Origin of the sequence: Arthrobacter glacialis (assembly GCF_002909415.1) — a bacterium.
GTDB lineage: Bacteria > Actinomycetota > Actinomycetes > Actinomycetales > Micrococcaceae > Specibacter > Specibacter glacialis.
Genome location: NZ_PPXB01000001.1, coordinates 229,709 through 287,379, shown reverse-complemented (window position 1 = coordinate 287,379; position 57,671 = coordinate 229,709). Strand labels below are relative to the sequence as shown.

50 protein-coding genes and 1 riboswitch (2 of these 51 running past the window's edge) are annotated in these 57,671 nt (G+C 63.0%); of the genes, 27 read left to right on the top strand and 23 right to left on the bottom strand.

From position 1 onward, the window contains the following. On the top strand, positions 1 to 952 hold the 3' portion of the coding sequence (locus CVS28_RS01235; RefSeq protein WP_103480364.1) for an acyl-CoA thioesterase. 14 nt of this gene lie to the left of the window's left edge; 952 of the gene's 966 nt are visible here — the last part of the coding sequence; its start codon lies beyond the left edge, outside the window; its stop codon occupies positions 950 to 952. A gap of 120 nt (positions 953 to 1,072) precedes the next feature. Here the strand turns inward: CVS28_RS01235 and CVS28_RS01230 are convergent, their stop codons facing one another. From CVS28_RS01230 to CVS28_RS01220, 3 genes are all read right to left on the bottom strand, one after another. Then, positions 1,073 to 1,309 (bottom strand): hypothetical protein, encoded by a 237-nt coding sequence (locus CVS28_RS01230; RefSeq protein ID WP_103480363.1) that lies wholly within the window; start codon positions 1,307 to 1,309, stop codon positions 1,073 to 1,075. 196 nt (positions 1,310 to 1,505) lie between these two features. Next, the gene (locus tag CVS28_RS01225) at positions 1,506 to 1,979 is read right to left on the bottom strand and encodes a hypothetical protein (RefSeq protein ID WP_103480362.1); all 474 of its coding nucleotides are present in this window, start codon (positions 1,977 to 1,979) and stop codon (positions 1,506 to 1,508) included. Then, positions 1,960 to 3,906, bottom strand: a complete 1,947-nt coding sequence (locus CVS28_RS01220; protein ID WP_103480361.1) for a primary-amine oxidase — start codon at positions 3,904 to 3,906, stop codon at positions 1,960 to 1,962. The genes CVS28_RS01225 and CVS28_RS01220 overlap by 20 nt, the downstream gene beginning before the upstream one ends. Positions 3,907 to 4,051: 145 nt before the next feature. Here CVS28_RS01220 and CVS28_RS01215 point away from each other — a divergent pair, with 145 nt between their 5' ends. The 12 genes from CVS28_RS01215 to CVS28_RS01160 all read left to right on the top strand — a co-directional run bounded on the left by CVS28_RS01215 (position 4,052) and on the right by CVS28_RS01160 (position 18,546). After that, positions 4,052 to 4,663, top strand: a complete 612-nt coding sequence (locus tag CVS28_RS01215; protein ID WP_103480360.1) for a TetR/AcrR family transcriptional regulator — start codon at positions 4,052 to 4,054, stop codon at positions 4,661 to 4,663. 98 nt (positions 4,664 to 4,761) lie between these two features. Next, positions 4,762 to 5,727 (top strand): AraC-like ligand-binding domain-containing protein, encoded by a 966-nt coding sequence (locus CVS28_RS01210; protein ID WP_103480359.1) that lies wholly within the window; start codon positions 4,762 to 4,764, stop codon positions 5,725 to 5,727. 164 nt (positions 5,728 to 5,891) lie between these two features. Then, complete coding sequence (locus tag CVS28_RS01205) at positions 5,892 to 7,301, top strand: aldehyde dehydrogenase family protein (RefSeq protein WP_103480358.1); 1,410 nt, start codon at positions 5,892 to 5,894, stop codon at positions 7,299 to 7,301. A 191-nt stretch (positions 7,302 to 7,492) separates the two neighbouring features. After that, the gene (locus CVS28_RS01200; protein ID WP_103480357.1) at positions 7,493 to 8,995 is read left to right on the top strand and encodes an APC family permease; all 1,503 of its coding nucleotides are present in this window, start codon (positions 7,493 to 7,495) and stop codon (positions 8,993 to 8,995) included. Between the two features lie 183 nt (positions 8,996 to 9,178). Then, positions 9,179 to 9,907, top strand: a complete 729-nt coding sequence (locus CVS28_RS01195) for an IclR family transcriptional regulator (RefSeq protein WP_103463935.1) — start codon at positions 9,179 to 9,181, stop codon at positions 9,905 to 9,907. Between the two features lie 589 nt (positions 9,908 to 10,496). Next, positions 10,497 to 11,969: a fumarylacetoacetate hydrolase family protein gene (locus CVS28_RS01190; RefSeq protein ID WP_103480356.1), complete on the top strand. Its 1,473-nt coding sequence runs from the start codon at positions 10,497 to 10,499 to the stop codon at positions 11,967 to 11,969. Continuing rightward, positions 11,966 to 12,670 carry a GntR family transcriptional regulator gene (locus tag CVS28_RS01185; protein WP_103480475.1) on the top strand — a complete coding sequence of 235 codons (705 nt, stop codon included), beginning with the start codon at positions 11,966 to 11,968 and terminating at the stop codon, positions 12,668 to 12,670. Before CVS28_RS01190 ends, CVS28_RS01185 begins: the two co-directional genes overlap by 4 nt. A gap of 58 nt (positions 12,671 to 12,728) precedes the next feature. Next, entirely contained in the window at positions 12,729 to 14,222 is a 1,494-nt protein-coding gene (gene hpaE / locus CVS28_RS01180; RefSeq protein WP_103463933.1) for a 5-carboxymethyl-2-hydroxymuconate semialdehyde dehydrogenase, read from the top strand. Positions 14,223 to 14,270: 48 nt separating this feature from the next. Next, positions 14,271 to 15,368, top strand: coding sequence for a 3,4-dihydroxyphenylacetate 2,3-dioxygenase (gene hpaD, locus CVS28_RS01175; protein ID WP_103463932.1), 1,098 nt, complete (start codon positions 14,271 to 14,273; stop codon positions 15,366 to 15,368). 56 nt (positions 15,369 to 15,424) lie between these two features. After that, entirely contained in the window at positions 15,425 to 16,210 is a 786-nt protein-coding gene (hpaH, locus tag CVS28_RS01170) for a 2-oxo-hept-4-ene-1,7-dioate hydratase (RefSeq protein WP_103463931.1), read from the top strand. Next, entirely contained in the window at positions 16,195 to 17,004 is an 810-nt protein-coding gene (locus CVS28_RS01165; RefSeq protein WP_207797141.1) for an HpcH/HpaI aldolase family protein, read from the top strand. The genes hpaH and CVS28_RS01165 overlap by 16 nt, the downstream gene beginning before the upstream one ends. Positions 17,005 to 17,064: 60 nt before the next feature. Further along, positions 17,065 to 18,546 carry an NAD-dependent succinate-semialdehyde dehydrogenase gene (locus CVS28_RS01160; protein ID WP_103480354.1) on the top strand — a complete coding sequence of 494 codons (1,482 nt, stop codon included), beginning with the start codon at positions 17,065 to 17,067 and terminating at the stop codon, positions 18,544 to 18,546. A 166-nt stretch (positions 18,547 to 18,712) separates the two neighbouring features. Here the strand turns inward: CVS28_RS01160 and CVS28_RS01155 are convergent, their stop codons facing one another. Next, on the bottom strand, positions 18,713 to 18,973 hold the full coding sequence (locus tag CVS28_RS01155; protein WP_279325053.1) for an SDR family NAD(P)-dependent oxidoreductase: 261 nt from the start codon (positions 18,971 to 18,973) through the stop codon (positions 18,713 to 18,715). A gap of 82 nt (positions 18,974 to 19,055) precedes the next feature. Then, positions 19,056 to 20,948, bottom strand: coding sequence for an FAD-binding monooxygenase (locus CVS28_RS01150; RefSeq protein WP_103463928.1), 1,893 nt, complete (start codon positions 20,946 to 20,948; stop codon positions 19,056 to 19,058). Positions 20,949 to 21,112: 164 nt separating this feature from the next. Here CVS28_RS01150 and CVS28_RS19565 point away from each other — a divergent pair, with 164 nt between their 5' ends. Further along, positions 21,113 to 21,253, top strand: a complete 141-nt coding sequence (locus tag CVS28_RS19565; RefSeq protein WP_165788022.1) for a hypothetical protein — start codon at positions 21,113 to 21,115, stop codon at positions 21,251 to 21,253. 87 nt (positions 21,254 to 21,340) lie between these two features. Then, positions 21,341 to 24,112, top strand: coding sequence for an AAA domain-containing protein (locus CVS28_RS01145; protein ID WP_103480353.1), 2,772 nt, complete (start codon positions 21,341 to 21,343; stop codon positions 24,110 to 24,112). 40 nt (positions 24,113 to 24,152) lie between these two features. Here the strand turns inward: CVS28_RS01145 and CVS28_RS01140 are convergent, their stop codons facing one another. From CVS28_RS01140 to CVS28_RS01115, 6 genes are all read right to left on the bottom strand, one after another. Further along, entirely contained in the window at positions 24,153 to 25,232 is a 1,080-nt protein-coding gene (locus CVS28_RS01140; protein ID WP_103480352.1) for a phosphotransferase family protein, read from the bottom strand. Continuing rightward, positions 25,232 to 26,491: an acyl-CoA dehydrogenase family protein gene (locus tag CVS28_RS01135; RefSeq protein ID WP_243399619.1), complete on the bottom strand. Its 1,260-nt coding sequence runs from the start codon at positions 26,489 to 26,491 to the stop codon at positions 25,232 to 25,234. The genes CVS28_RS01140 and CVS28_RS01135 overlap by 1 nt, the downstream gene beginning before the upstream one ends. 59 nt (positions 26,492 to 26,550) lie before the next feature. Then, complete coding sequence (locus CVS28_RS01130) at positions 26,551 to 27,330, bottom strand: SDR family oxidoreductase (protein WP_103480473.1); 780 nt, start codon at positions 27,328 to 27,330, stop codon at positions 26,551 to 26,553. A gap of 129 nt (positions 27,331 to 27,459) precedes the next feature. After that, a complete protein-coding gene (locus tag CVS28_RS01125) occupies positions 27,460 to 27,978 on the bottom strand; it encodes a GIY-YIG nuclease family protein (protein ID WP_103463924.1) in 519 nt (172 codons plus the stop codon). A 203-nt stretch (positions 27,979 to 28,181) separates the two neighbouring features. Then, entirely contained in the window at positions 28,182 to 29,030 is an 849-nt protein-coding gene (locus CVS28_RS01120) for a DMP19 family protein (protein ID WP_103480351.1), read from the bottom strand. Between the two features lie 117 nt (positions 29,031 to 29,147). Then, positions 29,148 to 30,644 carry a helix-turn-helix transcriptional regulator gene (locus CVS28_RS01115; protein ID WP_103480350.1) on the bottom strand — a complete coding sequence of 499 codons (1,497 nt, stop codon included), beginning with the start codon at positions 30,642 to 30,644 and terminating at the stop codon, positions 29,148 to 29,150. 148 nt (positions 30,645 to 30,792) lie between these two features. Between CVS28_RS01115 and aceA the strand changes: the two genes are divergently transcribed. From aceA to CVS28_RS01095, 4 genes are all read left to right on the top strand, one after another. Next, entirely contained in the window at positions 30,793 to 32,115 is a 1,323-nt protein-coding gene (gene aceA / locus CVS28_RS01110) for an isocitrate lyase (protein ID WP_103463921.1), read from the top strand. A gap of 88 nt (positions 32,116 to 32,203) precedes the next feature. After that, entirely contained in the window at positions 32,204 to 33,868 is a 1,665-nt protein-coding gene (gene aceB, locus CVS28_RS01105) for a malate synthase A (RefSeq protein WP_103480349.1), read from the top strand. Positions 33,869 to 34,050: 182 nt separating this feature from the next. Continuing rightward, positions 34,051 to 34,752: a DsbA family oxidoreductase gene (locus CVS28_RS01100; protein ID WP_103480348.1), complete on the top strand. Its 702-nt coding sequence runs from the start codon at positions 34,051 to 34,053 to the stop codon at positions 34,750 to 34,752. Positions 34,753 to 34,890: 138 nt separating this feature from the next. Then, a complete protein-coding gene (locus tag CVS28_RS01095) occupies positions 34,891 to 35,985 on the top strand; it encodes a S1C family serine protease (protein WP_103480347.1) in 1,095 nt (364 codons plus the stop codon). Positions 35,986 to 36,318: 333 nt separating this feature from the next. Here CVS28_RS01095 and CVS28_RS01090 read toward each other — a convergent pair whose 3' ends face one another. Further along, on the bottom strand, positions 36,319 to 37,563 hold the full coding sequence (locus tag CVS28_RS01090; RefSeq protein ID WP_103480346.1) for an ROK family transcriptional regulator: 1,245 nt from the start codon (positions 37,561 to 37,563) through the stop codon (positions 36,319 to 36,321). 143 nt (positions 37,564 to 37,706) lie between these two features. Here CVS28_RS01090 and CVS28_RS01085 point away from each other — a divergent pair, with 143 nt between their 5' ends. The 5 genes from CVS28_RS01085 to CVS28_RS01065 all read left to right on the top strand — a co-directional run bounded on the left by CVS28_RS01085 (position 37,707) and on the right by CVS28_RS01065 (position 42,268). Beyond that, positions 37,707 to 38,441 (top strand): sugar phosphate isomerase/epimerase family protein, encoded by a 735-nt coding sequence (locus CVS28_RS01085; RefSeq protein ID WP_103480345.1) that lies wholly within the window; start codon positions 37,707 to 37,709, stop codon positions 38,439 to 38,441. 5 nt (positions 38,442 to 38,446) lie between these two features. Beyond that, positions 38,447 to 39,553 (top strand): Gfo/Idh/MocA family protein, encoded by a 1,107-nt coding sequence (locus CVS28_RS01080; protein ID WP_103480344.1) that lies wholly within the window; start codon positions 38,447 to 38,449, stop codon positions 39,551 to 39,553. Positions 39,554 to 39,564: 11 nt separating this feature from the next. Next, complete coding sequence (locus CVS28_RS01075) at positions 39,565 to 40,740, top strand: Gfo/Idh/MocA family protein (RefSeq protein WP_103480343.1); 1,176 nt, start codon at positions 39,565 to 39,567, stop codon at positions 40,738 to 40,740. Between the two features lie 4 nt (positions 40,741 to 40,744). Next, positions 40,745 to 41,746, top strand: a complete 1,002-nt coding sequence (locus CVS28_RS01070; RefSeq protein ID WP_103463913.1) for a sugar phosphate isomerase/epimerase family protein — start codon at positions 40,745 to 40,747, stop codon at positions 41,744 to 41,746. Between the two features lie 138 nt (positions 41,747 to 41,884). Then, positions 41,885 to 42,268, top strand: a complete 384-nt coding sequence (locus tag CVS28_RS01065) for an RNA-binding S4 domain-containing protein (RefSeq protein ID WP_207767418.1) — start codon at positions 41,885 to 41,887, stop codon at positions 42,266 to 42,268. Positions 42,269 to 42,282: 14 nt separating this feature from the next. Here the strand turns inward: CVS28_RS01065 and CVS28_RS01060 are convergent, their stop codons facing one another. From CVS28_RS01060 to CVS28_RS01045, 5 genes are all read right to left on the bottom strand, one after another. Continuing rightward, positions 42,283 to 43,329 (bottom strand): LLM class flavin-dependent oxidoreductase, encoded by a 1,047-nt coding sequence (locus tag CVS28_RS01060; RefSeq protein WP_103463912.1) that lies wholly within the window; start codon positions 43,327 to 43,329, stop codon positions 42,283 to 42,285. A 72-nt stretch (positions 43,330 to 43,401) separates the two neighbouring features. Then, positions 43,402 to 43,545 (bottom strand): hypothetical protein, encoded by a 144-nt coding sequence (locus CVS28_RS19560; RefSeq protein WP_165788021.1) that lies wholly within the window; start codon positions 43,543 to 43,545, stop codon positions 43,402 to 43,404. Positions 43,546 to 43,657: 112 nt separating this feature from the next. Beyond that, a complete protein-coding gene (locus CVS28_RS01055; RefSeq protein WP_103463911.1) occupies positions 43,658 to 45,403 on the bottom strand; it encodes an ABC transporter ATP-binding protein in 1,746 nt (581 codons plus the stop codon). Then, the gene (locus CVS28_RS01050) at positions 45,403 to 47,211 is read right to left on the bottom strand and encodes an ABC transporter ATP-binding protein (protein WP_103480342.1); all 1,809 of its coding nucleotides are present in this window, start codon (positions 47,209 to 47,211) and stop codon (positions 45,403 to 45,405) included. The genes CVS28_RS01055 and CVS28_RS01050 overlap by 1 nt, the downstream gene beginning before the upstream one ends. 390 nt (positions 47,212 to 47,601) lie before the next feature. Further along, entirely contained in the window at positions 47,602 to 48,609 is a 1,008-nt protein-coding gene (locus tag CVS28_RS01045; protein WP_103463909.1) for a 1-aminocyclopropane-1-carboxylate deaminase, read from the bottom strand. Between the two features lie 208 nt (positions 48,610 to 48,817). Between CVS28_RS01045 and CVS28_RS01040 the strand changes: the two genes are divergently transcribed. After that, the gene (locus CVS28_RS01040) at positions 48,818 to 49,471 is read left to right on the top strand and encodes a GntR family transcriptional regulator (protein ID WP_103463908.1); all 654 of its coding nucleotides are present in this window, start codon (positions 48,818 to 48,820) and stop codon (positions 49,469 to 49,471) included. A gap of 195 nt (positions 49,472 to 49,666) precedes the next feature. Here the strand turns inward: CVS28_RS01040 and CVS28_RS01035 are convergent, their stop codons facing one another. The 5 genes from CVS28_RS01035 to CVS28_RS01015 all read right to left on the bottom strand — a co-directional run bounded on the left by CVS28_RS01035 (position 49,667) and on the right by CVS28_RS01015 (position 54,785). Next, positions 49,667 to 50,812, bottom strand: coding sequence for a Gfo/Idh/MocA family protein (locus tag CVS28_RS01035; RefSeq protein ID WP_103480341.1), 1,146 nt, complete (start codon positions 50,810 to 50,812; stop codon positions 49,667 to 49,669). Next, a complete protein-coding gene (locus tag CVS28_RS01030) occupies positions 50,809 to 51,597 on the bottom strand; it encodes a ThuA domain-containing protein (RefSeq protein WP_103480340.1) in 789 nt (262 codons plus the stop codon). Before CVS28_RS01030 ends, CVS28_RS01035 begins: the two co-directional genes overlap by 4 nt. 60 nt (positions 51,598 to 51,657) lie before the next feature. Then, positions 51,658 to 52,518, bottom strand: coding sequence for a carbohydrate ABC transporter permease (locus tag CVS28_RS01025; protein WP_103480339.1), 861 nt, complete (start codon positions 52,516 to 52,518; stop codon positions 51,658 to 51,660). Positions 52,519 to 52,527: 9 nt separating this feature from the next. Continuing rightward, positions 52,528 to 53,496, bottom strand: coding sequence for a carbohydrate ABC transporter permease (locus CVS28_RS01020; protein WP_103463904.1), 969 nt, complete (start codon positions 53,494 to 53,496; stop codon positions 52,528 to 52,530). A gap of 65 nt (positions 53,497 to 53,561) precedes the next feature. After that, complete coding sequence (locus CVS28_RS01015) at positions 53,562 to 54,785, bottom strand: sugar ABC transporter substrate-binding protein (protein ID WP_243399617.1); 1,224 nt, start codon at positions 54,783 to 54,785, stop codon at positions 53,562 to 53,564. A gap of 363 nt (positions 54,786 to 55,148) precedes the next feature. Here CVS28_RS01015 and CVS28_RS01010 point away from each other — a divergent pair, with 363 nt between their 5' ends. Further along, positions 55,149 to 56,165 (top strand): LacI family DNA-binding transcriptional regulator, encoded by a 1,017-nt coding sequence (locus CVS28_RS01010; protein WP_243399643.1) that lies wholly within the window; start codon positions 55,149 to 55,151, stop codon positions 56,163 to 56,165. 27 nt (positions 56,166 to 56,192) lie between these two features. Here CVS28_RS01010 and CVS28_RS01005 read toward each other — a convergent pair whose 3' ends face one another. Next, positions 56,193 to 56,702 carry a MarR family winged helix-turn-helix transcriptional regulator gene (locus CVS28_RS01005; RefSeq protein ID WP_243399616.1) on the bottom strand — a complete coding sequence of 170 codons (510 nt, stop codon included), beginning with the start codon at positions 56,700 to 56,702 and terminating at the stop codon, positions 56,193 to 56,195. 93 nt (positions 56,703 to 56,795) lie between these two features. Between CVS28_RS01005 and CVS28_RS01000 the strand changes: the two genes are divergently transcribed. Further along, a complete protein-coding gene (locus CVS28_RS01000; protein ID WP_103480338.1) occupies positions 56,796 to 57,470 on the top strand; it encodes an NADPH-dependent F420 reductase in 675 nt (224 codons plus the stop codon). 183 nt (positions 57,471 to 57,653) lie between these two features. Beyond that, a riboswitch (SAM riboswitch) is annotated at positions 57,654 to 57,671 on the bottom strand; it runs 106 nt beyond the window's last position.

The window sequence follows — 57,671 nt, the reverse complement described above, 5'->3', positions numbered from 1 at the left end:
CGCCAATTCCGTGACCCTTCGTTTCCTTGCGGCCCCCACTGACGTCGGCCACAGCGGCTCTGTGGATGCCGGCACTGTGCTGGAGTGGGTGGACAAGGCGGCCTACGCCGCTGCGGTGGGCTGGGCTAAGTCCTATTGCGTGACAGCCTATGTGGGCAACATCCACTTTGCGGACCCTGTCAACAGTGGAGACATGGTGGAGGTGGAGGCAACCATTGTCTACACCGGACGGTCCTCGATGCATATTCGCACTGTGGTGTCCTCGGGCGACCCCAGGGGCGGAATCCCCACGATGCGCAGTCAGTGCATCGTGATATTCGTGGCCGTGGGCGCGGACGGCAAACCAACCGCTGTGACACCCTTTGAGCCCGCCACGCAGGAGGAGATTGAACACCGCGACAACGCCCTGGCCCGGATCAAAGTCCGGGAAGAGGTCGTGGCGGCCATGAAGGACCAGGAATACACCGATGCGGGGACGGCCGAGCGTGTGGTCCTGAGATTCATGGCCGCCCCCACGGACGTGAACTGGGGCGGCAAGGTCCACGGCGGGATCGTGATGAAGTGGATCGATGAAGCGGCCTATGTGTGCGCATCACGCTACTGCGGGACTGACACTGTGGCGGTATTCTCCGGCGGCGTTCGGTTCTACCGGCCGCTGCTGATCGGCCACTTGGTGGAAGTCGAGGCCCGGCTGGTCTACACGGGAACGAAGGGCATGCACATCGCAGTCCACGTCAGGTCAGGCGATCCCAAAGGACATGAGATGAACCTGACCACCTACTGCCTGACCGTGATGGTGACACGGGACGACGCCGGCAACTCAGTGCCGGTTCCGCACTGGGTTCCCCTGTCAGATGAAGACAAGCACCTGCACTCCCATGCCCGGGATCTGCTCGAAATCCGCGGCCGTGCGCCGGGAAACAGGCTCCCAAACCACCTCCTGCCGGAATGACGTCCGACTACCGGGGTCTGACTCTCGCGCGCATCAAGAGCGGCGGCCTTCGTGCATTCTTCACAGAAAACCTGGTAGAGCCGTAATTCACGACCACCCCATACTGGGGGCTTGATCGGGTCATCGAACCGAATTCGGATTCCCGTCGCGTTGTAGGAGGCATTCGCGATCTCTGGTGCCAGACCGGGCAGCCATGACCGCGAAGGTGGTGACGGCCCGGCCCGGAAAACTCAGCTTCATGATCCACCCAAAAGGGATTACGGCCAGGTTGCTTTCGGCGGCGCTGACCACACTGTAGTGCTGCGGCAGAAACTGGAGCACGACGTCGATGCCGATGTAGACGGCGACACCGGCCATGGCTGCGGTGGCAAACCGCCGTCGGGCATTGTCAGGGGACTGCGGCCTTATGGCTCCAACTATGCACACCGAAGTGCTTTCCCGCGTGCGGCTCCGATCCTTCCCACTTCACAACTATTTACAATGCCGTTGACTCAGTATTCTCCTGGAGCTGATTGAGCAGCACGCAGTTGGCTTGGCCCGGCGTAGGAACCAGCTATTGCGCGGTGCATGTTCGCGAGCGCCGCATCACCAACGCCGCCAGCATTGCCACGGCCAGTTCAAGGGCTACGATGCCCAACATCGCGGAAGGCTGCGGATGCGAGCCAGCCGTCCGGGTGACCATCGACCCCACACCGGCGTGGTGGGGCCCCGCCATGGAACCCGGCCCCAAGAGAAATCCAGTGTGCACGGCCACCATGACCAGGGACATCACGAAAAGACCCTGCACTGCCCGCTCGTGGCCGCGGCGCCACATGGCCACGGCGCACGGAAGGCAGACGGCGGCCATGAGCAGCATCAACGCACTTTCCCACAGCATGGCGCGGTGCACCCACGCCATCAACACATGTGCCCCGACGGATGCCACTGCGACGGCCGCGCACAGGCGGACCGGCAGCCCGGCCCGCCCGTCTCTAATGGTTCTGGCACTGCTGGCCCTGTTTACCGTGTCAGCAGTGGCAGTTGTCATCGCCGCCAGCTCCACCACAATGGCTGGCACCGGCCGGGCTGCTGGCCGGCACGTCAAGGACCGGGCTGCGGTCAAAGAAGCCCTCCGGGCGTAGTTTGAAGCCCACAGTGTCGACAGGCATGATGGGCCAGTCCTCCACGCGAGGGAAATGCGTCAGCCCAAAGGTGTGCCAGAGGACAATGTCCTGGCCGTCGAGATCACGGTCCCCCGCAATGAATGACGGCAGCCCCGCCCCGCCTGAATGCTGGTTGACGAAGTCACCCGTCGGGTAGCGCTCCTCCTGCGCAAATTGCGTCACCCACAAGTCTTTCGTGGCAAATGTGGCACGCTGGGCCACCGAGGATTCCGGGTCAGCCAACAGCATGGGCTGGCCCTGGGGATGAAGCTTGTAGGCCACCGGCTCCCCCAGCCGATTCAGTGAGGTTGGGTTGGAAACAACCCAGGTCCGGCCGGCGCGCATGTCCGCCTCGCGGACCGCCTGGGACTCCGTGGCCAGAACGGTGCGCTTGCGGGTGAATGCGTTGCCGCGCTCGTTCCCGACGCCCATCGGCACGCGAACCACGTCTTCCTCTTCCACCCTATTGACCAGCCCGTCCACGGCCATGTCAAGGCGCGCCCCGAACAGGTGCTGGTGGTACGGCGCGCCGAGCCCCGGCGCCAATTCGGAGGCATAAGGGTACCCCTTGCCGGGGTAGGCGCTGGTGAAGACGATGCCGGTGGCCTTGGCCTCGAACTCGATGGTGCCATCCAGGTAGAGGTACCAGTAAAAGCCGTAGTCGTAGTTGCCAATGGTCGTGAAGAAGGAGATCACCATGCGGCGGTTGCGCCGAGTGTAGTCAATCCCGGTCCACAGATCCGAATGCTTGGAGAGGATGGACCAGTCTTCCTCATGCATGCAGATGCCGTTGCGGATCTCGCGGGGGTTGCCGAAGGCGTCGCTGATGACGGGGCTTAGGTAGGTGATCTCGCCGAGGCAGTCGCAGCCAAGCTCCAGGGAGTTGGCGTATTGGCCCACCTGGTATTCGCCGGTATCGAAGTAGTTTTGCCAGGACCGCACGGGAGAGGGGTCGCCATAGGGCACCACCATCTCGGCGATGGATGCGCGGTTGATGATGGAACGTTTCCGCCCGCCGTCATTGAACGCCAGGTTGTGCAGGACCACTCCTTCACGGGCGTCGAACCCAACGTCAAGGCTCCACTTCTCCCACTCGATGTGGTTACCGCCTGTGAGTACAAAACTGGGGCCATCAGGTTGCGTGATGCTGATCGGCTTTTGTGTTTCCCGCAGGGGACCAGTCAGCCCGGGGTCCGCGTAGTTGCCATGTTCGGCGGGGACGGGGACCGCACCAAAGTCCAGCACCGCATCAACGGTCTTGTTGGTCACATCAACGTAGGCAACCAGGCCGTCCACCGGGTGCGCCCAGGCGCTGTCTTCCGGGAAGTCCTGAACAAAGGCAAGCCCGCGCAGAATGCGTCGTCCCTTTTCTTCGGGGTAGTCAAAAACACCCGCGGACAGGGGTGCCACGCGCACCTTGGCAACGTCCAACTTTCGAACCGCAAGGGCCTTTAGCCATTCGGGGTGCGTGGCAAGAATTTCCTCCACCGCAGCGAACTCTTCTTCCAGAACGGGCAGCTCCCCCGTGACCGCCGTGTCCAGCTCGACGGCGGACTCCACGGTGCCGCTGGTCACCGAAACCACAGCATCCTTGGGCACACCGCCGGAAACGTCGTGCAGAAAAACGCGGTATCGGCGGTTCACTGACGAGTCGTCCTGCTGCCCCCGAGGTGGATCCAAGAGACCCAGATAAGCGATGCGCGCTGACTCCCCCAGTAGCCCGGCGGTCTGAAGGATTTCTCGCACGGAGGTAATTTCAGCGGCCGAGGCCAGCGCGAGTGGCGCGACGTCGACGTCGTTGGTGACTGTCATGACTGCTCTTTTCGTGGGTGGGCGGCCGGAAACCGGTCGTTCACGTTTTTTTATTCTATGGTTGTAGAGAATACACACACGTAAGATGCATCACAAGGGATCAAGCCATATCGCCCGGTCCGCACCGCCCGTCTGGAGAAATGAATTGCCGAAAATTGTCGACCATGACCAGCGGCGGCTCGAGCTGGTCGACGCCACCTGGCGCATCATTGCCCAGCACGGGATCGAGGGCGCCACCATGCGTGAGATCGCTGCGGAGGCAGGCTTTGCCAATGGTGCACTGAAGCCCTACTTCCCCACGAAGGACAGCCTCATCACCTTCGCGTTCGGGCACGTCTTCAATCGGACCAACCAGCGCATTGCGGAGCGGACCGCCGGAAAAGTGGGCATAGAGGCGCTGCACGGCTTCTGCCAGGAGGTGCTGCCGCTGGACGAGGACCGCATCAACGAGGCCCGGATTGTCATCCCCTTCTGGCAGAAAGCCCTCACTGATGCCACCAAGACCGAACTGCATGAATCATCCATGCACCAGTGGCGCGCCGGACTGCAAGTGCACCTGCGCCAGGCGCGAAGCAGGGGCGAAGTCACAGTACCAATCAAGGACGAGGACATCATCAACCAGCTGATGTGCATACTCTTGGGCGCCCAGATCATTGCCGCCATGTCACCCGGGGAACATTTGCCAGCCCAGTTGAACGCCCAGCTGGACGCGTACCTGCTGCTCCTGGACCCCGCCCACGCAATTGAGAGCCGGTAGTGGTAATTTTTATTCGCCGACTGTTGAAAATAAGTGACAGGGACCACATGAGTCACTAGAGTGGTGGAAAAGTGTTGCCCAACACAAGGGAATTTCGAATGAACTCCACACTTGAAACCGCCGACGGCGTGCAAACCGCCGTGGCCCATTCCTTTGCCGCATGGCACGACCTCATTTCCAAGTCGTTTGTGCCGCTGCACGTCCGCTCCAGCGACCCGGACCACTTTCACGGAAGGCTGCGCTCCCGGCTCCTCGACGAACTGTCCATCATTGAGGTGACGGCCACCGGTCACAGCGTGCACCGCACCCCGTCGCTCATTGCCAGTTCGGACCGTCTCTATTTCAAACTCAACCTGCAGCTGGCTGGCACCGGGATTCTGGTCCAGGACAACCGCGAAGCCGTCCTGCAACCTGGCGACCTTGCCGTGTATGACACCAGCCGCCCTTATACGCTGGCCTTCGAATCCGATTGCCGCACTCTGGTGTTGATGTTTCCCCACGATGCCCTCGACCTGCCGGCCGGTTCAGTGGGTCACCTGACAGCAACACGGATGGCCGCCGACAAGGGACTTGGACGGATGATCAGCCCCTTCATGACACAACTGGCAGACAACCTAGAAGTACTTTCCGGACCCAGCGGGCACCGCCTGGCCCACAACACCGTGGACCTTCTGAGCACACTGTTTGCGGCGGAACTGGACCAGGCAGAGCGCGGCCCCGGGCGCCCGCATGAGGAACTTCTGGGCAGGATCCGCCGTTTCATCGAGGCCAATCTGGCCGATCCGGACCTGTCCCCGGCAAGCGTCGCCTCCGCCCACTTCATCTCCACCCGGCACCTGCACAATGTTTTCCAGGAGGCAGGAACCACTGTGGCCCACTGGATCCGCACACGCCGGCTCGAGAATTGCCGGCGCGAGCTGCGCGCCCCCCTCCTGGCCCACCGCCCGGTCAGCACCATAGCCGCCCGTTGGGGATTCGTGGACGCGGCGCATTTTAGCCGCGTCTTCCGCGACGCCTTTGGCGAACCTCCCAGTACATATCGCCTGTCCAACAGTCGCGCCTGAAGGCAAAAACCGCTCGTTCCGCTGATCGGGCCTGCAGGTGTTCGCCTGGGGGCAACAGGTCTTCACGGATCGACAAGACCGGTGCCCGGATGGTCGGCAAGACTTGAATTATCACTGCAGCGCCCCCACCGGCGTTGCACTTACTGACCCGAACTGGAGCATCCATGGAAACGTACACTGACCTTCTCACGGCGATTACACCGGTCTCCGGCGAGACCAGGACCATGTTGGACCCCGCCACGGGCGAAATCGTCGGCGAGGCACCGGTCCATACGGTCGAGGATTTGGAACGTGCCATCGCTTCGGCAACTGCGGCCCAGCCGGCGTGGGCCGCTCTTGGCCATGAGGCACGCAGTGCCGTACTGCTCAAGGCGGCCGACGCCGTCGACCGCTCTGCCGAAGAACTCGCCCGCCTGCTCTCCCGCGAGCAGGGAAAGCCGCTGAACGGCCCGAACGCCCGCTTCGAGGTCGGCGCCTGCGCGGCCTGGCTGCGTGCCACCGCGGCAACCGAGCTGGCCGCCGAGACCGTGGTCGACGACGGGTCGACCCACGCCCAAATCCATTACCGGCCCATCGGTGTGGTCGGTGCCATCGGGCCCTGGAACTGGCCCATGATGATCACCATCTGGCAGATCGCTCCGGCCTTGCGCATGGGCAATGCCGTGGTCGTCAAACCCTCCGAGTACACCCCGCTAAGCGTACTGGCGCTGGTCCACGTGCTAAACCAGGAACTCCCCGAGGGCCTGCTTTCAGCCGTCAGCGGCGGCAGGGATGTTGGCGCCCGACTGGCCGAACACCCCGCGATCGGCAAGATCATGTTCACCGGTTCCACGGCAACGGGCAAGGCGATCATCAAGTCCTCGGCTGGCACGGTCAAGCGCCTGACCCTTGAGCTTGGTGGCAACGACGCCGGAATCGTCCTCCCGGACGCCGATCCCAAGGCCATCGCCGAGAACCTGTTCTGGGGTGCGTTCATCAACACCGGCCAGACCTGCGCGGCCCTGAAGCGCCTTTATGTCCACGAGGACATCTACGACGCCGTCTGCGAAGAACTCACGGCCGTGGCCGCCGCCATGCCCATGGGCGTGGGCCTGGACGAAAACAACATGCTCGGCCCACTGCAGAACAAGGCGCAATTGGACATCGTTGCCCGCCTCGTGGAGGCCGCCAAGGACTCGGGCGCACGTGTGCTGCTGGGCGGAAACCCGGAAACAGGACAGCCGGGCTACTTCTACCCCACCACGCTCGTGGCCGACATCGAGAACAACAATCCACTGGTTGCCGAGGAACAGTTCGGCCCGGCCCTGCCCATCATCCGGTACAGCTCCGTCGACGAGGCAGTGGCGATGGCCAACGGGCTCGACGTCGGACTCGGCGCCTCCGTTTGGTCCGCCGACCTTGACGCGGCCCGCAGTGTCGCGGCCCGCATCCAGGCCGGCACCGTCTGGATCAACTCGCACGGTGGCGTGGACCCCCGCATCCCCTTTGGCGGGGCAAAGCAGTCCGGCTACGGACTCGAATTCGGCGTCGAAGGCCTTAAAGCCCTAGGCGTGCCGCAGGTTATCAACGGCTAACAGCGCCATCTCAGCACGTCGGCGGGGGCCTTCACCATTTTGGTGGCGGCCCCCGCCTTGTCAGGCCCCGGTCCTTGTGGGCTCCGCGGAAGTCCTGCACGGTTAGTCAACGGCGGTGCCGCGAACAACAAGCCAGCATGTGTGATAGGTGACACACTCAAGACATCTTTATTCTCCCAATGGAGGTTTTAATGTCACAGGAAAAGACACTCCCGTCCACCGGCACCAACGCCGGCCACGGGACCGGCAAAGGACTCAGCAAGCGCACGCTCGGCGTGCCCGCCCTTGTCTGCATGATCATCGCAGCATCCGCGCCGTTGACGGTGGTGGCCGGAGGCATTCCCAGCAACTTCGCCGTCACCGGAAACGTCGGAATACCTCTTTCCTTCATCGTCCTCGGCGTTTGCCTGGCCCTGTTCGCCGTTGGCTACGCAGCCATGAGTGCCCATATCCGCAACGCCGGCGCCTTCTACGCCTACATTGCACAGGGCCTGGGCCGGGCCACCGGGGTCGGAGCCGCCTGGGTTGCGCTGATCTCCTACAACGCGATGCAGATCGGAATCTACGGCCTGTTCGGCTTTGCCGCGGCGTCCTTCGTCAATGCAAAGCTTGGACTCAACGTCCCGTGGTGGGCGGCGGCGCTCGTTGGCTTCGCCATTGTTGGCTGGCTGGGGATCAACAAGGTTGACCTGTCCGCCAAGATCATCGGCGTCCTCGTGGGGCTGGAATTTGTTGCCGTCATCGTTTTCGACGTGATCGCCCTCGCCGTGAGCCCGGAGGGTGTCAGCGGCGCCGGATTGGCGCCGTCGGACTTGTTCACCACCGGCGTCGGCGCAGCCTTGGCCTTTAGCATGGCGGCCTTCATGGGCTTTGAATCGGCCGCAATCTACAGCGAAGAGGCGAAGGATCCCGCCCGGTCCATCGCCCGGGCCACGTTCATTGCGGTTGGCATCATTTCCCTCTTCTACGCATTCTCCGCCTGGGCCATGACCATCGGCACAGGCCCCAGCCAGATCATTGGAGAATCACAAAAGTATGGTCCCGACTTGCTGTTCGCCTTCCTCTCCGGTCACGGCGCCGTGTTTGTCTCCGACATTGCCCAGGTCTTGTTCATTACGAGCCTGCTGGCCGCCCTGATCGCCTTCCATAATGCGGTGGCCCGGTATGTGTTCTCGCTGGGGCGCGAAAGCGTTCTGCCACGCAGATTTGCCCGCGTCAACGCACGGCACGCCCCGGTGGCCGGGTCGCTGACTCAGTCAGTACTGGCCCTGGTCATGCTGGCCGTGTTTGCCGTCGCCGGGATTGGATCCCCGCTCGGCGAGCTGTACCCCGTGCTCACCTTCTTCACGTGGCTGACGAACACCGCAGCCTTCGGCCTGGTGCTGCTCCTGGTCCTGATTTCGGTGGCCGTCATTGGCTACTTCCGCAAGCACGCGGCCGGGTACTCCCTGTGGACCCGGGTGATCGCGCCGACACTGTCGGCACTGACACTCGGTGCAGTGTTCGTGCTGATCGTGGTCAATTTCAATGTCCTGATCGGCTCCGATGGCAACTCGGCGCTCTCGTGGATCCTGCCGGCACTGGTGGTTGTGCCCGGCATTGCGGGGCTGTTCTGGGGCCTGAAGCTCAAGAGGGACCGCCCGGACATCTACCGTGGCATCGGCTACGGCGGGGCACCGGACACCTCCGCCTGAGATTTCGCTTAATGATGCGGAGGGGCTGCACGGTATCTGCCGTACGGCCCCTACGCAATTGCCCGCGCCCCACCTGTATGCCAGAGAATAAGTTCTATAATTCGATTGACGTTCCTAATACAGAACAATCAACGCCATGGCCGCAAGGGCAACCACTCTCCGGCGACTAAGAAGGATGACGACGTGAATTTAGATGCAGTAGACGGCCGCGAGGCGAAGGCCCCTGCCCATTCGCAAACCCTGTCACGCGGCATCCGCGCCCTGGAAATTCTGGCCGAGTCCCAATCCCCCATGACCATCGCCGAACTGTCCGATGCGCTGGGCGTGCATCGCTCCATTGCCTACCGGATACTGCGCACCCTCGAAGATCACTCACTGCTAATCAGGGACGACGCCGGCCGTGTCCAGGCCGGCCCGGGATTGGCAGCCCTGGCCCGCGGCGTCGCACGCGATCTGCAAACAGCGGCCCTTCCCGAGCTGACTGAGCTTGCCAACGAATTGTCCATGACGGCGTTCATTGCCGTCTGGGATCACCGCGATTCGGTGACCCTTCTGACAGTGGAGCCCCGCCATTCAGGGGCAACCCTGGCCCAGCGACCGGGCACGCGTCATTCCTTCAGCTCCGGCGCGCCCGGAATTGCCATCCAGTCCGCCATGAGTGAGGACGCGTGGGCGCGGCTGGCACCGGGCCTGCCCTACCGCCCCGAAGCGCGTGCCGCCCGGACCGCCGGTTTCGCCACGAGCCACGACGAAGTCCTTCCCGGAGTTTCTGCGATTGCCGCGCCCATCCACGTCCCCGGAGGCATGCCGGCAGCCATCTGTGTAGTCTTTCTGGGGTCCGGTGGCGATCCGAGCACCATCGGTGCGCGCCTCGTGGGCAGCGCGCGTGCTGTCGAGGCCCAACTCCAGTAAGTGGCCTGCACACCGAGCATGCACCGGGTATGACTGAGGGCCACCGGCCAACACACAGCGCCACATCAGACTCCGCGGAGCTGCCTCCAAGCGACCCTGCAGACATCCAAATGGGGCTGGATGTGGGGTTACTTTTAGGGCGTGGCGCATCATCTCAAGTTGCTCGCGGAATCATTCCAGTGTGGCTTGCCGCGGCCGCTGCCCGGGCCTTCATCTGCGCATGATGCGCAGCGCCAGCACCCCGGCGTGCGCATGACCCAAGTCCACTTCGGCTATGCGCCAACGGGGGTGCTGGCACTGCGCCACTGTCATTCCTGCGCAAGTGAAGAGGCCTGCAATGCGTATAGGCAAAGCCACCAGGGACATGCGCAAGTGAAGCCGCTGCCAACGCGCATGGGCAAAGCCGCCTGGGGCATGCGCAAGAGATTTCGCTAGCAATTCTCAACTGAGGCACCCGCCCCATTTCGCGAGCACTTTACATGAGCCTCGTCGTAGGGTTGACGTGACCGAGGTAACATGACTACGATGATTGTATACGATTTCGTATCTTATTCTCAGGGCCAGCAACCCACCATCCCAGGAGTGTTCCGTGGAACAAGTCACCGCAGCCACCGTCAAGCAGGCCGGCAAGGTCATCGCCGTCCATCTGGCGTACCAGTCGCGTGCCGACCAGCGCGGCCGCACCCCGGCCAAGCCTTCCTACTTCCTGAAGGCCTCATCGTCGTTGAGCCTGAGCGGCTCGGAGATCGAACGTCCTGCCGGCTGCGAGTTGCTCGCCTATGAGGGCGAGATCGCCCTTGTCATTGGCACTGCGGCACGCCGTGTCAGCCTCGACGACGCCTGGTCACATGTTGGGCATGTCACGGCAAGCAACGATCTTGGTGTGTATGACCTCAAATACGCGGACAAGGGTTCCAATGTACGGTCCAAGTCCGGCGACGGCTTCACCCCGTTCGGCCCGGCTCTCATCCCGGCGGACGCTGTTGACCCGGCGGACCTGCGCGTGCGGACCTGGCTCAACGGGAACCTGGTCCAGTCCGACACCACCGCCGGATTGATCTTCCCCTTCAGCCAGATCGTGGCCGACCTGTCTCAGCTCATGACGCTGGAACCAGGGGACGTGATCTTGACCGGGACTCCTGCCGGCTCCTCGGTTGCCGGCCCCGGAGATGTCATCGAGGTCGAAGTCGACGCCCCGGCCGCGGGGCTGAGCACAGGACGGCTACGCACCGCCGTCGTCCAGGGCACCGAAGAGCTGGCGGACTTCGGCAACAAACCCAAGACCACCGACGGCGACCGGGAGGAGGCCTGGGGCTCCGCCGAAGCCGCTGGTCTGGCACCAAAGGGCCTCAGCGCGGAGCTCAAGCGCAAGCTGACCAGCGTTGGCACGGCAACGCTCAGCGCCCAGTTGCGCCAGCGCGGCATGAACAACGTCAGCATCGACGGGCTCAAGTCCACCCGCCCGGAACTGCGGATCGCCGGCACCGCCCGCACCCTGCGCTACGTGCCCAACCGCGAGGACCTGTTCAAGGCCCATGGCGGCGGTTACAACGCCCAGAAACGCATCATCAACACGCTCAATGAGGGCGATGTGTTGGTCATGGAGGCCCGCGGCGAGCCCGGAACGGGAACTGTCGGGGACATCCTGGCCCTGCGCGCCCAGATCAAGGGCGCCGCGGCCATCGTGACCGACGGCGGTGTGCGCGACGTTGCCGCTGTGGCGGCATTGGACATGCCCACCTTTTTCACTGGCGCGCATCCGGCCGTTTTGGGCCGCAAGCACATTCCGTGGGACACGGACCTGACCATCTCCTGCGGTGGCGCCACCGTCCAGCCCGGGGACATCATCGTCGGCGACTCCGACGGGGTCCTCGTGATCCCGCCGTCGTTGGCAGAAGAGGTTGCAGACGCCGCCATCATCCAGGAACACGAGGAAACTTACATCGCTGAAATGGTCACCCAAGGCCACAGCGTCGAGGGCCTGTACCCGATGAATGCGGCGTGGAAGGCGAAGTTCGCCGAGTGGGCCGCCACGCATCCCAACCCGGCGGCGCAGCCGTGACCGAGCGGAACGCGGGCTCACCCTCGATCAGTAAGTCAGAGCAGGCGTACACCGCCATCAAAGCCAAAATTCTCGGCGGCGAGTTCACCCCGGGCTACCGGCTGGTGCTGGCCGCGCTGGCCGCAGATCTGGGCTGCAGCGTGGTACCGGTGCGCGAGGCCATCCGCCGGCTCGAGGCGGAAAATTTCGTGACATTTGAACGCAATGTCGGCGCCACGGTGGCCGGGATCGACCCGACGGAGTACCTGTATACGATGCAGACGCTGAGCATTGTGGAAGGCGCAGCCACAGCGTTGTCCGCCCCGTTGATTACGGCATCGGACATTACGCGCGCACGGGCCATCAACGCACAGATGCGCGAGTGTCTGAATAATTTTGACCCGGTCCGCTTCACGGCACTAAATCAGCAATTCCATAGCGTGTTGTTTGAGAACTGCCCGAACCCGCACATCCTGGACCTCGTCCACCGCGGTTGGAACCGGCTCCAGGCTCTGCGCTCATCCACGTTCAGTTATGTCCCGGGACGGGCCAGTGAATCCGTGGCCGAGCATGAAGGGCTGCTGCAAATACTCGAGAGCGGCGCCCCCGTCGAAGACATCGAACGGGCCGCCCGCGCCCACCGCGCATCCACTCTGGACGCCTATCTGGCCCGCAGCACTCCCGAACAACAGGCCCAAGGACCACTGGCCCTCTCCTACTAATGCAATCATCAACAACCCATCGCTGATCTCGGCAACGACGCAGAAAAGAGCATTCATCATGGCTGAGCACTACCTTCCGGACAACCTGCCCACCCACATCCAGCACTACATCGACGGCAAATTTGTCGATTCCGTTGGCGGGGAGACCTTTGACGTGCTGGACCCCGTCTCCAACGGCAACTACGCCACGGCCGCCGCCGGGCAAAAGGCTGACATCGACCTGGCCGTGGCCGCCGCCACCGAGGCCTTCAACAACGGCCCGTGGCCGCGGATGAAGCCACGTGAGCGCGCCCGCATCCTGAACAAGATCGCCGATGCCGTTGAGGCCCAGGAAGCGCGCCTGGCCGAACTGGAAACGTTCGACTCCGGCCTGCCAATCACCCAGGCTCGCGGCCAGGCTCTCCGAGCCGCGGAAAACTTCCGCTTCTTCGCAGACCTGATCGTTGCCCAGTTCGACGACGCCATGAAGGTCCCCGGCGCCCAGATCAACTACGTCAACCGCAAGCCGATCGGCGTTGCCGGACTCATTACGCCCTGGAACACGCCGTTCATGCTCGAGTCCTGGAAGCTCGCCCCGGCGCTGGCCTCCGGTTGCACAGTGGTGCTCAAGCCCGCCGAGTTCACCCCGCTGTCCGCCTCCTTGTGGGCCACCATCTTTGAAGAAGCTGGCCTGCCGCAGGGCGTCTTCAACCTGGTCAACGGACTTGGCGAAGAGGCCGGCGATTCGCTCGTCAAACACCCCGGCGTGCCGCTGATCTCCTTCACGGGTGAAACCACCACGGGTCAGACCATCTTCCGCAACGCCGCGACCGGACTTAAGGGCCTGTCCATGGAACTCGGCGGCAAGAGCCCCTGCGTGGTCTTCGCCGACGCCGATCTCGACGCCGCGATTGACTCCGCATTGTTCGGCGTCTTCTCCCTCAACGGCGAACGCTGCACTGCCGGGTCCCGCATCTTGGTGGAGCAGTCCATTTACGACGAATTCTGTGAAAAGTTCGCCGCACGGGCCAAGAACATTGTGGTGGGCGACCCCCACGACCCCAAGACCGAGGTGGGTGCGCTGGTTCACCCGGAGCACTACAACAAGGTCATGTCCTACGTGGAAATTGGCAAGACCGAGGGCCGCCTGCTTGCCGGCGGTGGCCGTCCCGAAGGCCTGGAGACCGGCAACTACGTCTCCCCCACCGTCTTCGCGGATGTCTTGCCCGAGGCTCGAATCTTCCAAGAGGAAATCTTCGGTCCCGTAGTCGCCATCACCCCGTTTGAGAACGACGACGAGGCGCTGGCTTTGGCGAACGGCGTCAAGTACGGCCTGGCTGCTTACATCTGGACGCAGAACCTCACCCGCGCCCACAACTTTTCCCAGAACGTCGAAGCCGGCATGGTGTGGTTGAACAGCCACAACGTCCGGGATCTGCGGACCCCGTTCGGCGGCGTCAAGGCTTCCGGCCTGGGACATGAGGGCGGCTTCCGCTCCATCGACTTCTACACGGACCAGCAGGCTGTGCACATCACCCTCGGCACGGTCCACACCCCCAAATTCGGCGCCTAACCCGCACCCCCACCCAGTTTTTCCGGTTTTTCCGCAAAGGAGCGAATCATGTCCAACGTCATCCCCAAGCCCTCCGTCCCGGCTCCCGATATCCTGCGCTGCGCGTACATGGAAATCGTGGTCACCGATCTGGCCAAGTCCCGTGCGTTCTACGTCGACCTTCTCGGCCTGCACGTGTCCTACGAGGACGACAAGCAGATCTACCTGCGCTCCTTCGAGGAGTTCATCCACCACAACCTGGTACTGACCCTCGGCCCGATCGCAGCGGTGGCAGCATTCTCCTACCGTGTGCGCTCCAACGCTGACGTCGACGCCGCCGAGGCCTATTACAAGGAACTGGGCTGCCGCACCGAGCGCCGCACCGAAGGCTTCGTGCGCGGCATCGGCGACTCTGTCCGCGTCGAGGATCCGCTGGGCTTCCCGTACGAGTTCTTCTTCGAGTCCACGCACGTCGAACGCCTGCACCAGCGCTACGACATCTATTCGGCCGGCGAGCTGGTCCGCCTGGACCACTTCAACCAGGTCACCCCCGATGTCCCGCGCGGCCGCAAGTACCTCGAGGACCTGGGCTTCCGCGTCACCGAGGACATCCAGGACGACCAGGGCGTCACCTACGCAGCCTGGATGCACCGCAAGGGCACCGTGCACGACACCGCCCTGACCGGCGGCGACGGCCCGCGCATGCACCACGTTGCCTTCTCCACCCACGAGAAGCACAACATCATCCAGATCTGCGACAAGATGGGCGCGCTGCGCATGTCCGACCGCATCGAGCGCGGCCCGGGACGCCATGGCGTCTCCAACGCGTTCTACCTCTACATCCTGGACCCGGATGACCACCGCATCGAGATCTACACCCAGGATTACTACACCGGTGACCCGGACAACCCGGTCATCACCTGGGACGTGCACGACAACCAGCGCCGCGACTGGTGGGGCAACCCGGTTGTACCGTCCTGGTACACCGAGGCCTCCCTGGTCCTTGACCTTGACGGCAAGCCGCAGGACGTCGTCAAGCGCACCCACTCCTCGGAGATGGAGGTGACCGTAGGTGCCGACGGCTTCTCCTACACCCGCGGGCCGGGCGACGCGATGACCGGCGATCCGGGCGAGGAAATCGGCTTCAAGATGGGCCACCAGCTCTAGATCCAAGGTCCTTCGCCGGTACTAGGATCTAAGCCTTTGATAATAGGAGACACACCATGCTTGATGACGCAACGATTGCCCGCATCGCCGATGAACTGGTCGATGCGGGCCGCACCCGGACGCCGATGCCGCGGCTGACGGCCCGTTACCCGGACATGACGGTGGAGGACTCCTACCGGGTCCAGAGTTTGTGGCGACAGCGATGTGAAGCATCCGGCCGGGTGCTGGGCGGTCACAAAATTGGCCTGACGTCCAAGGCCATGCAGTACGCCACGGGCATCACGGAGCCGGACTTCGGCATCATCTTCAAGGACATGATCCTGGAAAATGGGGCCACAATCGCATGGAAGCAGTATTCCCATCCACGCATCGAGGTGGAGCTGGCGTTCCTGCTCAAGGATGACATCAGTGGCCCGGACGCTACCATCTTCGATGTCCTCCGGGCCACCGAATATGTGGTTCCGGCACTGGAGATCCTCGATTCGCGGATCGAAATGGAGGGCCGGACCATCGTGGACACCATCAGCGACAATGCTGCCATGGGTGCCATGGTGGTAGGCGGAAATCCGGTAAAGCCGGACGCCCTGGACCTGCGCTGGATCTCGGCCATCCTGTATAAGAACCAAACAGTCGAGGAGACCGGGGTGGCGGCCGGGGTACTGAACCACCCGGCGTCGGGCGTGTCCTGGTTGGCCAACAAGATCGCCCCCCATGGGGAATCCCTCAAGGCCGGGGAACTCATTCTCGCCGGCTCCTTCACCCGCCCCATGTGGGTCCATGCAGGCGACACGGTGTTTGCCGACTACGGGCAGTTGGGGACCATCACATGCCAGTTCGAATAAATTCCGACCCGTCATTCAGGGACGCATTGGTCTCGGCCGACCGTCCCCTATCGGGCATGTGGGTGTGCTCGGGCAGCCCGCTAGTGGCCGAAATTTGTGCCGGCGCCGGTTTGGACTGGCTCCTGATCGACGCCGAACACAGCCCCAACGGTCTCGAGGGGATCCTCGCTCAGCTCCAAGCCGTACGCGGTTACCCCGTCACGGCCGTGGTGCGTCCGCCCGTTAACGACGCCGTGATCATCAAGCAATACCTTGATCTCGGCGCGCAGTCCCTCCTCATCCCCATGGTGCACACCGCCGACGAGGCTGCGGCTGCGGTATCATCTACCCGATACCCGCCTCTTGGCGTCCGCGGCGTGGGCTCGGCCCTGGCCCGTTCGGCCCGCTGGAACCGCATCCCGGACTACCTGGCCCACGCGTCCGAAACCATCACGGTGGTCGTCCAGATCGAGTCGGCGCAGGCCGTTGACAACGTGGCGGAGATTCTAGCCGTTGACGGGATCGACGCCGTCTTCATCGGCCCCTCGGACCTCGCCGCGTCCATGGGCGTGCTGGGACAGCAGGAACACCCTGACGTGGTGGCCGCCGTCGAACATTGCATCAACGCCGCCAAAGCCGCCGGCAAACCCGTGGGTGTCAACGCCTTTGCCGAGGCCACGGCGCGCCGCTACCTGGCGGCCGGTGTGGACTTCATCCTTGTAGGCGCGGATGTGGCACTGCTTGCGCGCGGCGGCGAAGCCCTTGCTGCCAAATATGTGCAGGCCCCCGGCACCGGCCCCACATCAAGCTACTGACCCGTCGATGGTTGAGCCCGTCGAAACCACCCTCTTTTCGATTTTTCAAGGAGCAAACGCATGACCATTACAGCTAGCCGAGAAGCGGAGCTGCTTGCTTCGGTCCCCACCGGGCTGCTTATCAACGGCCAATGGCGCGACGCCGCCGGCGGCAAGACCCTGGATGTCCACGATCCAGCCACCGGCCGCGTCCTGGCTTCCATCGCCGACGGCGGCAGCGAGGACGCCATCGCCGCCCTCGATGCTGCGTCCGCAGCCCAGGCCAGTTGGGCCCGGACAGCACCGCGCGTTCGGGGCGAGATCCTACGCAAGGCCTTCGAACTCGTCACCGCGCGGACCGAGGACTTCGCACTGCTCATGACGCTGGAAATGGGCAAGCCGCTGGCCGAGGCCCGCGGCGAGGTGGCCTACGGTGCCGAGTTCCTGCGCTGGTATTCAGAGGAAGCCGTGCGCGACTATGGCCGCTACCTCACCAGCCCCGAGGGCAAAAACAAGATTTTGGTCCAGCACAAGCCCGTGGGCCCGTGCCTGTTGATCACGCCGTGGAACTTCCCGCTGGCCATGGCCACGCGCAAGGTGGGCCCGGCCGTTGCGGCAGGCTGCACCATGGTGCTCAAATCTGCGAAACTGACACCGCTGACTGCCCAGCTGTTTGCGCAAGTCATGCAGGAGGCCGGGCTGCCCGACGGCGTACTGAACGTGGTCTCCGGCTCCAGCGCCGCGGCCATCTCGGGTCCGCTACTGAAGGATTCACGCCTCCGCAAAATTTCCTTCACCGGATCTACCGCCGTGGGCAAGAGCCTCATGGCCGACGCGACCGAAAACGTCTTGCGGACCTCCATGGAACTGGGCGGCAACGCCCCCTTCCTCGTTTTCGAGGACGCCGACCTGGAAAAGGCCGTTGACGGTGCCATGGCCGCCAAGATGCGCAACATGGGCGAAGCCTGCACGGCCGCCAATCGTTTCCTGGTCCACGCTTCAGTGGCCGCCGAATTCACGTCCAAGCTGGCCGCCCGCATCGGGGCCCTGACGGTGGGTCGAGGCACGGAGGGCGGCACCGACGTCGGCCCGATGATCGAGGAAAAGGCGCGCGCCGGCATCCATGCACTGGTCACCGCCGCCGTCGCCGAAGGTGCCACAATCTTGGCCGGTGGCGACGTCGTCGAGGGCGAAGGTTACTTCTACCAGCCCACCGTCCTGGGTAATGTGCCCAACGACGCCGCGATCCTGCAGCAGGAAATCTTTGGCCCGGTGGCCCCCGTGACCACATTCACCGACGAAGCTGATGCCATCAGGATCGCCAACTCCACCGAATACGGCTTGGCCGCCTACCTGTACACGCGGGACTTCTCCCGCCTGCTGCGGGTGAGCGAACAACTGGAATTCGGCATGGTGGGCTTCAATGCCGGCGTCATCTCCAACGCGGCCGCACCGTTTGGCGGGGTCAAGCACTCGGGCTTAGGCCGTGAAGGCGGCTCTGAAGGCATTGCTGAATACACCACTACCCAGTACATCGGCATCGCGGATCCGTACCAGGACTAGAACGCACGCCCCTTAAAGGCTGTGCCGTGCGGCCCCCGGCTTGACAGCCAGGGGCCGCACTGTTGTGGCGCGCACTTCGCGGTCCGCAAGCACTCGCTGGACGGACCCGGGATTCAAGGTCGTCGACCTGGGTTAGCCCGGGCACTTAGTACTTGTGGGACTGGCCTTACTCGATGGCTGAGTTGCGGGTCAGGCCCACCACTCCGTGCCTGGCGGCGGCGTGGCCGGACTGGCTGCCCACCCCGCGGATGCCGCCGACAGAGGCGGTGTTCACGACGGCGCCGGACCCCTGCACACGCATGACCTTCAGGACGTGCTTGAGCCCGTAAAAGACGCCGGTGAGATTGATGCCGACTACTTTGCCGAATGCGTCCGGGGCATACTTGAGGATTTCCTGTGCCGTTTCCTGCAGGCCGGTGGCGTTCAGATCGACCGGGGTGCGTCCGGAACGGCAGGTGGGCCCCGCAGCGAATTGCCGCGGGGCCCACCCTATTTTTTGCTGGGCGCTGCTAGACGCGTGCGCCCGAGTGGATCTGGGCGAAGAACTGACCCAGTTCGGCCGTGGCCGTGAGCGGCAGGACGTTCGCCACGTACTGGTCCGGGCGGACCACGACGACCACGCCGTCGCGGGAGAGCCCGCGCTCATCGAAGATGTCGGCGCCGGGGACCGTCCCGTAGACCTTCTCGTATTCGGTCAGCTTGAACGGTCCAACCTCCGGCTTGAACACTGCCGGAACAGCGTTGATGTCGATGTCCTCATGTCTTTGCTGGTAGATAACCTTCACATCGAACCAGGCATCGGCGTCGAGTCCGTTGGGTGTTGCCGCGAGGGGTGACTGCGGCGAAGTGGAGAGCCATTCGGCGAAGTCCGCGACAGGCGAGGCAGCGCCGGCCGGAGAAGGGTCGGCGAAGACGTAGATGCGCCACCGGCCGTCAGCCGTGGCATGGTGGCCCAGGTGCATCGGATTCGTGTCGCAGACCCGGGCGGCAAGTGCCGACTTGAAGCGCTTGCCCAACGGGAACCCGGTGGCCAGCTCCTGGTGCGTGGCAACGCCCGTGATCAGCGAGGGGGTGTACTCGGTCATGAAGCCGGCAGGGAATTCGGCGGTGCGCACGTAGAAGTCCTCCAGGGCTGACGGGCTGTCAAACTCCTCGGGTTTCTTGGCCATCATTGTGGACCATTCCTTGTCAAAATCGATGAGGTTCTTAGCCACAACCTGGCGTTCGGCCGAGTAGGTGGACAACAAGCTCTCCGGACTGCGCCCCTCAAGGACGTGGGCGAGCTTCCAGCCGATGTTGAAACCGTCCTGCATGGAGACGTTCATGCCCTGGCCGGCCTTGGCGGAGTGCGTGTGGCAGGCGTCGCCGGTGATGAAAACGCGCGGGGTGCGCTCGCCAAGCTGCTCGGGGAGCAGGTCATCGAAGCGGTCGGTGAGGCGGTGGCCCACCTCGTACACGCTGTGCCAGGCGACGTTGCGCACCTCCAGCGTATAGGGGGTGATGATGGCGTTGGCCTTGGCGATCATTTCCTCGACGCTTGTCTTGCGGACGTTGCCATTGTCGCCCTCGGGCACCACGCCGAGGTCAACGTACATGCGGAAGAGATGCCCGCCCTCGCGCGGAATGAGCAGGATGGAACCGCCGTCGTGCGACTGGATGGCGCACTTGGTGCGGATATCGGGGAAGTCGGTCTTGGCCAGCACGTCCATGACGCCCCAGGCGTGGTTGGCCTGGTCCCCTGCCATGGTGCAACCGATCGAGGCGCGGACCTTGCTGCGGGCGCCGTCGCAACCCACCACGTATTTGGCGTGCACCGTCTTCTCCATGCCCTCGTCCGGTCCGGCGCTACGCACAAGTGTGACCTTCACCGGATAGTCGCCCTCGTCGGCAACTTCGAGGCCTTGGAAATCCCAGCCAAAATCTGGGGTCAGTCGGGCGGCGGAGTTCTTGGCGACGTCGGCAAAGTAGTCGAGCACGCGGGCCTGGTTGACGATCAGGTGCTTGAACTCGCTGATGCCAGTTGCGTCGTCTTTGGCACGGCCACCGCGGACAATGTGTGTGGGGTTCTCGGTGTCCGGGCGCCAGAACGCCATCTCGGTGATCCAGTAGGCCTCCGCAGTGATCGCCTCGGCAAAGCCAAAGGCTTGGAAGGTCTCGACACTGCGGGCCTGGATGCCGTCGGCTTGGCCGATCGCCAGCCGTCCGTCGCGGCGTTCCACCAGGCGCGTGGTGATGCCGGGGAACTGGGCGAGCTGGGCCGCGGTCAGCATGCCAGCCGGGCCCGAGCCGACAATAAGCACATCCACCTCGTCGGGAAGCTCCTCGGGACGGTCAATGCCGGTACCTGCCGCCGCTTGAATGCGCGGGTCACCGGATACGTATCCGTGGTGGTGGAACTGCACAAGAATCTCCTCACTGCACTGTGGGCGGCTTCTTCACCACCATGTAAATGTGTTCACTATCTGAACATCAAGTTCTAATAGTGCACACTAAGCATAATTGTGTGCGCCACCTCACGCAAGTGTGTGGCAAGACTCATGTGAAGTGCACGCGAAATCTCTTGCGCATGCCCATGCGCGTTGCCAGCCGCCTGGCTTGCGCAGGAATGACAGTGGCGCAGCGCCAGCACCGCGGCGTGCGCATAGCCGAAGTTAACTTGGGCCATGCGCACGCCGCGGTGCTGGCGTTGCGCATTATGCGACGCTGAAGGTCCGGGCAGCGGCCACTTCCTGCTTGTCCATGGTGAGTAGACTTCGAAAAGAGTGTTCCAATAGCTGATTGGGGAGAAGCTGCCGTGATTGATCCGCGCCGCCAGGCCGTCCTTGTCCGTTCCGGCGCGACAGGTGGCTGGGCGGACAAGACCCGGGATGTTGTCAGCTATCGAGCGGACCCGTCCTACGTTTACCTCACATTCATGGTGCAGAATCGGGAAAAGGAGTATCGGTACCGGGCAGAAAAGGCGGCAATCCTGTGGGACCCAATGGCCATTCCGCTCAACGCGGGCATCAGGGTCGCGGTGAACGGCGCCCTCTGGAACAGTCTTACCGAAGTGTGGCGCTTTGACGGTCCCGATGGACCCTGGTGGCGAATTTTCTACACCACAGCGGGACAGGTGGCCTATCGAAGTTACCCGGATCACGAGATCGATCTCCGCCAGAACGCCGCGGGGTCGCCCCAGGCATCGAGCATTCTCGACTATTGGCGAAGCATCGTGTCCGGTCTGGTCCAGGACAGCCCGAACCGGCCGTCCTTTGAGCGTTTGGGCTTCGTCGATTCGCAGAGCGTGTTGGGCAGGTACCTCAACGGCGGACACATTGAATCGTCGGACAAAGTCGGCACGATGATCTTCCCGTTCTCGGCAAACCTTAGCCAGCGCGAGGCCGTCGGGACGTGCTTGAGCCACCCTGTTTCGGTGATCGACGGGCCACCAGGCACCGGTAAGACGCAAACGATCCTGAACCTGATCGCCAACATCATTGCCACGCCCGGCGCCACTGTCGGCGTCGTCTCATTCACCAATTCTGCCGTGGACAATGTCCGGGAAAAACTTGCGGAGGAGGGGATCGACTATGTGGTTGCGGGATTGGGCCGCAAGGAAAAGAGGGCGGAGTTTTTTGCGGGTCAAGCGGCCAGAAACGCGGAAGTCGCCGGTCTTTTCGACGGCGGGGCGGTGCCGATGCCGCCGGATGAACAGATCGCTGACGCAGACCAGCGCTTGCAACTATTGCAGGAGACCGAGAGGCGTTTGGCCCAGTTGCGGCAGGAGAGCGATGCCTACCAACTCGAACGTCGTCATTTCGGCCGATATCTCCATAACCATGCGCCAGCAGACCTTGCAGGACTCCCGCTCCTGCAGCAGTCCTCGGGACGCATCCTTGACTACCTGGCCGAGACGGCGCTGTGGCGTGCGGACGATGGTCCCATCCGGCGCCTGCTCCGGAAAGTCAGGGGATACTTTCGGTACGGATCTGCCCGGTCCCTGGATCCGTATGACACTGACTCGGTGCTACGCCTGCAGCGCGCGTACTACGACAACAAGATCAGCGAGCTTCAGCACGAAATCCGGCAGGCCGAACAAACGCTGGAACAGGCCGACATTGCATCACTGGCCAAGGAACACCGGCAGCTTTCATCCCAGGCGCTTCGAGCCGGCCTCCAACAGCGCTACGCCCCATTGTCAGCGGAAATTTACGGGCCAACGACGTACAAGCAGCAGTTCGCGCAGTTCACCCGGGACTACCCCGTCATTCTCAGCACGTGCCACTCGTTGGGCTGGAGCCTCCCCGAGGGGTTCCTTCTGGACTATCTCATCATCGATGAGGCGTCCCAGGTCGATCTGCTAGCGGCCGGACTGGCGCTAAAACATGCACGCAATGTGATCGTCGTGGGTGATCTCCGCCAGCTCCAGCACATCGCCGACAAGGCGGCGTCCGACCGTGCAATTCCATCACCGGCACCGGCCTACGACTATCAGCAACACAACATCTTGTCCTCCTTGATAGCGCTTTATGGCGACGCCCTGCCCCGAACAATGCTCCGGGAGCACTATCGCTGTGATCCGACAATCATCGGATTCTGCAACAAGAAGTTCTACAACGGACAGCTCGTTCCCTTCACGAGCAGTGGGCCCGGGGCGCACCCTTTGAGAATCGTGCGCACCGCTGCGGGAAATCACATGCGCGAACATCAAGGAGGCGGGCGTTCAAACCAACGGGAGATTGACGTTGTGGTCCAGGACGTGATCCAGCAATACTTTGCCGACACCGACAAGGACAAGATCGGCATTGCAACGCCGTACCGGCTCCAGGCCGGCAAATTCACCGAACAGTTGACAGGCATTCAGGCAAGTACAGTCCACAAGTTCCAGGGCCGCGAGAAGGAAGTGGTCATCATGAGCACGGTCTTGAACGAGAACGTCAACGGCAGAAACGGTCTGGACTTCGTGGACGACCCCCACTTGGTCAACGTGGCAGTCTCGCGCGCCCAGAAGCAATTCGTGCTCGTCACCAACAGCGGCATGCTGCCCAAGAGCCGCAACCTGCGGGATCTAATCGACTACATCCAGTATCACGATCCCGGGCAAGAGGTTTTTGAGAGCACAATCGTGTCCGTTTTCGACCTGTTGTACAAGGACTACTCGCCTCGTCTGAGGCCGCTGGCAGGCCGGCTGAGGAAGCGGACCGGATTCGCTTCCGAGGACATTGTTTGGACTGTGCTCAACGAGATCCTCACAGAAGGGCCGTATGGCGATTTCACCGTGGCGGACCAGGTCGTCCTGCGCAACCTTCTACCGGACCTCACCAGGCTCACCGCCGAGCAGGCAGCCTACGTCAGGCACCGGGCAACGACTCTCGACTTCGTGGTTTACAACCGAATCAGCAACAGGCCGGTCTTCGCCATCGAGGTCGACGGCTTCGCGTTCCATGAAAACGACCCCCGGCAGCAAGTTCGGGACGCCCACAAGGATGCGATCTGCGCCACTCACCAGATCCCTCTTCTACGGTTGCCCACCACAGGCAGCGAAGAGGAACGACTGATCCGGCAGTGGCTCGACACCTGCGTGTGATCCGGGGCCGCCGCACCGTTGCCCGGATACGAAGGATAAGTTACGGCAGTTTGGCTGCATGGGCTGCTGCCGCCTCGAGCAGCCGCGGCACGCCCGCCTCCAGTGCGGCCCCGAACGCCGAACCGTCCGCGCGTTCCCCTCGCTTCCACCGCGTGTGGATCGCCTCGCTGAAAATGGCCGCCTTCCAGAGCGCCAGCGTCTGGTACCAGGGCAGCGCGGACAGGTCCAGGTCAAAGTGCGCGTTGTACCGCTGCGCCATGTCGGCACGGTTGAGGTAGCCCGGCTGCGCCGTCACGGGCGTCAGTTCCAATAGCGTGGCGGGGGTGCCGGCCTGCGCGTACGTGGCCGTCAGGTAGCCCAAGTCCGCCAAGGGGTCGCCCAGGGTGGCCATCTCCCAGTCCAGCACCGACTTCACGTGGGCGGGGCCCTGCCGGCTGAACATCAGGTTCCCCAGCCGGTAGTCGCCATGGATTACCGTATTGCGCTGGGTGACCGGCCGGTTCGCCTCAAGCCAGTGCGCCAGCTGGGCCACTTGCGGAAGTTCACGGCTGCCACCCATCTCCCACAGCACCGAAAACCGCTGTACCTGCCGTTTCAGGTATCCGTCAGGGCGCCCAATCCCGGCAATGTCGCCGCTTTCGATATCCACCGAATGCAGCCTCACGAGCATGTCGGCGGCCGCCTCACTCGTGGCACGGCGCTGTGCGGGAGCGTCCAAATGCTCCGGCACGGTGTCCGTCACCACGTCTCCGTCCACATGGCTCATCACGTAAAACGGCACACCCAGTACGTTGGCGTCCGCGCATACGGCCAAGATTTTGGGCACCGGTATGCCCAGCGGCGCCAACAGTGACTGGATATGCGCTTCCCGAACCATGTCGTGCGTAGTCGGTGGCAACGGTGGCCTTGGCCCCCTGCGAAGCACGACGTCGGCCCCATGCCTTTTAATGCGGAAGGTCACGTTGGACTGTCCCTCGCCAATGCGGTGCGCATGCACCGGTCCGGACCCGATGCCGGCGGCATCCAGAAATTCCTCCACCCGTTCAAGGATCAGAAGGGGCGCAAGGTCCGTCCGGGCGGCTTCCGCTGTTGTCTGCACAATGTCCTGCATACGGCCCATCAGCGTTCTCCGTCGTGGTTGTGGACCGAGCCCTGGAACGGTTCGCCGCCCTCAACAGCACGGCGCCTGCTGGAGACCGCCCGCCGGGCGATGGCCCATTTGTGGGTTTCGGTGGAACCGTCGTAGATCCGGAAGGGACGCACCTCGTTCAGGTACTGCGCCAGCGGCAATCCGTCGGACACGCCGTCGCCCCCACACAGCTGCACGGCCCTGTCGATCACCCTGTAGACAGCCTCGGAGCAGTGCACCTTGGCCATGGAGGACAAGGCCGAACCAGCCTTCGGGTCCACGGCCAGCAGGGACGCGCACTTGGCAATAATGGCGTCGGAGGTCTCAAGGTCGATGCAGGACTGGGCAATCATCTCCTGCGCGATGCCCAGCTGCGAAAGATGGGCGCCAAAGATCTCCCGCGTGTTGGCACGGTCCAGCATGATGTCCATGGCACGCCGGGCCAGCCCCAGCCAGCGCATGCAATGCGTCAGCCGGGCCGGGCCAAGCCGCAGCTGCGCATACGTGAATCCCAGTCCTACCTCGCCAAGAACAGCCGAACCTGGGACGTGGACGCCGTCGAAATGCACATGCGGATGCCCGCCGGGCAGGTACCTGTCAGTGGTGTGAATGGGGGCGCCGAGCCGCACGCCCGGCGTGTCCATTGGCACCAGGAAGATGGTGGCGCCGTCTGGCGCCCCCTTGCCGGTGGCGCCGTCCGCACCCGTGCGCGCCATGACTATGGCAAACCCGGCGAACGTGGCGCCGCTGGTGAAGCGCTTGTGCCCGTCGATTCGCCAGCCGCTGCCGTCGCGGACGGCGGTGGTGGCCAGGGCCTCCGGGTCCGACCCGGCACCGGGATGCGGCTCAGACATGGCAAAGCACGAGCTGATCTCACCGGCGGCCAGCGGGGCCAGAAAACGCTTCTTTTGTTCACCTGTGCCGATCAGGTTCAGCATGTGCATATTGCCTTCATCCGGCGCCATGCAATTGAGCACCGCCGGGCCGATCGGCGAATATCCTGCCTCCTGAAACACTGGCGAGCAATGCTCCAGGGCCAGCCCCTGGCCGCCGTACTCAACCGGCATGTGCGGGGCAAACACCCCTGCTTCCCGCGCAGCCTGCGCCAGATCGCGCCGGACCGTCAGATTCAGCGCCTGGCCCGGCCGCGGTTCGGCGGGGAGCACTGTGCCACGGATGAAGTCCCGCGTGCGCCGCCGCAGCTCCTCCACGGACTCCGGGTACAGCCCGGCCTGGGGTGTGCTGTTCACGTGCTGCTCCTTGCCTTTGAAGTTGCCTGACGGCCGTGTCTTTCCCACAAAAGCCACGCTCAGCCGAGCCCGCCCGCGTTGCGCAGGCCGCCGTCGAGCGTGAGGATCTGACCCGTCACCCAGGAGGCATCGGCGCAGGCGAGGTAGGCAACTGCTGCAGCCACGTCGTCGGGCTCCCCCAACCGTCCCAGCGGATACGCCGCGGCAACCTCCGCCTCGCGGCCTTCGTACAGGGCGCGGGCAAACGTGGTCTTGACCACGGCGGGGGCCACCGCATTCACCCGGATATCCGGCGCCAGCTCCATGGACAGCGTGCGGGTCAGGTGGGAGACAGCTGCCTTGCTGATGCCATACAAGCCCAGGCCGGGTGCGGGCACGTCGCCACTGACAGAGGACACATTCACCACATTCCCGCGCCGCTGCCGGAAACCCAGCCCGGGATGTGCCAGCACAGCTTGCGTCCAGGCCAGGGTGCCCAGAATGTTGACCTCAAATATTTTGCGCGCCGCGTCTAAGTCCGCCGTTTCCAGCGGCCCGAACACGGGGTTGATGCCGGCGTTGTTGACCAGGACGTCCAGCCCGCCAAAATGATGTTCGACGGCGGCCAGCACCTCCGCACGGTGGTCCGGGTCATCCGCGTGCCCGGCAAGGGCGATCGCGTTTCCGCCAAGGGCTGCGAGCGCCTCATCCAGCTGTTCCTGGTGGCGCGCCGTAATAAGGACGCTGGCCCCCTCGGCGGCGAGTCGCTGCGCCACCGCCAGCCCGATCCCCCGGCTGGCACCCGTAATGACGGCCGCTTTGCCCAGGAACCTCTGGCCGAGGGTAGTCGGTGCGGGCATGCCGTGGTGGGGCATGGTGGTCCTCTTCGTTGAGTCTCCGGCTTACTTGGCAGTAACTACTGCCAGCATGGTGCGGAAACCATCAACGGTCAAGGGATCGGGGTCTGGCAGCGCGTTGCTGCGGACTGCTCAGCCCTTGTCGCGGAGTGCGTTGCGCTGCGAGGCGCCAGCGGCCTCAGAGACGTGCAACTGCTCGGGCGTGCGGCCGTCACGGTTCAAGGGCGGGCAGAGTTCTTCGCGCATGGCGTCTTCAAGGGCCGCGACGGGCTCAAGGTCGTCCACCACGGCAAACGCCATGCCAAGGTTGGCCACAATCCAGGCGCTGAGCACTTCTTCGTCCACGTCGGTCAGCCGGGGATGGGCGGATTTTCCGTGCCACTGCGCCTGCAACCCCAGAATGGCCGCCAGAGAGCGGCGCAACGTGGACTTGGAGGTTTGCACCGCGTGGTGCTTGGCGCGGCTGCGCAAGTTGGTGGCCTTGCCCACATACAGCAAGTCACCGCGCTTCAGCGGGGCCAGCTCCGCGGGCCAGTTTGCGTCCTTGGGCAGGGCACCTGTCAGGTATATCTTGTAAATGCCGGGGGCAAAGGGCATTGCCTTCCACGCTTTGCTGGCAGGGGCCGTGGCTGTCCATTTGAGATCATTCATGCGTTTGACCCTACGGCACGGCTGCACCAATCCGCTCTTTGGGCCACCTCCCCTGCCGGCGGCACCGCTTCTCGCTGGGATGTCCGCCCGGGGCCGGGTTGTCCTGCTGGAACGGCATTCCTATGGGCACCTCCGGCGGGTGTTGGAGCGAATCACCCGCCGGAGGTGCCCAAACGAGCTCCTGGCCGCGTTGGAGGCGTCAGCTACGCGTCGACGAAGTCTTCTTCAAGCTCGAATTCCACCGTGGCAAGGACTTCCTTGGTTTCAGGGTGGATCATGACGGCTTCGGCGTCGCCCTCAAGCATGATGAACTCGCCCTGGTCTGTCCTGAAGTGCCAGGCCAAAACAGTCTCGCCGTTGTGCTCAAAGTTGGGATCGCCCATGGTGATCTTCTCCAGCTCGTGACCCGCCTCGGCGCAGAGTTCGCGGATAATGAGCTCAAAATCGGGCGCATCCTCCAACTCTGCCTCTTCGGCTTCGGCCTGGCGCTGCGCCAGGTTCGGAATCCCTGCCACGCGTGTAGCGATATGTGCTTGAAGTTCCTGCTCATCGAGCACCAGCAGCCCCGGCTGGCTACGCAGCCACACGGCGTTGAGCCCTGTAACGTCTTCGGACTCCAGCAGTTCCTCAAACTCACCGTCGAGAGCTTCCATGGTGGCAACGGCGTCGGACGGGCCGGACTCCTCATCGCTTTCACCTTCAAGGTAGGCCTCCATGTCTGTTTCGGACAGGGAGTCGTAGTGTTCAATGGTGCGCTCGAACAGTGCCAGGTGCTCCTTGGCGCCCATGCCCTCCAGGCCCTCGCGAATGTAGTTGTCCAGTTCGTCCCGGTCCGGGGTCATGAACACATACTGGGCAAAGCCGCCCTCGAGCATCTGGGTCAGGTAGAAGTCCACGAAGTAGCTGCGCAGGGCATCCGGTGCGATTTCCTCAGCGTTGAGAAGCGCCTGGTACATGGCGTTCACCACCTCCACGTTGTCCCCTACAACATCTTCGTTGCTGGCGGCTGCGCCTTCGATGGTCAAAATGACAGGGAGTTGTTGCGGAGTCATGAAATTTCCTCACTGTTGGGAGCCTTGGTGCTGTTGACACCTTCACGCTATGTCTCCCAGCGGTCATTGTGCCTGTGCGCCAAGTGAACGTCAGGCGAAGACTTGGCAGCCGCCCGTTTACCGCCCTTCGTGGGCTGCCAGGAATCTGTAGACCTCAGTCTCGTCGACGCCGGGAAAAGCCCCTTGCGGCATGGCCGCCAGCAGGTGCGAGTTGGCCCGCGTGGACGGCCAGGCGTTGCCGGCCCATTCCGCGGATAGTTCCGCCGGCGGCCTGCGGCAGCAGCCCGGATCAGGGCACTTGGATTGAGAGCGCTCGGTGGTTTCCCTGCCCCGGAACCACTTCACGTGCGCATACGGCACACCGATGCTCAGCGAGTACTCGCCCGAGGAATGGCGCTCGGTGCGGGCCGTGCACCAATACGTTCCCACGGCCGTGTCCGTGTACTGGTTGAAGGCCCGGAACTTGTCCGGCACATCAAAGACGGCCCGCGAGGTCCAGAACCGGCACACTGCCTGCCCTTCGATGGCGCCGGTGTGATCGGCAGGGAAGTTCACGCCGTCGTTCTCATAAGCCTTGTGGATGATCCCGGACTCATGCACCTTTTGGAAGTGCGTGGTGATGCCCAAATGCTCCGTGGCCAGGTTGGTGAACCTGTGTGCGGCCGTCTCATAGGAGACGGCGAAGGCGTCGCGGATGTCCTCGATGGCCAGTTCCTTGGCGGCCTTGGCCTCCTTGAGGAAGTCCACCGTGGCCCGCTCGGGCATCAACAAGGACGCGGCGAAGTAGTTGGTGTACACGCGCTGGCGCAAAAAGTCTGCGTAGTTCGTTGGCGTCTGATGCCCCAAAACGTAGTGCCCCAGTGCCTGCAGCAGCACCGACCGGGGGTCGTGGTCGGAGCGCTGTCCCTGGGTGAGATAAATTCGGCGATTCTTCAAATCCGTTACCGAGCGGGTGGAATGCGGCAAATCTCCCACGTAATGCAGGTCAAAACCCAGGTGTTCGGCCACGTCGGCGGCCACGTGGTGGGACAGCGGGCCCCTGTCGTGACCCACCTTGGTCAACAGCTCCTGGGCCTGGCGCTCAATCTCCGGGTAATAGTTGTTGCGCTCGCGCATTTCCATCCGCAATTCATTGTTGGCCCGGCGTGCTTCCTCCGGCGTGGCCGACTGCTCATCCAGGCGCCGCTCCAACTCATGCTGCAGGCCCACCAGCGACTCCAGCACTTCGGTGGAAAGCCGCGAACTGACGCGCACTGTGGGCAGTCCCAGCGACTGGTACAGCGGCCCGCGCTGCGCCCGTTCGAGCTCAATTTCCAGCGCGGCGCGCCTGCTGGGCGGCTCTGCTCCCAGCAGCTGGTCGAGCCCCACTCCCAGTGCCACGGCCAGGTGCTGGAGCAGCGTCAGTTTGGGCTCGCGCTTGCCGTTCTCAATCAAGGAAAGTTGCGACGGCGCAGCCCCCACTTTCCCGCCCAGATCGTCAAGGGTCATGCCCAGATTCTTGCGCAGGTGCCGCACGCGTCGGCCCAGCGAAATGATGTCCAGCTCGCTGTTTGCAGCGGCGTCCTTGCCGCGCGGCTCCCGCACCTCGGCTGTGTTCCATCCCACATTCGTCATTTCTTGACGATACGTGAAGAAGTGCCAATCTTTCCAGTGTTTACCCCTAGAAACCTCTTGAAAACTTCTGAATAGTAGAAATCACGAAGAAGAACACCGGATCTCGGGTTTCAATCACCGATCATCCCCATCGCAAAGGAGCGAGACCATGAGCGCAGCATTTGAACCCGCAATGACACCCGAGCAGAGCAATGCACAAGCTGCCGCAGCCCTCGAACTTGAGTGGTTGGCCAACCCCCGCTGGGAAGGGATTGAGCGCACTTACACCGGCGCCGACGTCGTGAAGCTGCGCGGACGGGTCACCGAGGAACAAACCCTGGCCCGCCGTGGCGCGGAAAAGCTCTGGGACCAGCTGCGCAATGCCGGCCCCGACGGCTACACCAACGCACTCGGCGCCCTGACCGGCAACCAGGCTGTGCAGCAGGTCAAGGCCGGGCTGAAGGCGATTTACCTTTCCGGCTGGCAGGTTGCCGCCGATGCCAACACGTCCGGCAACACCTACCCGGACCAGTCCCTCTACCCGGTGAACTCGGTCCCCACGGTGGTCCGACGCATCAACAACGCCCTGCTGCGCGCCGACCAGATCGAATTCTCCGAAGGCAAGCAGAGCGTCGAGGACTGGCTGGTGCCGATCGTGGCCGACGCCGAGGCCGGCTTTGGTGGGCCGCTGAACGCCTACGAGCTCATGAAGTCCATGATTGGCGCCGGCGCAGCAGGAGTGCACTGGGAAGACCAGCTGGCCAGCGAAAAGAAGTGCGGTCACCTGGGCGGCAAGGTTTTGATTCCCACGGCCCAGCATGTCCGCACGCTGAACGCGGCACGGCTCGCATCCGACGTCGCCGGTGTCCCCTCGGTCATCATTGCCCGCACCGACGCCGAGGCCGCCACCTTGATCACCTCAGATGTGGATGACCGCGACAAGCCGTTCATCACCGGCGAGCGCACCCCCGAAGGTTTCTACCATGTGCGCAACGGAATTGAACCGTGTATTGCCCGGGCCCTGGCCTATGCACCGCACGCCGATCTCATCTGGATGGAAACCGGCACCCCGGACCTGGCGCTGGCGAAGAAATTTGCCGACGCCGTCCACGCCGAATTCCCCGACCAGATGCTTGCCTACAACTGCTCGCCGTCGTTCAACTGGAGAAAACATTTGGACGACGCCACGATTGCCAAGTTCCAACGCGAACTCGGCGCCATGGGCTTCAAGTTCCAGTTCATCACCCTGGCTGGCTTCCACGCCCTGAACTACTCGATGTTTGACCTCGCCCACGGTTACGCCCGGGACGGGATGAGCGCCTACGTCGAACTGCAGGAGCGCGAATTCGACTCCGAAGACCGCGGCTACACCGCTACCAAACACCAGCGCGAAGTAGGCACAGGCTACTTCGATCTGGTTGCGAGCGCCCTGAACCCTAACAGCGGCACCCTCGCACTGGCCGGCTCCACCGAAGCCCAGCAGTTCCACTAACCCCCAACTGTGACGCAGTTGTTGCTGAAAATGTCCGCGTTTTTAGCAACAACTGCGTCACAGTTACCCCAGACTTGGAGCGCATCCCATGAACTCAACGAACAGCCTGAACGGAATCACGTTCAACGGCATCACCCTGACAGCACCGCCCATCCACCGCCAAAACGAAATCCTCACCCCCGAGGCGCTGGATTTCATCGCGGCACTGAACCGCAGCACCACTGCCCGACGCGCAGAACTTTTGGCGGCCCGCAAAACACGCCGCACGCAGATCTTGAGCGGCTCCGATCCCCGCTACCTCAGCCACACTTCCCACATTCGGGAGGATCCAAACTGGCGGGTTGCCCCGCCGGCACCGGGTTTGGAGGACCGTCGCGTTGAAATCACCGGACCGGTTGATCAGAAGATGACCATCAACGCCCTGAATTCCGGAGCCAAGGTGTGGCTGGCGGACATGGAGGACTCATCCACACCCACCTGGGGCAATGTGATCCGGGGCCAGCTGAATCTGATCGACGCCCTGGAGCGTCGCATCGACTTCACCAGCCCCGAGGGCAAGGAGTACAAACTGGCACCGGCCGAGACGCTGCCCACCATCGTGGTCCGCCCCCGCGGCTGGCACTTGGAGGAAAAGCACTTGCTCATCAACGGCAAGCCCATGGCCGGCGGCATTGTGGACTTCGGCCTGTACTTCTTCCACAATGCACGCAGATTGATGGCCCAGGGCAAGGGCCCGTACTTTTACCTGCCGAAGATTGAAAACCACTTGGAGGCACGCCTCTGGAATGACATCTTCATTCAGGCCCAGGATCTGCTGGGCATCCCGCAGGGCACCATCCGCGCCACCGTTCTCATCGAGACCATCACGGCCGCCTTTGAGATGGAGGAAATCCTCTACGAACTGCGCGACCATGCCTCGGGCCTGAACGCCGGCCGCTGGGACTACCTGTTCTCGGTGATCAAGAACTTCCGCACCCGTGGCCCGCGCTTTGTGCTCCCGGACCGGAACCAGATCACCATGACGGCCCCGTTCATGCGCGCCTACACCGAACAGCTGGTCCGCGCCTGCCACAGCCGCGGCGCCATGGCCATTGGCGGCATGGCGGCGTTTGTGCCCAACCGCCGCGACCCGGAGGCCAACGCGAACGCCATGGAGAAGGTCCGTGCCGACAAAACCCGCGAGGCCAACGACGGCTTTGACGGCTCCTGGGTGGCCCACCCGGACCTGGTTCCGGTGGCCATGGAGGTCTTTGATGAGGTTCTTGGCTGGAACCCGAACCAGCTCAGCCGCACCCGGGACGACGTCGAACTCGACGACAGGGCCTTGCTGGACATTGCCGGCACCCAAGGCAACATCACCGAGCAGGGCATCCGCGACAACATCTGGGTGGGCATCCAGTACATTGAGTCTTGGCTGCGCGGCCATGGCGCCGTTGCACTGAACAACCTCATGGAGGACGCCGCCACGGCCGAGATCTCACGGTCACAGATCTGGCAGTGGATCCACAGCGAAGCCATCACCGACACCGGCGAACTCATCACCTTTGACTGGGTGAAGGAGATGCTGGCGGAGGAGTTTGAGAAGATGCCCCGCTTCGACGCCGACAGGTTCAACGACGCCCTGGAGATCTTCGAAGCAGTAGCCCTGGGTGAGGACTTCCCGGCCTTCCTGACCACCTCGGCGTACGCCAATTACCTCCACGAAACTCCCGAACCGGCCCCCGTTGGCGAGAGGGAACTGGCCGCAGTCTAGATTTGGTTGATTCACCGGGTGCGACGCCACTGCAGGCCCGAGATCCGGGTCCCGGTGAATCACCATTAGTTCCCGTCGAACGGGGAGTAGTTGTTGATGTTCACGGCGAACATCAACAACTACTCCCCGTTCGCGTGGCGCGGTGCTGGAATATTCGCCGCACTCCACCGGTTGGGCGAAGTATGAAGATTGAGATCTGGTCCGATGTGGCCTGCCCCTGGTGCTACATCGGCAAGCGCCGTTTTGAAACCGCCCTGAACGCTTTCCCGCACAAGGATTCCGTGGAGGTGCAGTGGCGCAGCTACCAGCTGGACCCCACCATCCCCGAGCACTATGACGGCACCGAGCTGAGCTACCTGAGCGACCGCAAGGGCATGGACCCGGCGCAGGTTGCCGGCATGTTCGCCCACGTCACCGAGCAGGCTGCCGCCGAAGACCTGCACTACAAGTTCGACGACGTGGTGGTGGCCAACAGCTTCAACGCCCACCAGCTGCTGCATTTGGCTGCTGCCCAGGGAAAGGGCGACGCCGTCAAGGAAGCCCTGCTCTCGGCCCACTTTGAGCATGGGGTGGACATTGGCAACCGCGAGGCCCTGATAAAGGTTGGCACCGAGGCAGGACTGGACGCCATCGAGATCAACGAGGCGCTGGACACCGACAAGTACGCCGACGAGGTCCGCCACGACTTTGCCGAAGCCCGTGCCATTGGCGTGACGGGTGTGCCGTTCTTTGTCATCGACAGGAAATACGGCATTTCCGGAGCCCAGCCTGCTGCCATGTTTACGCAGGCACTGGAAGAAGCGTGGCAGGAAGCCAATCCGCTGACCATGGTGGCCGCTGGATCAGATGCCGAGGTGTGCGGGCCCGACGGCTGCGCCATCTAAAACAGCGCCTTGGCGGGCTGGCCGGTTTCCACCGGCTGGCCCGCTTTTTGTTTGGGCGACATCTCACAAATAGACGGAGTCGGTGCCGTAGGCTGGGCATTCCTAAAGTTTCCGCTGTTGTCTCGAACGGAGCCCGCCATGCACCAAAGGCCCAGCATCCCCTGGTTCAGGCGCCTGCCGCTATCGGCTGTTATCGCCAGTGCCGTTGCCGTGGCGCTGGTAGCGGGGCTGGCCGGTGGCTGGATCGCCTACCTGTTGACGCGTCCGGCGACCACAAGCGTTGCGGCCGTTGCCGGGGCCTGTGACTCCACAGCCGTTGCCCATCAAGTGCTGCCCGGAGTGGTCACTGTCTCCGTCAGCAATGGTGAGGTGGGCGGCGTCGGAAGTGGTGTCATTGTCCGCAAGGAGGGCTACATCATGACGAACAACCACGTCATTTCTGCAGCCGCGGATGGCGGCACCATTGAGGTGTTGTTCAGCGATGGCAGGAGCTCCGAGGTTGACCTTGTTGGCCGTGACCCCAAGTCGGATCTAGCTGTCCTGAAGGTAAAGTCCACCGAGGTGCTGCCCACCGTTGAGCTTGGGAAGTCCGGTGACGTCCTGGTGGGCCAGCCGGTGGTGGCGCTCGGCGCCCCCTTGGGCCTCTCAAGCACAGTAACCTCCGGCATTGTCAGCGCGCTGGGCCGGAATGTACCGGTTCCCAGCGACGATGACACAACCGCGATACTTGTTGGCGCCATCCAAACTGATGCCTCCATCAATCCAGGAAACTCCGGCGGCGCACTGGTTGACTGCGCCGGGAAACTGGTCGGCATCAACACAGCCATCGCCACCATCCCCAACGAGGCGCAGATTGCCAGCGGCAGCGTGGGTATCGGCTTCGCCGTCCCCGTGGATCTGGCCGCACGCATCACCGATCAACTCATTGAGACGGGCACTGTGGCCTACCCCTTCTTCGGCGTGAGCGCTGTTCCGCTGCCACCCGAGGCCGCAGCAAAGTTGGGCGTATCGGCCGGCCTATACCTGCAAGCCGTGGCCCCCGGGGGCCCCGCCGCCAAGGCCGGACTCCAACCCAGCGATGTGGTGACGCTGCTGGACGATCGGCCAGCCACGAGCATCGCTGTGCTCACCGAAGTCACGCTGGCCCGGAAGGCCGGCGACACCGTTCAGGTCACCTACGTACGGGACGGCAAAACGGCTACCACCAAGCTCACGATGGGGACCCTCCCCTAAGCTGGCGTCTGAGCCCACGCCGACATATCCAACGACGAGCCAGGTGCCGAACAAGAATTAGATCTCGAGGAACTTATGCCGAGCATCATTCAAAAGATGGCATTTCTTTGAAAACTTATGAGTGTGAGGGGTTTATTGGACGCTTCAGACCACAGTGGAGCACCACCCTGAGCCGGTTAATCAATCATCTTGTTTTGATCGTCAGGTGTTGCATATGAAGCTAGACGTGACCCACACCCGGCCCTGCCGTTGAGCGCGTAGGAGACAGCTGCTTCGGAGATCCCCTGCTGGTGCGCCAGATCGGCGATCGCCACATTGGCCCCGGGGAAGCTCCTATTGCTGCTGCACTTGGACCAGGTGTTCCACGTTGGAGGCGGAGAGCACGTGGTCAATGACCATGTGCCCGGCGCCGAGCACACCGGCATGCCCCGCCGCCATGGACTGTACTATACGCAAGCGGGCAGTGGCCAGCGGCAAGGAACGTTGGTACACAATTTCGCGCACGCCGGCCAGGAGGTATTCACCCGCCGAAGCCAGTCCGCCGCCAATCACAATGACCGAGGGGTTGAGCAGATTTACGCAGGCTGCAAGCACATCGCCAATGTCCCGGCCGGCCTGGCGCATGGCTGAGATCGCAACCAAATTCCCGCGCCGAGCCAGGTCCAGCACGTCCTCACCGCTCACCGCGGGAACGCCCGCAGCTGCCAGGGCCGCCGCCACTGCAGGGCCCGACGCCATGGCTTCCAGACAGCCGAAGTTGCCGCAGCGGCACATGACCTCGCCGCCACGTGGGACGCGCACGTGGCCAATGTCGCCAGCTGTTCCGTCAGCACCGCGCTGGAGCAGCCCGCCGCTGATGATGCCTGCGCCAATGCCCGTGGCAACCTTGATGAACAGGAGGTTCTCGGCGTCGGGCCAGTACGACGCGCGTTCCCCGAGGGCCATGATGTTCACATCGTTGTCCACCAGCACATCCACGGCGAAGCGCTTCTGCACATACGCAGGAACGTCAAACCCATCCCAGCCCGGCATGATAGGCGGGCTGGCCGGCTTCCCGGATGAGTGCTCCACTGGCCCGGGCAAGCCCATGCCCATCCCCACGAGTTCCCGTTCGTGGCGGCCAGCCTGCTGGAACAGCTGACCGCAGAGCTCCAACACCTGATCGAGCACCGCGGTGGGACCTGCGGCGATGTCAATGGTCTCGCGCAGCTCGCTCAGCACTGTGCCACGAAGATCCAGCAACGCAATCAAGACGTGCGTTGCGCCAACATCAACGGCCAGGATGACCCGTGCCGATGGCTGAAAGGCAAAGCGCGACGGCGGCCGGCCACCTGAGGAGACGGCCTCACCTGCGGGGCCAATCAGCCCGGCGGCGGTGAGGGAATCAATGCGGGCCGCCACCGTGGACCGGGCAAGGCCTGTTATTTCCGCCAATTCCGCCCTGGTCCGGGCGCGTCCGTCGCGCAAAAGTTGGAACACATCCCCCGCACGCGAGTAGCCATAGGGCTGCCCACTGAAATCGGGGCCCTGCGCACCGCTGGAGGACGCGCCACGGGACAGGGGTTGCACTGGTTTCATTGGCATTCACAATAGATAACACACAGGCTTCTATCTGTCACAATCCGATAGTCCCAGGACGTTTCACAAACTTTTGCTTGACGCTCGACAAAAGTTCCCCTAGCTTGGAATGGAACACTCATCCATGCTTTCAGGAGACCCCAGTGACGTATTCTCTGCAGCTTTACACCGTGCGCAAGCCCCTTGAAGAGGACCTGCCCGGAACCATTGCCCGCGTGGCAGAACTAGGTTTTACCAAGGTGGAGCCCTACAACTTTGTATCCACGGCCGATGCCCTCGCCGCCGCCTTCGCTGAAAATGGCATCACTGCTCCATCAGGTCATGCACCGTTGTTGAGCGCCGATCAGGACGAAATTTTTGCCGCAGCCAACAAGCTGGGCATCACCACAGTCATTGACCCCTTCATCGCTGCCGAACAGTGGCAATCCGCCGAGGACATCCAAAAGATTGCCGACGGCCTCAATGCCGCAGCCAAGAAGGGTGCCGAATACGGTGTCCGGGTGGGTTACCACAATCATGCGTGGGAGCTGGAGTCCAAGATCAACGGCACCACGGCCCTGGAATACTTTGAAACGCTGCTTGACCCCGAACTGGTACTGGAGGTGGACACGTACTGGGTTTCCGTGGGCGGAGCCAACGCCGTTGACATCTTGACCAGCTTGGGTGAACGCGTGAAATACATCCATATCAAGGACGGCCCCTTGAACAATGACACCAAGGCCCAGCTGCCGGCCGGCCAGGGCGAGGTGCCCATCTGGGACGTCATCGGCGCCGCCAAGTCGTTGGAAGTTGGCGTAGTGGAATTTGACGACTACGAAGGCGACATCTTCGACGGCATCGCTGCGAGCCTTGCCTTCCTCAATGCCGGAAAGGCCTGATCCTCATGGCAACAACAGGACCCGTTGGCGTCGCCGTAATCGGCGCTGGCAACATCAGCAAGCAATACCTGGATAATCTCACCACCTTTCCCGACATCAAGGTACTCGTGGTGGCTGACCTCTTCGAAGAGGCCGCCGCCGCACGTGCCGCAGAGTATGGCATTGAAACTTCCGGCAGCGTTGACGTTGCCTTGAACCACCCGGACGTTGAGATCGTGGTGAACCTGACCATCCCGGCAGCCCACGTTGAGGTTGCCACGGCAGCAGTACGGGCTGGCAAGCATGTATGGACGGAAAAGCCGTTCTCACTGGATCGCGATAGCGGGCTGGGCCTGTTGAAGGAGGCCCAGGCTGCAGGGATGCGCCTCGGTTGCGCCCCGGACACCTTCCTTGGCGCTGGCCTGCAAACGGCCCGCCGCCTCATCGATTCCGGAGCCATTGGCACGCCGTTGACGGCACTGACCATGTTCCAGTCCCCCGGGCCGGAATCCTGGCACCCGAATCCGGCCTTCTTGTTCCAGACAGGTGCCGGGCCCTTGTTTGATATGGCCCCGTACTACCTGACCGCACTCATCCAGACCTTTGGCCCCATCGCCAAGGTGGCCGCCGTCGGAAGTACCGCCTTCTCCACCCGGACAGTTGGTTCAGGTCCCAAGGAAGGCGAGGTGTTCGACGTCGAGGTGCCCACCCATGTCAGCGCCATCGCCCAGTTTGAATCCGGCGCTTCCTCGCACAGCGTGTACAGCTTCGAATCTCCCAAGGCGCGCACGGGCTTTGTGGAAATCACCGGCACCGAGGGCACCATCTCATTGCCCGACCCCAACAACTTCGACGGCGAGATTCAGCTGTGCAAGCGCGGCGAGGACGAGTGGACCACCATCGCCGCCGAGGGACCCGCCCAAGGCCGCGGCATGGGCGTGCTGGACATGGCCCGTTCCATCCGCGCAGGCGTCCCCCACCGGGTGCCGGGCGAACTGGCGTACCACGTGCTCGATGCAATGGTCTCCATCGCCGAGTCCGTGGAAAGCGGCGAATTCGTCTCCGTCCAGAGCACTGCACCAGCTTCCCCGGCACTGCCCGCGGACTGGAACCCCACCGAAGCAACCCTCTAGGAATCGCTGACATGACCTCCCTCCAGACCTCCGTGTCCCGCACCTTGGGTGTTGCCGCGATTGGCTATGCGTTTATGGGCCAGGCACACTCCAACGCCTGGCGCACAGTGGCCAATCACTTTGACGTCCCCAACTTTGAACAAAAGGTGTTGGTGGGACGCGATGCGGCCGCCGTGGCAGCAGCAGCGCACAAGTACGGCTGGAGCGAATCCGCCACGGACTGGCGGGAGGTCATTGCCCGCGATGACATAGACATTGTTGACATTTGTGCCCCGGGCTGGCTGCACGCTGAGATTGCGACGGCGGCACTTGCCGCGGGCAAGCATGTCCTGGTGGAAAAGCCGCTGGCCAATTCCATGGCCGAATCTTTGGCCATGGTGGCGGCGGCACAGGCGGCCCGCTCCGTTGGCGTGCGGTCAATGGTTGGCTTCAATTACCGCCGGGTGCCTGCTCTGGCCCTGGCACGGAAGCTCATCGCCGCCGGCGAGCTGGGCACCGTTCGCCAGATCCGCGCGTCGTACCTGCAGGACTGGCTGGTTGACGACTCAGCCCCCATGACCTGGCGGCTGCGCAAGGAAACCGCTGGTTCGGGTGCGCTGGGCGACATCGCCTCGCATGCGGTGGATCAGGTGCAATATTTGCTCAATGACACCGTGGCCGACGTCTCTGGCCGGCTGCACACCTTTGTCACCGAGCGCCCCGGCCCTGATGGCCCCGAGCAAGTAACTGTCGACGACGCAGCTTGGGCCACGTTGACCATGGACGGCGGCGCTGTGGCCAGTGTGGACGTTTCGCGCGTGGCGCTGGGGCAAAAGAATGCGCTGCGCCTGGAAGTTTATGGCACAGCCGGGTCAATTACGTTTAATCTGGAGAACCCCAACGAGCTGTACTTCCTCAACGGCACCGACCCCGTTGAGGTTCAAGGATTCCGGCGCATTTTGGTCACTGAACCCGAACACCCCTACATTTCCGGCTGGTGGCCGCAGGGGCATGTGATTGGCTGGGAGCACAGTTTTACCCATCAGATCCGTGACTTCCTGCTGAACATTGCCAACGGCACTGACCCGTCGCCGTCGTTCGAGGAAGGTTTGGGCGTGCAACGTGTTCTCGCCGCCATTGAAGCCTCCTCGGCAGCTGGCGGCGCCACAGTTCCCACCGCCGCACCCCAACTCGTCTCAAAGGACTAACACCATGCCCCGCCCTTACACCTTATTCACCGGCCAGTGGGCCGATCTCCCCCTGGAAGACGTGGCGCGCCTGGCCTCCGAGTGGGGCTATGACGGCCTGGAAATCGCGTGCTCCGGTGACCATCTTGACCCGTGGCGTTGGGACGAGCCCGGCTACGTCTCCGGCAAGTTGGCCCTGTTGGAACGTTATGGCTTGAAGGTGTGGGCCATCTCCAACCACCTCAAGGGCCAGGCCGTGTGCGATGACCCCATCGATTTCCGGCACCAGGCCATTGTTGGCACCAAGGTGTGGGGCGACGGCGATCCCGAGGGCGTGCGCCAGCGTGCCGCCGAGGAAATGAAACTCACGGCGCGTTTGGCTCAGGCTCTGGGCGTCAACACCGTTGTGGGCTTCACGGGCTCCTCCATTTGGCAGTACGTTGCCATGTTCCCACCCGTTCCGGAATCGGTGATCGAGGCCGGCTACCAGGACTTCGCCGACCGCTGGAACCCCATCCTTGACGTCTTTGACGAATGCGGTGTGCGCTTCGCCCACGAGGTGCACCCCTCCGAAATCGCCTATGACTACTGGACCACGGTGCGGACGCTCGAGGCCATCGGCCACCGTCCGGCGTTTGGGCTGAACTGGGACCCCTCCCACTTCATGTGGCAGGGGATCGACCCGGTCTCCTTCATCTGGGACTTCAAGGACCGGATTTACCACGTTGACTGCAAGGACACGAAGCTGCGCCCCACGGGCCGGAACACCGTGATGGGTTCCCACCTGCCGTGGGGCGATCCGCGCCGCGGCTGGGACTTTGTCTCGGCCGGACGCGGCGATGTGCCTTGGGAATCATCCTTCCGCGCCTTGACCGCCATTGGTTATGACGGCCCCATCTCCATCGAGTGGGAGGACGCGGGCATGGACAGGCTCCAGGGGGCGCCCGAGGCCCTGGCTGCGCTGAAGAAGTTCGACTTTGCCCCGTCGGCCCTGTCCTTCGACGCTGCGTTCAGCAACCAGGACTGAGCCCCACATACCGAGCTTGCCTCGCGAACGGGCAGTAGTTGTTGATGTTTCCAAGGAACATCAACAACTACTGCCCGTTCGGCAGGCCCCCGGCGCATTCCGTCTGACTCGCCGTCCGGCGCTAGAGTGGATTCCATCATGAGCATTCCAAAAACTGTCCGGGCCTCCGTCCGCATTGATGCGTGGTTGTGGGCCATCAGGGCCTACAAGACGCGTTCGATGGCCACGGCCGCCTGCCGCGCGGGCCACGTGAAACTTAACGATGTCAACGCCAAGGCCTCGCACACGGTGGTGCCCGGGGATACCGTCCGGGTCCGTCAGCCCGGCTATGACAGGATTCTGGAAGTCCGCCAGCTCATCAACAAGCGCGTTGGTGCCGAGGCCGCCTCACACTGCTTCACCGACCACACTCCCCCGCGACCCGTCCTGCCGGCTCTTGGCCTGCCACAGCGCGACCGCGGCACAGGCCGACCCACCAAGAAAGACCGCCGGGAGATGGACCGGCTGCGCGGGGACCACTAAATCAGCCCGGTCGATCAGCGGTTCGGCGTCCAGCCAATGGCCGGGGCAATGTACTTGGCAATGTTCTCCAACATTTTGGTGTTGTAGGCAACACCAAGCTGGTTGGGCACTGTCAGCATCACGGTGTCTGCAGCCTGCACTGCCGCGTCGGCCGCCAACTCCTGTGCCAGTGCGGCAGGATCGCCAATATAGCTCTTGCCAAAGCGCGAGACCAGGCCGTCAATGATGCCCACCTGGTCCTTGCTGTCAGCCTGCGCGCGGAGCCCAAAGTACATTTGGTCGACGTCGTCAACCACGGGAATGACGCTGCGGCTGACCGAAACACGCGGCGTGAAGTCATGCCCCGCCGCAGCCCACTCATCACGGAAAAGCTGAATCTGCTCGGCCTGGAGCTGGTCGAAAGGAACGCCGGTATCCTCGGTCAGCAGCGTGGAACTCATCAAGTTCACGCCCTGCTGAGCCGCCCACACGGCTGTGCCGCGAGATCCGGCACCCCACCAAATCCGCTGGGAAAGCCCCGGCGACTGCGGCTCAATGCGCAGCAGCCGTTCCCCACCCATGGAGGCGTGCTCGGCGGGTTCGGCCACGCCAGCACCGGAAATGGCGTGCCTGAAGCTTGCAGTGTGGCGCCGGGCCATGTCGGCGCCGGTCTCGCCGTCGAGCGGGTGATACCCAAAGTCAGCCGCGCCGTTGGCGGCAGGCTCGGGTGAACCACGACTCACACCGATCTGCAGCCGGCCGTCGCTGATCAAATCTGTGGCGGCCGCCTGCTCGGCCATGTAAAGCGGGTTCTCATAGCGCATGTCAATAACGCCGGTGCCGATCTCAATCCGGCTGGTGCGCGCGGCAATGGCCGCCATCAAGGGGAACGGTGCTGCCTGCTGGCGGGCAAAGTGGTGCACCCGAAAGAATGCCCCGTCGATGCCCATCTCCTCCGCGGCAACCGCCAGGTCGATGGCCTGGTGCAGTGAATCTGCTGCCGTGTTGGTTTGTGAGCCACGGCCTCTGCCGTAGTGGCCAAAGGACAGGAATCCAATGCGTTTTTTGAAGTTCGTTTCCATACTGGTCACAACACGGACCCCCAGCCAGCTATTCCATGCATACGCATATAGCTGGCTGGGGGCCTTGCCGAGCTAGCGCTTTTTGACAATGTGGGCAACGGGATCGGCGGACTCATCCGCGGCGCCGCGCGCCTTCTTCTGGGCACGCTTGGCCTTGATGGCGTGGCCCTTATCCAGCTTCTTGTGTTCGTGGTGGTGTGGCTGTTTGTCAGGCATCTTTTTCGAACGCTCCTCCAGTGGTCAAGCCGGTTTCGGTTCGGGCCGTTCGGTCCAAATCGCCCCTTCGGCCCACGCTACGCCCATTTCTAACTGGGCAATAGGGGCTGTCCTAGGCGTCCTGCCGCCAGGAATTCCACAGGGCCGCATAGGCGCCACCCTGGGCCAGCAGCTCGTCATGGGATCCGAGCTCGGAGATCCGCCCCTTTTCCACCACCGCCACCCGGTCGGCGTCGTGCGCAGTGTGCAGCCTGTGCGCAATGGCCACCACCGTCCGGCCGCTGAGCACTGCGCTCAGCGAAAATTCCAGCTCGCGCGCCGCCGCCGGGTCGATCAGCGACGTCGCCTCATCCAGCACCAGCGTGTGCGGATCGGCCAGCACCAGGCGGGCAAGCGCCATTTCCTGGGCCTGCCCCGGCGTCAAGGTGTGGGCGCCCGAGCCCACCTCCGTGGCCAGTCCCTGGGGCAGGGCGCGCACCCAACCCAGGGATCCGACGTCGGCCAGGGCCTTTTCAAGCTCGGCGTCTGTAGCGCCGGCCTTGCCCAGGCGAAGATTGTCCGCCAAGGTTCCCACAAAAATGTGGTGCTCCTGCGTCACCAGGGCCACCTCTCGGTGCAACTCATCCAGCGGCCTGTCAACCAGCGGAACCCCGCCCACTTTGACCGAACCGGCCGTGGGCGGGTGGATGCCCGCAATCAGGCGGCCCAGCGTGGACTTGCCGGCACCGGACGGGCCAACCATGGCAAGGCGCTCCCCGGGAACCAGCGTCAGGTCGATCCCGTGGAGCACGTCGCGGCCCTCACGGTAGGCGTAGCGAACCTCATCCACCACCAGGGATTCATCCGCCGGATGGGCGTCGGTGGCTGTCCTGTCACCGGCCACGTTGCGGATGCCCACAATGCGGGCCAGCGAGGACGCGCCCACCTGGATTTCATCAATCCACATGATCAAGGTGTCCACGGGGTCGATCAGCTGCATGGCGTACAGTGCCACGGTGGCCACCATGCCGGCGCTCACTGTTCCGTTGGAGGCAAGCCAGCCACCCCACAACAGGACAGCCGCCACTGGAAGCCAGAAGGAAAATTCGGCCACCGGGAACAGCACGGTGCGCAGGCCCAGCGTGTACTTTTCCACGTCAAAGCAACGGCGCAGTGCCGCGTCGATCCGGCCCCGGCGGTGCGGGCCCAGGCTCAACGCATCAACGGTGCGGGCACCCTCGATGGTCTCGGTGATGGCGCCGTTGAGGACAGCGTAGCTTTCACGTTCGCGCAGGTAGCCGGGGGTGGCACGTTTGAGGTACCACCGTGTCACGGGGATCAGCATGGGCGCACCCACCAGCAAGGCCAGCGCCAGCAGCGGGCTGGTAAAGATTGCCGCGGCAACTGTCAGCGCAATGGTGGCCACCGAAACCAGCACCTGCGGCACGCCAAACCTGACGGTGTGGGAGACGGCGTCGACGTCGTTGGTGGTGCGGGAGACAAGGTCGCCGGTGCCGGCCTTTTCCACCGTGGACAGCGGCAGCGAGGTCACCTGCTCCATGAATTCCTCGCGCAGCTGGGCAAAGACTTTTTCGCCAAGCACCATGCCCTTGCGCCGGGCCCAGCGCGCCAGGAACGTTTGCACCACCACAAAGGCTGCCAGCGCCAGGGCAACATTGGTGACAAACCCGGCGGTGGTGCCGCCGGTGATGGCGTCCACCAGCCGGCCCAGCAGGAACGGGCCGGCCAGGCCCGCGATGGCAGCCAGGACATAGAGTCCCACCACCATTGTCAGCGGCTTGCTGTGCTGGCGCATGAGCCGGACACCTTCGGCCTTGACCTGCGCCGAATCCGCTACGGGAAGTTTATTCTCAGCCATTAGCGCTGCCCTTCGCTGCTCGAGGTGCTGTGGTTGTCATTTGCGGGGCCGTCCGGTTCGTGCCCGCGATCTGCATGGCCGTCCATGCCGGCGCCGCGGATCACCACGTTGCGGTAGTCCGGCACCGTCGCCAAAAGTTGGTGGTGTGTCCCCTGGGTCAGCCGCTCCTCGCTGTCGAGGAAATAAACCGTGTCCATGGCGCCGAGCATGAGCGGGCTGGCCGTCACCACCACGGTGGTGTTGGCCTCCGTGCGCCGCTCCGTTTTCAGTGCGGTGGCAATCCGGGATTCCGTGTGCGCGTCCACCGCGCTGGTCGGTTCAATGAGCACCAGCACCTCGGCCCCGGTCAGGAGGGCGCGGGCCAGGGCCAGGCGCTGACGCTGACCGCCGGAGAAGCCGCGGCCCTTCTCGGTGACTTCATCGTCGAGGCCGTGCTCCAGCCCGTCAAAGACGTCGGCGGCGCTGGCCACGTCAATGGCCGCCATGATGCCGGCGTCGTTGTGCCGCCCCGACGGGTCCAGCTCTTCACGCAGGGTGCCGGTGAACAGTTGCGGTTCGGCGTCGGAAACCACAATGCGCGAGCGCACATCACCGAGCGGGACCAGGTGCAGGGCGGCCTCGCCCCACAACACCTGGGCCTCGCGCAGCACCGCATCTTCAAAGCGGCCAAGGCGGCGGGCAAGCTCCGCCGACGCCGCCGGGTCCGCCGAGACGATGCCCGTGAGCAGGCCCGGCTGGATCAGCGCCCCTGAGCTGCTGTCCAGCAAGGCGCTCGGCGCAGAGGGCGCGCCAACTGTTGTGCCGCCGTCGTGCACGGCAGAGGGCGTGGCCAGAACATCAATGATGCGCCGGGCCCCCACGTTTGCGCGGATGAAACGCGAGACGGCGTCGGAGGCGGTGCGGATGGGCGAGACCAGGAAGACGGCGTACCCGTACAGCGCCACCAGCTGGCCGGTCTCAATTTGGCCTGACAGTGCCTGCATGGCACCAATCCAGGTGAAGGCGACGCTGAAGACACCCACCACCAGCACCTGGGCTGCGTCAAGGTCGGCGAGCGAGTAGGCCACCTTGTTCCCGGCCAGCTGTGTTTCCCGGGAGCGCTCCCGGTACCGCTCCACGAAGATGTGCTCCCCGCCAATTCCGCGCAGCACACGCAAACCGGTCACGGTGTCGGCTCCCAGGGCCGTCATCTTTCCGGCGGCATCACGTTGGTCCTTCTGCCGTTTTTGCAGGGGCCGGATCACGAACAACAGCATGGCGCCGCAGAGGGGGACGCCGAAAAGCACCACCAGGCCCAATTGCCACGAGGACTGAAACACCAGGAACGCCACCAGCAGGTAGCCCACTATGGAACCGGCCAGCCGGGCCGAGACGTCAAAGATTTCCCCGATGCGCATGGCATCGGAGGCGGAGGTGGAGACCACCTCGCCGGTAGAGAATTTTTGCGGCAGGGCGTCGCCGCTGCGGGTGACCTTGTAGCCGATCAACTGCGAGCACCTGAAAGCGGCTTGCATCCAGTTGCTCACCGCCGCCCGGTGCCGCAACGTTGAGGTCACCGCCTGGATGAGCGTCAGACCAAGGAGCAGGGCCACCCATCCTGCAAGTGCCCTGAAGTTCCCGGCAACAATGCCCAAGTCAATGGCCTGGCCCAGGACATACGGGATCAGCGCCTGGGACACCGTCCAGAGGGAGCCGTAGATGATGCCAAGAAGCAAGGTTGCCCGTTGGGCCTTGGCAAGCCACCACAGGAACCGCGAGGGTGAACGGAGGTCGGGACTGCCGGCATCCGGATAAGGAAATGAGCGCACAAAAGCCTTCTAAAAAATGGGGGTTTGGCAGACGTGTCTAACGCGATCAAGCGGCGCATCGAAGCGCGGCGATCAACGGACGGATTGGGGCTGCTGTTCTCTAACTCACAATATGAAACTGTAACGCAAAAAACTTCACTTGTGGAAGAGCCGCGCTGTCCCGCCCTGATCCGCCCCAGATTCCCGCTTTGGGGCGTGCGGTTCGGAGAGGATCAGCTCGGACGGGGGCCTGCATTGGGAGGTTTCGGTGGCTGAATCGCATGAGCTGGACAGGGCGTATCTCGCGCAGCAGTGGCGGACCCACGTTGGTACTGCGGGTGACAAGCCGCAACCCGGCCCCGCGCCGGCTTGACCGTCAGCGGGAAGTGGGTGCCCGGCGTCGTGCTCGGATTAGCGGAACAGGCCGCTGTAGGCGTTCAGTGCCAACTGTCCGCCCAGGTGCGCGTAAAGGACGTTGCTGGTGGCGGGGATGTCCTTGGCGCGGACCAGGTCGATGAGTCCGGCCATGGACTTTCCTTCGTAGACGGGGTCGATGATCATGCCTTCCAGGGAGCCAGAGAGTCGGATTGCTTCCATGGTGGACTCCACGGGAATGCCGTAGAGATCTCCGGCCCACCCTTCAAGGACGGTGATCTCGTCGTCGCGCAGTTCGCGGCCCAGCCCTATCAGCGCCGCTGTGTGGCGGGCTATGCGGGCCACCTGCGCGCGGGTCTTCTCGATGGTGGCGGAGGCGTCAATGCCGATGACGCGGCGGGGACGGTCCTGCCCGGCAAAGCCGGCGATCATGCCGGCGTGGGTGGACCCGGTGACAGTGCAAACAATGATGGTGTCGAAGAAGACGCCCATTTCTTCTTCTTGCGCCTGAACTTCATAGGCCCAATTGGCGAAACCCAGGCCACCCAAGTGGTGCTCCGAGGCGCCAGCCGGGATGGGATAAGGTTTGCCGCCGGAGTCCTCTACATCCTTGATGGCTTGCTCCCAGCTGCTGCGAATGCCAATATCAAAGCCGGCCGCATCGAGACGGACATCGGCGCCCATGATGCGGGAAAGCTGAATATTGCCCACGCGGTCGCTCAGTGGATCCGGCCAGTCCACCCAGTTTTCCTGCACCAGGCGCGCCTTCATACCAATTTTTGCCGCAACGGCAGCCACCTGGCGGGTGTGGTTGGACTGGTAGCCGCCAATGGAGACCAGGGTGTCGGCACCTTGGGCGATGGCGTCCGGAACAATGTACTCAAGCTTGCGCGTTTTGTTGCCGCCAAAGGCCAGCCCGCTGTTCACGTCTTCGCGTTTGGCCCAAATTTTGGCCCCGCCCAGGTGGTTGCTCAGCCTGGGCAGATCGTGGATGGGGCTGGGCCCGAAGGTTAGCGGATAGCGTTCAAAATCGGCGATGGCCATGGGAGGTCCTTGTCGGGTCGGAGCTTGGGTGGGTGCTGCTCGGCGGGAGCACACCTCCTTTTGCGTATGCAATATATTGCATACGCTTTGTGCGTGGCTGTCAAGGGTTTTCGCGCTTTGCGCAGCTGGGCAGCTGGTTGCAAGCAATTTGGGGCCGGGCCATTCCAAGAACGCCTCGAGAGACCTACGGCGATATATCCTATGTTGCATGCCCACTCCCCTGCCGCACGGCATTCACAAGCGGTCCCTGCTGCGCGATGATGTCTACGATTCCATCCGCAATGCCATTATTGACGGCATCTTTGCCCCGGGCGAACGCCTCAAGGACCCCGAACTGGAGTCATGGCTGGGCGTCAGCAGGACCCCCATTCGTGAGGCGTTGCTACGCCTTGAGCGCGCCGGTCTTGTTGTCACCACACCGGGCCGGGCAACCATCGTGGCCCCGCTTGACGCGCAGTCAACCCGCAACGCCCAGCAAGTGGTGGCCGCAATGCATGAGCTGGCCGCCCGACTGGCCGTGCCCGCCTTGGGCCCGAATCAGATTGCCGCCATGGTTGCTGCCAACGCAGGCTTCTCCGCAGCGCTGGATGCGGACGACGTCGATGCCGCCCTGACTGCCGACGACAAGTTTCATGCCGTGATGGTTGACGCATCAGGAAACGCCATGATTCCGGTGGTCCTGGAACAGGCCATGCCCGTGCTCCGGCGCAGCGAGTACCAGCGCTTCAGCACTGACGATGCCCGGCATTCAGTGACGGTGCACGCACAGATCATCAAGCTCGCCAGTGTTGGGGATGCCGATGGGGCCGCGTTGGCAACACGAGAAAACTGGCTGTCGTTGGACGCTGGGCAGGACCGCTGAAACGGCCTGGACGGTGCCGATGAGTGATGGCAAGGACTCGCTGATGGCCCGTGCATCATTCCCCCAATGTCAGTCCGGGTTGTAGATCTAGCTGAGCGTTTCCATCGCCGCTCGCGGAAACACAACGACGCAGACGCAGGCCGCGCAGGAAGGGCTCACCCTACCCACGCGACCGGCCGTCACATCGCTCACCGATTAGCGACTGATGGCTTCCGCCCGGCAGGCGAGGCGGCCCAGCGGTGATCCCCAAGCCGCCAGGACAGCTTTGACCTCGGCATTCTTTTCGGCGACCAGCGCCTGCTCATAAGCAGCCGTCAGGACGTCGTCAATCCGCACGCGCTGTCCGGTTTCGGCGGAAAGCACTGCCGCTTCCACCATGGCCAGCGAATGCACATTGGCATGAATCTCCCCGTCCGGCACCTTGCCTGTGCGGATCGCGGAGACGAACTCGGCCAGTGATCCGGCGATCTGCTCGGGACCGGCGGCGACTGCCGGCACCCCAATCTTGCCGCCGGCCGCATCGACGGCGTCAACAACAGGCGCCTGCTCGCCGTCCCAACGCGCCGTCCCCCGTTCCCCGTTGACCCGCCATTGCCCGTTCCACGAGGTTTCTTGGCCGTCCGCGCACCAGGAACCTGAGTACACATAGCGCAGGCCGCTGGAGAATTCGAAGATGGCGGTAGCCGCGGCGTCGGCCTTGTACCAGCTCCAGGCGGGGTTGAATTCCTCGCAGTACACGCTGACTGGGTCCTGGCCCGTGAGGTGACGGACGGCGTCGAACGGGTGAATGGCCATATCCACCAACAACACGTGGTCCATGTCCTCGCGGAATCCGCCGAAGTGCGGCGCCTTGAAGAACTCGGTGGTGATGACCCCGATCTCCCCCAGCTCGCCGGTGACTGCCTTGAGCTGGGTCAGGGAGTTGAAGTAGCGACGGGACTGGCTGATCATCAGCATCTGGCCACTGGCTTCCGCGCTGGCGGCCAGGGACAGCGCCTCGGCAACGGTCGGTGCGGCCGGTTTCTCACACAACACCGGCAGGCCGGCAAGCATGGCCTCAACATTGACAGGGTGGTGGGCCACGGGCACTGTCACATTGACCACCGCGTGGGCACCAGTTGCTGCGGCGACGTCGCTGACACTGGTCCCCACCAGGACGCCAGCAAGTCCCTTCTCGGCAAGCGCCGCGTGGGCGGTGTCCGTGTTCAGATCAACCAGGCCCACCAATTCCACGTCCGGGTTTGCCGTGATCGCCTCGATCCAGGCCTTCCCCATGCCGCCGGCACCAACTTGGACCAGGCGCAGCCGGCCGGGAGTATCAGTGGTGGCAAAAGTGCTCAATGTACAATCGCCCCCTGGTAGCCCTTGCCGTTGTAGAAGTCTTCGGTTTCATAGCGCAACAGCACAGGCTCGGCGCGTTCCGGGCGAAGCGTCTTGGCCCATTGAACTCCGTTGGCAATGACTTTACGGACTTCCTTCTGGTGGTAGACGGGGTAGTCCTGGTCGCCGGGACTGAAGAAGAAGATCTTGCCGAACCCGCGACGGTAGGTCATGCCGCTGCGGAACACTTCCCCGCCGGTGAAGGTAGAGAGGAAGATGAGCTCATCCGGTGCGGGGACGTCGAAGTACTCGCCGTACATTTCCTGGGCCGGAATGATGAACGGGTGCGGCACGCCCTGGGCAATGGGGTGGGTGGGGTCTACTGTCCACACGAGTTCGCGGTCTTGCTCCGAACGCCAGCGCAGGGTGCAGGAGGTCCCCATGAGCTTGCCGAAGATCTTGGACCAGTGGCCCGAGTGCAACACCAGCAGGCCCATACCTGCCAGTACATGCTTGTGCACGCGCTCAACCACCTCATCGGAGACTTCATCGTGGGCGGCATGGCCCCACCAGATCAGGACGTCGGTGGCGGCAAGAACTTCCTCCGTCAGACCGTGTTCTGGATCATCCAGAGTCACTGTGGTCACGGCAACAGCTGCGCCCAGGTTCTCTTCGATGCCTTCTTTAATGGTGGTGTGCATGCCGTTCGGGTAGATGTCCCGAACGCTCTGCTCCACTTGTTCGTGCCGGTTTTCTCCCCACACGACGACGTTGATGGGGGTTTCCGGGTTAGCGATTGCAGACATTGGTGTTCACTTTCCTTTTTCCTGGTGTTGCGTAAGTTGTAGGGGGTGCACGTTTGGGGGCTATTTCACGGCTCCACCGGTTGCCCCGGCGGCGATGTACTTCTGTGCCACCACCAAGAGCACGATGGCTGGCAACGAGGACAACACGGCAGTTGCCATGACGGCGCTCCAGTTGGAGACCTGGGTGCCGAGGTACTGGTAGATGCCCAGCGTCACGGGGCGAATCTCATCGGTGGTTGTCAGCGTCAACGCAAACAAGAAGTCGCTCCAGGCGAAGAGGAAGGCAAAAAGGCCTGCCGTGATGAGGGCATTTTTGGCGATGGGCATGGCGATGGAGAAAAAGGCCCGGACTTGGCCTGCCCCGTCCACGCGCGCAGCCTCAATGATCGACGCCGGGATGCTCATCATCGATGCCCGCATGATCAAGATGGCGAACGGGATGGCATGGCTTGCATCTGCCAAAACAAGACCGGGGATGGAGTTCAAAAGTCCCAGATTGTTGTAGGCGGCATACAGGGCATTGGCGATAACAACGCCCGGGATCATCTGGGCGATCAGGATGGCAAGCAACGCCCAACTAATCCAGCGAAACTTGAACTGGGCCAGGGCGTAGGCTGCCGGCGCTGCGATGGCAAGTGTCACAACAACCGTTCCGAGGGCAATGACAAGACTTGTCAGCAAATTCTTACCTTGATCTGCGATGGCCTTTTCATAGCCGGCAAAACTCGGATTCCATGGGAAGAAGTCCGCTGAGAGGGTGTTGCCGGATGGTTGCAGCGAAGCGTTGACCATCCAATAGATGGGGAACAACATGAAGGCCAGGAAAAGGATTCCCAGGACGGTGGAGGCCCGGGTTTTGATGGCTTTACGTCGCAGCGCGCTCACGCGAACACTGCTGTGGTTCAGGGATGCAGTAGTCATTGAAGTCTCCTACTCATCGACAGCGCGGCGATTTGCCCGCAGGTAGATGACGGCGAACACGAGGGAAATGATGATCAGAATATTGGAGAATGCGGCACCCACCCCGAACTCGAAATTGACGAACGATTCCTGGTAGGACCGCACAGCAATGGTTTGGGTCGAGTTTGCCGGGCCACCGTTCGTCAGACCCAAAATGATGTCCAAAACCTTGATGGTGTAGACAACTCCCAGAATCAGCACCACACTGACAACCGGGCGAAGGTTGGGCCAGGTGATGTACCGAAACGCCTTCCACCCGGTGGCGCCGTCCAGTTGCCCAGCCTCATAGAGTTCCGCCGGGATGTCTTGGAGTCCGCCGTAAAGCAACGTGACGTTGAAGGGAATGCCCACCCAGATGTTGACAAGGATGACGGCGAGCAGTGCCACGTCGGGGCTTGTCAGCCACGGGATGGCGGGGACGCCGAACGTACCCAGGAATTGGTTCAGGATTCCGGAGTCCTGATCAAGGATGGAGCGCCATGTGGCGCTGGCTACAATCAGTGGCAGCAGCCACGGGAGCAGCAGCATGGCCCGCAGGAAGCGGCTGAGCGGAAAGTTGCGGTTGAAGAAACATGCCAGCGCGAGCCCAATTGCGAACTGGCCGGCAATGGAGGCAATAGTGAACAGTGCCGTGTTGAGCAACGCCGGCCCAAACAGATTTGAGCTGATGACTGTTATGTAGTTCTGGAATCCAACCCACGGGGCCTCGCCGGTGAAGAAGGTCTTGGTTGTGTAGTCCTGCATGCTCATGACGAGGTTCTTGGCCACGGGGTAGCCAAAGAACAGCAGCATGTACAAGCCAGCGGGCACTACGAAGAGAATTTTGGCGATATTTTCGCGGGCCCAGAAACTCTGCCGCGGCCGCGATTCGGGTGTAGCCGCCCTCTTGCCGGATCGGGCGGTGGACGCAGCGGGCGCGTCGGTTGAAAGGGAAGTCATGGTGGCCTCTCTGCCGGTTCCGCAGCAACGTTGGGTGCGGAACCGGCGTCGAAATGGTGGTGGCGTTAGCCCTTGGCAGCTTGAGCGAAGGCCTCATCAACGCTGGCCTTGTCCGTCAGCACCAGCTGGATGGCCGTGTAGATGGCGGTTGCCGCCTTGGGCCATTCGGCGCCGAGGTTGCCCGTGCGTGAGCGTGCGTTGGCGATCTGCTCGGTGAACGATTCCATGTCGGGCATCTTGGCGACATATTCCTTGGCAAGCTCGGGCTTGGTGGGTACCGTGTAGCGTTCGGAGCCCAATGCCACCTGGGTATCTCCTGCGGTGAAGCAACTGATGAATTCAGCGGCCTTGGCCTGCTTGGCCTTGTCCCCTGTCTGCGGAATGGTCCAAACCTCGCCACCCAAAGGTGCTGTGGGCGTCTGGCCGGCCTTGTTGACAGGCACCTGAACGGATCCCCATTCCAGGGCGGCGTCATCGTTGAGTGCCGGAATCTGCCACGGTCCGTTGATCATCATGGCTGCCTTGCCAGACATGAACTGGTCCTTAACATCGCCCTGGCCCCAGTTGATGGCGCCCTTGGAGACCGCACCGCTGTCGATCAGGTCCTTCCAGAGCTGCAACGCCTCTTTGTTTTCAGGCGAATCCAACTCAGTTTCGCTGCCGCCATTGGTCCACATGAACGGCAGGAACTGCCATGCTCCCTCGTAGGTGGCTATGGCGGAGAAGGCCAGACCGTACTGGTCGCCGGCGGTCAGCGTGGCGGCTGTTGTCTTGAGTTCCTCCCATGTTGTGGGCGGCTTCAGGCCAGCGTCGGCCAGGAGCTTCTTGTTGTAGAACAAGCCCAAGGTGTTGGCCGTGGGTGCCAGTCCGTAGACCTCGCCTTCGTAGGTGCCGGCGTCGAGCATGCCCTGGGCAAACCCGGAGGTATCCACATCGAAGTCACTGAGCGGGGCAAGGCCTCCGGTGGAGGCAATCTCCTGCACGTCCGGGTTGTCCAGCATCAAGATGTCCGGCAGAGTCTTGGAGGACGACTTCTGCAAGACCTTTTGAATCAGGTCCTTGCCGGGCACCACTTCACGGGTAATCGTGACACCAATATCTGCGGCGCATTTATCGATGGCCGTTTGGATCAGGGCCTTGTCTGGATCGTTGTTGTAGTAGTCCATGAGGGTCAGGCTGCTTGCGTCACCGGAGGCGCTGTTGCCGCCGCCACAGGCTGTCAGGACGAAGGGTGCGATTGCTGCCATGGCCAAGAACTTGCTCAGGCGGGTCTTAGTTTGTTTCTTCACGGGTAGCTCCTTTGCTCGGTTACGTGATGCGGTGCCTTGGTTGTGAACGATTCCGCCCTCGCATAGCGGCGGAGAATCAAGCAATTTTCCTAAAGTTCGACGGCGGTTCCTTACGGACCGGGCGGCGCCCGGCGTTCGCTGACGGGAGGGAATTCTCGCCATTGATGGTTCCTGGGTTAGGTCCAAAGCGTTCACGGTAAAGCGCTTTACTTAGGGTGTGACATTGATCATGCCTGTGCCAATGCCGTCGTGTCAAGGAAAAAGTAAAGCGCTTTACTTTGTGTCTTCCCTGGAGCACACTTTGATTAGAGTTGGGTGAGGTAGCTTAGACCCAGAACACTTGGGAGGAGCAACGTGGCAACCATGCAGGATGTCGCCAATCTGGCGAACGTGTCCTTGGCGACCGTGTCATTTACCATCAACGACTCAAAACCCGTCTCGCCCAAAACCCGGGCCAAGGTGGAGGCGGCCATGAAGGATCTGGGCTACCGCCGCAATGCCGTCGGTAGCGCGCTGGCCAGGGGCCGCACCCACGTACTCGCATTGCTGTACCCAGCCTTGCAGCACCGCTTCTCTCCCACGTCGGTGCGATTTTTCACCAGCGCCGCCGACCAGGCCCGGCTCCGGGGCTACAACCTGGTGCTGTGGCCCATGAGTAACGACGCCGAGGCAGTCACCGAGCTAACATCCTCAGGGCTGGTGGACGGCGTGGTACTGATGGAAGTCCAACTCGATGACCCCCGCGTGTCCGAACTATCCGGAAGCGCCGTCCCCTTCGCCTTGATCGGGCGGACCCGGGACACCACAGGGATTCCCTTTGTTGACGTTGACTTTGAATCCGCCGTGGAGAACGCCATTGACAGGCTGGTTGAACTCGGGCACACCGACCTGGTGCTCATCGACGGCGGAGTTGGCAACCAGCTGCTCGGCGGATACGGTCCGGTCGCCAGAACTCGCAAGGCGTTCGGGGAAGTCACGGCCCAACGCGGCCTCTCCGGCGCCATCATGAGTGGCGTGCATTCATCGGCAGGAGGCCGCGAGTTGGCCAAGGAATTTGCGGCAAAGCACCCCGAAACAACCGGCGTTTTGATGATGAATGAACATGCTGGTCCGGGTTTTGTTGCCGGGCTCCAACAGGCAGGCTACCGGTTACCGCAGGATATTTCCGTCCTAGCCTTGGCCTCCTCGCTGGACACGGCAAGCATGTCAGAGCCGGAAATGGCCGTGCTCATTTCCCCGGCCGATGAACTTGGCCGACTGGGAGTGGATGTCTTGATTGACCAGATCGACAAGAAAAACAACCCGCTGCCTCAATTGCTGATCGAGTGCTCGTACTCTCCCGGCGCCACCATGGGCCCGGCGCTCAAACATGGACGCTGACACCGGCAGGGGAGACTAGCGACGTCCTTAGGTTCCCAGCATCTGCTCCACTGCTTCACAGGCACCCAGATCATGCGCGGAAACGGGCGGGGCATCGCAGGCCACACGGCGCAGCAGTGTCCGGAACAGCTCGCGTTCTTCGGCGGCCAAGGCGCCCAGCACGGCGTTTTCAGCTCCCGCCACACGCAGTTGCAAATCAGCGAGTGCCTTGTTGCCAGCGTTGGTGGCCACCACAATGCGGGCCCTGCGGTCGGCCGGGTTCAGCTGGCGTTCCACCAGGCCCTCCTTGACAAAGTCATCGATCAAGTACGTCATGACTGTGCGGTCAATGCCCAGGTGCTGGGCCAGCGCCAGCTGGTTGGGCAGCTCCCCGCCCACCACGGCAACAAGCACCTGATAGCCACGCGCGCCGTGCAGGAATTCCCCCATGGCTGCCGTCGAGGCGTTTTGGTAATTGCGGACCAAAACGCCCAGTGTCCAGCCAAAGTCTTCCTGGGCATCGACGGAGGGGCGCTGCTCGGTTGGACTGTTACTCATGGCACCCATCATAACGGAGAACTGGGCTTTACAACAGATCATATTCAGATAAGATGATCTGTAAAGCAACGTACATGAAGGAAGGTTGATCGCATGACTATGCAGACCGTTGGCATCCTGGGCGCCGGCAAGGTGGGCACCGGCGTTGCCCGCCAAGCCCTGAAGGCTGGTTACCGTGTACTGATAGCGGCATCCGGTGATCCCAAGGACATTTCATTGATCATTTCCGTCATGGCCCCCGGCGCCGTTGCTGTTACAGCTGAGCAGGCCATGGCCGAGGCCGATCTGGTGGTTTTGTCGGTGCCGCTGCACAAGTTCCGCACCCTGAACCCGGACGCTCTCGCCGGAAAGCACGTGGTGGACACCATGAATTACTGGCGCGACACCAACGGCGACATGCCGGAGCTGGAGGATGCGCCGTCGAGCTCTGAAATGGTGCACGCCCACGTGCCCGGCGCCCTCGTGGCCAAGTCGCTGAACCACATTGGCTACCATGAGCTTGAGCTGGACGCCCGCGACGCCGGTACGCCCGACCGCCGCGCGCTGGCCGTTGCCGCGGACGACGACGATACGCGCGCCTTGGTGTTGGAGTTTGTGGACCGTCTGGGTTATGACGCCGTTGACGCCGGATCCTTGAGCAACGGTGCAGCCTTTGAACCGGGCACCCCCATCTTCACCGGCAGCTATACCAAGGCCGGCATGGAGGCCGAACTTCAGGCGCAGCGCGATGCCGGCGATGAACTGGTGCTCACCGCCAGCATCCGCTGACAAGTTCTTTCATGATCCGCTGCGCGGTGCCGTCGATTCCTTCTGCTTTTTCCTCGATCTCGCACCCGGTGCGGGGATGAAACGTCAGGCCCTGGTGACCACGGCACTGACGGGTGTCGCATAGCTACACATAGCGGATTCAGTCATGAGGGTTCCTTCGTGTGAAGGCGAGTGCCGGGCACCGCGCCATACTTACACCGC

What these genes read in the sequence shown, in the direction of transcription:
- CVS28_RS01065 (WP_207767418.1), top strand. Translation starts at nt 41,885, where the DNA reads ATGAGCATTCCAAAAACTGTCCGGGCCTCCGTCCGCATTGATGCGTGG.
- hpaH (WP_103463931.1), top strand. Translation starts at nt 15,425, where the DNA reads ATGCTTGATGACGCAACGATTGCCCGCATCGCCGATGAACTGGTCGAT.
- CVS28_RS01230 (WP_103480363.1), bottom strand. Translation starts at nt 1,309, where the DNA reads ATGGCCGGTGTCGCCGTCTACATCGGCATCGACGTCGTGCTCCAGTTT.
- CVS28_RS01125 (WP_103463924.1), bottom strand. Translation starts at nt 27,978, where the DNA reads ATGAATGATCTCAAATGGACAGCCACGGCCCCTGCCAGCAAAGCGTGG.
- CVS28_RS01025 (WP_103480339.1), bottom strand. Translation starts at nt 52,518, where the DNA reads ATGACTACTGCATCCCTGAACCACAGCAGTGTTCGCGTGAGCGCGCTG.
- CVS28_RS01000 (WP_103480338.1), top strand. Translation starts at nt 56,796, where the DNA reads ATGACTATGCAGACCGTTGGCATCCTGGGCGCCGGCAAGGTGGGCACC.
- CVS28_RS01120 (WP_103480351.1), bottom strand. Translation starts at nt 29,030, where the DNA reads ATGACTCCGCAACAACTCCCTGTCATTTTGACCATCGAAGGCGCAGCC.
- hpaD (WP_103463932.1), top strand. Translation starts at nt 14,271, where the DNA reads ATGTCCAACGTCATCCCCAAGCCCTCCGTCCCGGCTCCCGATATCCTG.
- CVS28_RS01040 (WP_103463908.1), top strand. Translation starts at nt 48,818, where the DNA reads ATGCCCACTCCCCTGCCGCACGGCATTCACAAGCGGTCCCTGCTGCGC.
- CVS28_RS01140 (WP_103480352.1), bottom strand. Translation starts at nt 25,232, where the DNA reads ATGGGCCGTATGCAGGACATTGTGCAGACAACAGCGGAAGCCGCCCGG.
- CVS28_RS01010 (WP_243399643.1), top strand. Translation starts at nt 55,149, where the DNA reads ATGCAGGATGTCGCCAATCTGGCGAACGTGTCCTTGGCGACCGTGTCA.
- hpaE (WP_103463933.1), top strand. Translation starts at nt 12,729, where the DNA reads ATGGCTGAGCACTACCTTCCGGACAACCTGCCCACCCACATCCAGCAC.
- CVS28_RS01070 (WP_103463913.1), top strand. Translation starts at nt 40,745, where the DNA reads ATGCCCCGCCCTTACACCTTATTCACCGGCCAGTGGGCCGATCTCCCC.
- CVS28_RS01075 (WP_103480343.1), top strand. Translation starts at nt 39,565, where the DNA reads ATGACCTCCCTCCAGACCTCCGTGTCCCGCACCTTGGGTGTTGCCGCG.
- CVS28_RS01200 (WP_103480357.1), top strand. Translation starts at nt 7,493, where the DNA reads ATGTCACAGGAAAAGACACTCCCGTCCACCGGCACCAACGCCGGCCAC.
- CVS28_RS19560 (WP_165788021.1), bottom strand. Translation starts at nt 43,545, where the DNA reads ATGCCTGACAAACAGCCACACCACCACGAACACAAGAAGCTGGATAAG.
- CVS28_RS01055 (WP_103463911.1), bottom strand. Translation starts at nt 45,403, where the DNA reads ATGGCTGAGAATAAACTTCCCGTAGCGGATTCGGCGCAGGTCAAGGCC.
- CVS28_RS01020 (WP_103463904.1), bottom strand. Translation starts at nt 53,496, where the DNA reads ATGACTTCCCTTTCAACCGACGCGCCCGCTGCGTCCACCGCCCGATCC.
- CVS28_RS19565 (WP_165788022.1), top strand. Translation starts at nt 21,113, where the DNA reads ATGCCCATGCGCGTTGCCAGCCGCCTGGCTTGCGCAGGAATGACAGTG.
- CVS28_RS01100 (WP_103480348.1), top strand. Translation starts at nt 34,051, where the DNA reads ATGAAGATTGAGATCTGGTCCGATGTGGCCTGCCCCTGGTGCTACATC.
- CVS28_RS01210 (WP_103480359.1), top strand. Translation starts at nt 4,762, where the DNA reads ATGAACTCCACACTTGAAACCGCCGACGGCGTGCAAACCGCCGTGGCC.
- aceA (WP_103463921.1), top strand. Translation starts at nt 30,793, where the DNA reads ATGAGCGCAGCATTTGAACCCGCAATGACACCCGAGCAGAGCAATGCA.
- CVS28_RS01165 (WP_207797141.1), top strand. Translation starts at nt 16,195, where the DNA reads ATGCCAGTTCGAATAAATTCCGACCCGTCATTCAGGGACGCATTGGTC.
- CVS28_RS01045 (WP_103463909.1), bottom strand. Translation starts at nt 48,609, where the DNA reads ATGGCCATCGCCGATTTTGAACGCTATCCGCTAACCTTCGGGCCCAGC.
- CVS28_RS01095 (WP_103480347.1), top strand. Translation starts at nt 34,891, where the DNA reads ATGCACCAAAGGCCCAGCATCCCCTGGTTCAGGCGCCTGCCGCTATCG.
- CVS28_RS01115 (WP_103480350.1), bottom strand. Translation starts at nt 30,644, where the DNA reads ATGACGAATGTGGGATGGAACACAGCCGAGGTGCGGGAGCCGCGCGGC.
- CVS28_RS01080 (WP_103480344.1), top strand. Translation starts at nt 38,447, where the DNA reads ATGGCAACAACAGGACCCGTTGGCGTCGCCGTAATCGGCGCTGGCAAC.
- CVS28_RS01005 (WP_243399616.1), bottom strand. Translation starts at nt 56,702, where the DNA reads ATGAGTAACAGTCCAACCGAGCAGCGCCCCTCCGTCGATGCCCAGGAA.
- CVS28_RS01220 (WP_103480361.1), bottom strand. Translation starts at nt 3,906, where the DNA reads ATGACAGTCACCAACGACGTCGACGTCGCGCCACTCGCGCTGGCCTCG.
- CVS28_RS01060 (WP_103463912.1), bottom strand. Translation starts at nt 43,329, where the DNA reads ATGGAAACGAACTTCAAAAAACGCATTGGATTCCTGTCCTTTGGCCAC.
- CVS28_RS01205 (WP_103480358.1), top strand. Translation starts at nt 5,892, where the DNA reads ATGGAAACGTACACTGACCTTCTCACGGCGATTACACCGGTCTCCGGC.
- CVS28_RS01030 (WP_103480340.1), bottom strand. Translation starts at nt 51,597, where the DNA reads ATGTCTGCAATCGCTAACCCGGAAACCCCCATCAACGTCGTCGTGTGG.
- CVS28_RS01090 (WP_103480346.1), bottom strand. Translation starts at nt 37,563, where the DNA reads ATGAAACCAGTGCAACCCCTGTCCCGTGGCGCGTCCTCCAGCGGTGCG.
- CVS28_RS01225 (WP_103480362.1), bottom strand. Translation starts at nt 1,979, where the DNA reads ATGACAACTGCCACTGCTGACACGGTAAACAGGGCCAGCAGTGCCAGA.
- CVS28_RS01160 (WP_103480354.1), top strand. Translation starts at nt 17,065, where the DNA reads ATGACCATTACAGCTAGCCGAGAAGCGGAGCTGCTTGCTTCGGTCCCC.
- aceB (WP_103480349.1), top strand. Translation starts at nt 32,204, where the DNA reads ATGAACTCAACGAACAGCCTGAACGGAATCACGTTCAACGGCATCACC.
- CVS28_RS01130 (WP_103480473.1), bottom strand. Translation starts at nt 27,330, where the DNA reads ATGCCCGCACCGACTACCCTCGGCCAGAGGTTCCTGGGCAAAGCGGCC.